This window comes from Acinetobacter sp. B-6, assembly GCF_056930735.1.
On record NZ_JBXPBY010000021.1, the window covers coordinates 1 to 57,671 of the forward strand.

At 37.5% G+C, this 57,671-nt stretch carries 52 protein-coding genes (1 of these 52 running past the window's edge); 21 read left to right on the forward strand and 31 right to left on the reverse strand.

Translation table 11 applies throughout. The features are described 5' to 3' along the window. Positions 1–158: 158 nt before the first annotated feature. Both AC1Z3T_RS19595 and AC1Z3T_RS19600 read left to right on the forward strand, forming a co-directional pair. On the forward strand, positions 159–2,363 hold the full coding sequence (locus AC1Z3T_RS19595) for a TonB-dependent receptor family protein (protein ID WP_100884913.1): 2,205 nt from the start codon (positions 159–161) through the stop codon (positions 2,361–2,363). 142 nt (positions 2,364–2,505) lie between these two features. Beyond that, positions 2,506–3,273: a sulfite exporter TauE/SafE family protein gene (locus AC1Z3T_RS19600; RefSeq protein WP_004831415.1), complete on the forward strand. Its 768-nt coding sequence runs from the start codon at positions 2,506–2,508 to the stop codon at positions 3,271–3,273. Positions 3,274–3,299: 26 nt separating this feature from the next. Here the strand turns inward: AC1Z3T_RS19600 and AC1Z3T_RS19605 are convergent, their stop codons facing one another. The 4 genes from AC1Z3T_RS19605 to AC1Z3T_RS19620 form a co-directional block, all read right to left on the reverse strand. Then, on the reverse strand, positions 3,300–3,692 hold the full coding sequence (locus AC1Z3T_RS19605) for a hypothetical protein (RefSeq protein WP_228153686.1): 393 nt from the start codon (positions 3,690–3,692) through the stop codon (positions 3,300–3,302). A 72-nt stretch (positions 3,693–3,764) separates the two neighbouring features. Further along, a complete protein-coding gene (locus AC1Z3T_RS19610; RefSeq protein WP_100884912.1) occupies positions 3,765–4,406 on the reverse strand; it encodes an SMI1/KNR4 family protein in 642 nt (213 codons plus the stop codon). 98 nt (positions 4,407–4,504) lie between these two features. Next, positions 4,505–5,599 carry a fatty acid desaturase family protein gene (locus AC1Z3T_RS19615; RefSeq protein WP_100884911.1) on the reverse strand — a complete coding sequence of 365 codons (1,095 nt, stop codon included), beginning with the start codon at positions 5,597–5,599 and terminating at the stop codon, positions 4,505–4,507. 12 nt (positions 5,600–5,611) lie between these two features. Then, positions 5,612–6,679 (reverse strand): ferredoxin reductase, encoded by a 1,068-nt coding sequence (locus AC1Z3T_RS19620; protein WP_100884910.1) that lies wholly within the window; start codon positions 6,677–6,679, stop codon positions 5,612–5,614. A gap of 140 nt (positions 6,680–6,819) precedes the next feature. Here AC1Z3T_RS19620 and fabR point away from each other — a divergent pair, with 140 nt between their 5' ends. The 3 genes from fabR (at position 6,820) to AC1Z3T_RS19635 (ending at position 9,990) form a co-directional block, all read left to right on the forward strand. Next, complete coding sequence (gene fabR / locus AC1Z3T_RS19625) at positions 6,820–7,515, forward strand: HTH-type transcriptional repressor FabR (protein WP_100884909.1); 696 nt, start codon at positions 6,820–6,822, stop codon at positions 7,513–7,515. Between the two features lie 43 nt (positions 7,516–7,558). Then, on the forward strand, positions 7,559–8,383 hold the full coding sequence (dapB, locus tag AC1Z3T_RS19630; protein WP_100884908.1) for a 4-hydroxy-tetrahydrodipicolinate reductase: 825 nt from the start codon (positions 7,559–7,561) through the stop codon (positions 8,381–8,383). A 590-nt stretch (positions 8,384–8,973) separates the two neighbouring features. Further along, on the forward strand, positions 8,974–9,990 hold the full coding sequence (locus AC1Z3T_RS19635; protein WP_042090214.1) for an AI-2E family transporter: 1,017 nt from the start codon (positions 8,974–8,976) through the stop codon (positions 9,988–9,990). An 84-nt stretch (positions 9,991–10,074) separates the two neighbouring features. Here the strand turns inward: AC1Z3T_RS19635 and AC1Z3T_RS19640 are convergent, their stop codons facing one another. The 3 genes from AC1Z3T_RS19640 to AC1Z3T_RS19650 all read right to left on the reverse strand — a co-directional run bounded on the left by AC1Z3T_RS19640 (position 10,075) and on the right by AC1Z3T_RS19650 (position 16,197). Next, complete coding sequence (locus AC1Z3T_RS19640) at positions 10,075–11,769, reverse strand: AMP-binding protein (RefSeq protein ID WP_100884907.1); 1,695 nt, start codon at positions 11,767–11,769, stop codon at positions 10,075–10,077. 806 nt (positions 11,770–12,575) lie between these two features. After that, positions 12,576–15,413 carry an RNA polymerase-associated protein RapA gene (gene rapA, locus AC1Z3T_RS19645; protein WP_100884906.1) on the reverse strand — a complete coding sequence of 946 codons (2,838 nt, stop codon included), beginning with the start codon at positions 15,411–15,413 and terminating at the stop codon, positions 12,576–12,578. A 139-nt stretch (positions 15,414–15,552) separates the two neighbouring features. Further along, positions 15,553–16,197 (reverse strand): RluA family pseudouridine synthase, encoded by a 645-nt coding sequence (locus AC1Z3T_RS19650; RefSeq protein WP_035300534.1) that lies wholly within the window; start codon positions 16,195–16,197, stop codon positions 15,553–15,555. 307 nt (positions 16,198–16,504) lie between these two features. Here AC1Z3T_RS19650 and AC1Z3T_RS19655 point away from each other — a divergent pair, with 307 nt between their 5' ends. The 3 genes from AC1Z3T_RS19655 (at position 16,505) to AC1Z3T_RS19665 (ending at position 18,493) form a co-directional block, all read left to right on the forward strand. Continuing rightward, entirely contained in the window at positions 16,505–17,206 is a 702-nt protein-coding gene (locus AC1Z3T_RS19655; RefSeq protein ID WP_046760168.1) for a YidX family protein, read from the forward strand. A 284-nt stretch (positions 17,207–17,490) separates the two neighbouring features. Further along, complete coding sequence (locus tag AC1Z3T_RS19660) at positions 17,491–18,063, forward strand: SRPBCC domain-containing protein (protein WP_046760169.1); 573 nt, start codon at positions 17,491–17,493, stop codon at positions 18,061–18,063. Position 18,064: 1 nt separating this feature from the next. After that, a complete protein-coding gene (locus AC1Z3T_RS19665) occupies positions 18,065–18,493 on the forward strand; it encodes a MerR family transcriptional regulator (protein WP_004831433.1) in 429 nt (142 codons plus the stop codon). A 1,097-nt stretch (positions 18,494–19,590) separates the two neighbouring features. Here the strand turns inward: AC1Z3T_RS19665 and AC1Z3T_RS19670 are convergent. After that, entirely contained in the window at positions 19,591–20,160 is a 570-nt protein-coding gene (locus AC1Z3T_RS19670; protein WP_100884905.1) for a TetR/AcrR family transcriptional regulator, read from the reverse strand. Positions 20,161–20,419: 259 nt separating this feature from the next. On the opposite strand from AC1Z3T_RS19670, the gene AC1Z3T_RS19675 reads away from it, so the two are divergent. Then, the gene (locus AC1Z3T_RS19675) at positions 20,420–21,268 is read left to right on the forward strand and encodes a hypothetical protein (RefSeq protein ID WP_005029939.1); all 849 of its coding nucleotides are present in this window, start codon (positions 20,420–20,422) and stop codon (positions 21,266–21,268) included. A gap of 341 nt (positions 21,269–21,609) precedes the next feature. On the opposite strand, the gene AC1Z3T_RS19680 is transcribed toward AC1Z3T_RS19675, so the two are convergent. Then, positions 21,610–22,251, reverse strand: a complete 642-nt coding sequence (locus AC1Z3T_RS19680; RefSeq protein ID WP_100884904.1) for a cation efflux transmembrane domain-containing protein — start codon at positions 22,249–22,251, stop codon at positions 21,610–21,612. 173 nt (positions 22,252–22,424) lie between these two features. Between AC1Z3T_RS19680 and AC1Z3T_RS19685 the strand changes: the two genes are divergently transcribed. Further along, positions 22,425–22,829 (forward strand): Cd(II)/Pb(II)-responsive transcriptional regulator, encoded by a 405-nt coding sequence (locus tag AC1Z3T_RS19685; protein ID WP_004831437.1) that lies wholly within the window; start codon positions 22,425–22,427, stop codon positions 22,827–22,829. 50 nt (positions 22,830–22,879) lie between these two features. On the opposite strand, the gene arsB is transcribed toward AC1Z3T_RS19685, so the two are convergent. Then, positions 22,880–23,908, reverse strand: a complete 1,029-nt coding sequence (gene arsB / locus AC1Z3T_RS19690; RefSeq protein WP_394892198.1) for an ACR3 family arsenite efflux transporter — start codon at positions 23,906–23,908, stop codon at positions 22,880–22,882. A gap of 33 nt (positions 23,909–23,941) precedes the next feature. Then, positions 23,942–24,265: an ArsR/SmtB family transcription factor gene (locus AC1Z3T_RS19695; RefSeq protein ID WP_100884902.1), complete on the reverse strand. Its 324-nt coding sequence runs from the start codon at positions 24,263–24,265 to the stop codon at positions 23,942–23,944. A gap of 102 nt (positions 24,266–24,367) precedes the next feature. On the opposite strand from AC1Z3T_RS19695, the gene arsC reads away from it, so the two are divergent. The 3 genes from arsC to AC1Z3T_RS19710 all read left to right on the forward strand — a co-directional run bounded on the left by arsC (position 24,368) and on the right by AC1Z3T_RS19710 (position 26,622). Continuing rightward, on the forward strand, positions 24,368–24,796 hold the full coding sequence (gene arsC / locus AC1Z3T_RS19700) for an arsenate reductase (glutaredoxin) (RefSeq protein WP_004831440.1): 429 nt from the start codon (positions 24,368–24,370) through the stop codon (positions 24,794–24,796). A gap of 164 nt (positions 24,797–24,960) precedes the next feature. Continuing rightward, a complete protein-coding gene (gene trhP / locus AC1Z3T_RS19705) occupies positions 24,961–26,361 on the forward strand; it encodes a prephenate-dependent tRNA uridine(34) hydroxylase TrhP (protein ID WP_004831441.1) in 1,401 nt (466 codons plus the stop codon). 9 nt (positions 26,362–26,370) lie between these two features. Next, positions 26,371–26,622, forward strand: coding sequence for a YfhL family 4Fe-4S dicluster ferredoxin (locus AC1Z3T_RS19710; protein WP_004831442.1), 252 nt, complete (start codon positions 26,371–26,373; stop codon positions 26,620–26,622). A gap of 185 nt (positions 26,623–26,807) precedes the next feature. Here the strand turns inward: AC1Z3T_RS19710 and AC1Z3T_RS19715 are convergent, their stop codons facing one another. Further along, a complete protein-coding gene (locus AC1Z3T_RS19715) occupies positions 26,808–27,692 on the reverse strand; it encodes a LysR substrate-binding domain-containing protein (RefSeq protein ID WP_005029950.1) in 885 nt (294 codons plus the stop codon). A gap of 114 nt (positions 27,693–27,806) precedes the next feature. On the opposite strand from AC1Z3T_RS19715, the gene AC1Z3T_RS19720 reads away from it, so the two are divergent. After that, entirely contained in the window at positions 27,807–28,475 is a 669-nt protein-coding gene (locus AC1Z3T_RS19720; RefSeq protein WP_100884901.1) for an FMN-dependent NADH-azoreductase, read from the forward strand. Positions 28,476–28,618: 143 nt separating this feature from the next. Here the strand turns inward: AC1Z3T_RS19720 and ahpF are convergent, their stop codons facing one another. Then, positions 28,619–30,184, reverse strand: a complete 1,566-nt coding sequence (gene ahpF / locus AC1Z3T_RS19725) for an alkyl hydroperoxide reductase subunit F (protein WP_483396896.1) — start codon at positions 30,182–30,184, stop codon at positions 28,619–28,621. Between the two features lie 406 nt (positions 30,185–30,590). Between ahpF and AC1Z3T_RS19730 the strand changes: the two genes are divergently transcribed. After that, positions 30,591–31,211: a DsbA family oxidoreductase gene (locus tag AC1Z3T_RS19730; RefSeq protein ID WP_004831448.1), complete on the forward strand. Its 621-nt coding sequence runs from the start codon at positions 30,591–30,593 to the stop codon at positions 31,209–31,211. A gap of 90 nt (positions 31,212–31,301) precedes the next feature. Here the strand turns inward: AC1Z3T_RS19730 and AC1Z3T_RS19735 are convergent, their stop codons facing one another. The 7 genes from AC1Z3T_RS19735 to cxpE form a co-directional block, all read right to left on the reverse strand. Continuing rightward, positions 31,302–32,219, reverse strand: a complete 918-nt coding sequence (locus tag AC1Z3T_RS19735) for a hypothetical protein (protein WP_100884899.1) — start codon at positions 32,217–32,219, stop codon at positions 31,302–31,304. A gap of 48 nt (positions 32,220–32,267) precedes the next feature. Then, the gene (locus AC1Z3T_RS19740; RefSeq protein ID WP_100886276.1) at positions 32,268–33,377 is read right to left on the reverse strand and encodes a toxic anion resistance protein; all 1,110 of its coding nucleotides are present in this window, start codon (positions 33,375–33,377) and stop codon (positions 32,268–32,270) included. A gap of 54 nt (positions 33,378–33,431) precedes the next feature. Beyond that, positions 33,432–34,214, reverse strand: a complete 783-nt coding sequence (locus AC1Z3T_RS19745) for a hypothetical protein (protein WP_046760178.1) — start codon at positions 34,212–34,214, stop codon at positions 33,432–33,434. A gap of 169 nt (positions 34,215–34,383) precedes the next feature. Then, entirely contained in the window at positions 34,384–36,822 is a 2,439-nt protein-coding gene (locus AC1Z3T_RS19750; protein ID WP_483396898.1) for a CSLREA domain-containing protein, read from the reverse strand. Between the two features lie 10 nt (positions 36,823–36,832). Continuing rightward, entirely contained in the window at positions 36,833–38,641 is a 1,809-nt protein-coding gene (gene rbtA, locus AC1Z3T_RS19755) for a rhombotarget A (RefSeq protein ID WP_198261482.1), read from the reverse strand. Between the two features lie 176 nt (positions 38,642–38,817). After that, positions 38,818–39,525, reverse strand: coding sequence for a DnaA regulatory inactivator Hda (hda, locus tag AC1Z3T_RS19760; RefSeq protein ID WP_004831456.1), 708 nt, complete (start codon positions 39,523–39,525; stop codon positions 38,818–38,820). A 15-nt stretch (positions 39,526–39,540) separates the two neighbouring features. Then, positions 39,541–40,743, reverse strand: coding sequence for a chloramphenicol efflux transporter CxpE (cxpE, locus tag AC1Z3T_RS19765; RefSeq protein ID WP_004831457.1), 1,203 nt, complete (start codon positions 40,741–40,743; stop codon positions 39,541–39,543). Between the two features lie 135 nt (positions 40,744–40,878). Between cxpE and purM the strand changes: the two genes are divergently transcribed. Together purM and purN are read left to right on the forward strand one after the other, a co-directional pair. Next, positions 40,879–41,949 (forward strand): phosphoribosylformylglycinamidine cyclo-ligase, encoded by a 1,071-nt coding sequence (gene purM, locus AC1Z3T_RS19770; RefSeq protein ID WP_004831458.1) that lies wholly within the window; start codon positions 40,879–40,881, stop codon positions 41,947–41,949. Between the two features lie 8 nt (positions 41,950–41,957). Next, a complete protein-coding gene (gene purN, locus AC1Z3T_RS19775) occupies positions 41,958–42,590 on the forward strand; it encodes a phosphoribosylglycinamide formyltransferase (RefSeq protein ID WP_005029963.1) in 633 nt (210 codons plus the stop codon). A gap of 135 nt (positions 42,591–42,725) precedes the next feature. Here the strand turns inward: purN and AC1Z3T_RS19780 are convergent, their stop codons facing one another. Together AC1Z3T_RS19780 and sppA are read right to left on the reverse strand one after the other, a co-directional pair. After that, complete coding sequence (locus AC1Z3T_RS19780; RefSeq protein ID WP_171494693.1) at positions 42,726–43,541, reverse strand: alpha/beta hydrolase; 816 nt, start codon at positions 43,539–43,541, stop codon at positions 42,726–42,728. A 381-nt stretch (positions 43,542–43,922) separates the two neighbouring features. Beyond that, the gene (sppA, locus tag AC1Z3T_RS19785) at positions 43,923–44,954 is read right to left on the reverse strand and encodes a signal peptide peptidase SppA (protein ID WP_004831461.1); all 1,032 of its coding nucleotides are present in this window, start codon (positions 44,952–44,954) and stop codon (positions 43,923–43,925) included. Between the two features lie 195 nt (positions 44,955–45,149). Between sppA and AC1Z3T_RS19790 the strand changes: the two genes are divergently transcribed. Next, the gene (locus AC1Z3T_RS19790; RefSeq protein WP_042090234.1) at positions 45,150–46,109 is read left to right on the forward strand and encodes a lysophospholipid acyltransferase family protein; all 960 of its coding nucleotides are present in this window, start codon (positions 45,150–45,152) and stop codon (positions 46,107–46,109) included. On the opposite strand, the gene AC1Z3T_RS19795 is transcribed toward AC1Z3T_RS19790, so the two are convergent. The 3 genes from AC1Z3T_RS19795 to AC1Z3T_RS19805 all read right to left on the reverse strand — a co-directional run bounded on the left by AC1Z3T_RS19795 (position 46,080) and on the right by AC1Z3T_RS19805 (position 50,577). Continuing rightward, entirely contained in the window at positions 46,080–48,488 is a 2,409-nt protein-coding gene (locus AC1Z3T_RS19795) for a DNA internalization-related competence protein ComEC/Rec2 (protein WP_419321183.1), read from the reverse strand. The two genes, AC1Z3T_RS19790 and AC1Z3T_RS19795, sit on opposite strands and share 30 nt — an antisense overlap. 165 nt (positions 48,489–48,653) lie before the next feature. Further along, positions 48,654–49,349, reverse strand: a complete 696-nt coding sequence (gene lolD, locus AC1Z3T_RS19800) for a lipoprotein-releasing ABC transporter ATP-binding protein LolD (protein WP_004831464.1) — start codon at positions 49,347–49,349, stop codon at positions 48,654–48,656. Continuing rightward, positions 49,342–50,577 carry a lipoprotein-releasing ABC transporter permease subunit gene (locus AC1Z3T_RS19805; RefSeq protein WP_035300544.1) on the reverse strand — a complete coding sequence of 412 codons (1,236 nt, stop codon included), beginning with the start codon at positions 50,575–50,577 and terminating at the stop codon, positions 49,342–49,344. Before AC1Z3T_RS19805 ends, lolD begins: the two co-directional genes overlap by 8 nt. Before the next feature lie 22 nt (positions 50,578–50,599). On the opposite strand from AC1Z3T_RS19805, the gene AC1Z3T_RS19810 reads away from it, so the two are divergent. Next, complete coding sequence (locus tag AC1Z3T_RS19810; RefSeq protein ID WP_005029975.1) at positions 50,600–51,175, forward strand: PilZ domain-containing protein; 576 nt, start codon at positions 50,600–50,602, stop codon at positions 51,173–51,175. 22 nt (positions 51,176–51,197) lie between these two features. Beyond that, positions 51,198–51,821 (forward strand): LysE family translocator, encoded by a 624-nt coding sequence (locus tag AC1Z3T_RS19815; RefSeq protein WP_263510807.1) that lies wholly within the window; start codon positions 51,198–51,200, stop codon positions 51,819–51,821. Positions 51,822–52,190: 369 nt separating this feature from the next. Here the strand turns inward: AC1Z3T_RS19815 and AC1Z3T_RS19820 are convergent, their stop codons facing one another. After that, positions 52,191–53,027: an SDR family oxidoreductase gene (locus AC1Z3T_RS19820; RefSeq protein WP_483396902.1), complete on the reverse strand. Its 837-nt coding sequence runs from the start codon at positions 53,025–53,027 to the stop codon at positions 52,191–52,193. 80 nt (positions 53,028–53,107) lie between these two features. Continuing rightward, positions 53,108–54,610: a flavin-containing monooxygenase gene (locus tag AC1Z3T_RS19825; RefSeq protein ID WP_483396903.1), complete on the reverse strand. Its 1,503-nt coding sequence runs from the start codon at positions 54,608–54,610 to the stop codon at positions 53,108–53,110. A 109-nt stretch (positions 54,611–54,719) separates the two neighbouring features. On the opposite strand from AC1Z3T_RS19825, the gene AC1Z3T_RS19830 reads away from it, so the two are divergent. Further along, the gene (locus AC1Z3T_RS19830) at positions 54,720–55,355 is read left to right on the forward strand and encodes a TetR/AcrR family transcriptional regulator (protein ID WP_009584837.1); all 636 of its coding nucleotides are present in this window, start codon (positions 54,720–54,722) and stop codon (positions 55,353–55,355) included. Between the two features lie 111 nt (positions 55,356–55,466). On the opposite strand, the gene AC1Z3T_RS19835 is transcribed toward AC1Z3T_RS19830, so the two are convergent. The 4 genes from AC1Z3T_RS19835 to AC1Z3T_RS19850 all read right to left on the reverse strand — a co-directional run. After that, entirely contained in the window at positions 55,467–55,982 is a 516-nt protein-coding gene (locus AC1Z3T_RS19835) for a hypothetical protein (protein ID WP_004831472.1), read from the reverse strand. Between the two features lie 305 nt (positions 55,983–56,287). Continuing rightward, the gene (locus tag AC1Z3T_RS19840) at positions 56,288–56,404 is read right to left on the reverse strand and encodes a hypothetical protein (RefSeq protein ID WP_333725146.1); all 117 of its coding nucleotides are present in this window, start codon (positions 56,402–56,404) and stop codon (positions 56,288–56,290) included. Continuing rightward, positions 56,368–56,517 carry a hypothetical protein gene (locus AC1Z3T_RS19845; protein WP_227565823.1) on the reverse strand — a complete coding sequence of 50 codons (150 nt, stop codon included), beginning with the start codon at positions 56,515–56,517 and terminating at the stop codon, positions 56,368–56,370. The genes AC1Z3T_RS19840 and AC1Z3T_RS19845 overlap by 37 nt, the downstream gene beginning before the upstream one ends. Before the next feature lie 369 nt (positions 56,518–56,886). Beyond that, on the reverse strand, positions 56,887–57,671 hold the 3' portion of the coding sequence (locus tag AC1Z3T_RS19850) for a Glu/Leu/Phe/Val family dehydrogenase (protein ID WP_042090244.1). It continues 487 nt past the right edge of the window; 785 of the gene's 1,272 nt are visible here — the last part of the coding sequence; its start codon lies off the right edge, out of view; its stop codon occupies positions 56,887–56,889.

The following is a 57,671-nucleotide window of genomic DNA, read 5'->3' on the forward strand; positions in this document are numbered from 1 at the left end:
TTAGGCACGGTTTTTAAGTCTTTATGCCTAACAATTTGATTGTTTATTACAAATTCCACTTATTTTAACCAAACCATAGTTTTAAATGATAATCATCATGATTTAAAAATAACATTGAACAGATTAAGATACGCACAATTCCAAATTTTTAAGCGCATATGAATATTTCGATTCACAACACACGCTGTCACTCAGCGTTCAAACCAAGCCCTCTGAGTCTTGCGATTGCAGTTTCATTCAGTTTTATATCCGTAGCATCTTATGCAGAGGATATCCAAGAAGATACGCCTAAAGCACTTAAAACAATTACCGTCCAAGCTGAAGGAAATTGGCTTGAAGAGGCCAATACTGAAAAAGTGCATAAACATGCTGGTGCACGTAGCATTGTTGATCGTAAAAAAATGGATGAATCTGCGGTGACCTCCATTCGTGATGCACTAAAGCAAGTTCCTGGTGTGCAAGTTCAAGACAGTAATGGTACTGGTGGAAGTGATGTATCACTCAATTTAGGTGTACGCGGTCTCACCTCTCGTCTCTCGCCACGCTCTACAGTTTTGATGGATGGTGTTCCATTATCCTTTGCACCTTATGGACAACCACAATTATCTATGGCACCTGTGTCAATGGGTAATATTGAATCTATTGATGTCGTTCGTGGTGCAGGTACAGTTCGCTTCGGACCTCAAAATGTCGGAGGCATCATCAACTTCAATACGCGTGCAATTCCTGAAAAATTATCAGGTTCTGTTGGCTTAACAACTGAGTTTGCTACAGGAACAGACCAACTGAAGTACAGCCCAAACCTGTTTGTTGGCGGAACAATGGAGAATGGTTTAGGGCTTGCCTTACTCTATTCTGGAACCAAAGGGAATGGTTATCGTGAAGCCAATAATGACATTGATATTGATGATGTGATGTTGAAATCTTCATATCAGTTTAATGACCAAGATGCTTTGGCGGTCAATCTGCATCATTATGAAGGTCGCGGTGAAATGCCTGAGGGTTTAACCACAGCTGACTATGCAAAAAATCCTTACCAATCCAATCAATTTCGAAATTATTTTGCAGGTCGACGTTCTGATATTTCTGTAAAATATAGCCATAAAGACGAACTGAATAATTTTGAAGTGTTGGGCTATTACGTCGATTCTTTCCGTACCAGTGATCTAGAGTCTGCCATTGAAGGTACTGCAAATAGTCGAATTAGCAACTCTCCACGTGATTATAAATACTTTGGAATTGAGCCACGTTATTCACGTGCCTATAGCTTGGGTAATATGAATAATGAAGTGACTGTAGGCTATCGTTATTTACAAGAAGACAGTTCTGAATTTTCAGGCCGTACAACACCATATAACACGGCAACAGGCATACCAGGCGAACGTTTAGCCAATACAATCAGTGAGGGTGGAACCAAAGCCCATGCACTCTATATAGATAACCGTTTTGGATTAGGCGCGTTCACCATTACCCCAGGTGTACGTTTTGAATCGATTAAAACACATAATGATTATAGCGCTTATCAAAGTGGAAAATTCATCAATACAGTACATCCAAAAATCAAATCGGATGAATTTCTACCAAGCTTAGCATTGCAATACAATTTCAATGATCAATGGAATATCTTTGCCAATGCTGCTGTTTCCTTTGGTCCTCAACAATATAATCAGTTAGCAAAAGTTGATGCAGGACAAGCCGTTACGACACTAGATGGATTACACCCTGAAAAATCTAATAACTATGAAATTGGTACAAAATACCTTGGCAATGGTTTAAACGCAGAACTCACTGTATTCTACTTGGACTTTGACAAAGAACTGATATTAGAACGTCCTGATAATATTGGTACAGGGATCTGGACCAATCTAGGTGCAACCAGTCATAAAGGTATAGAGTTGGGCTTAAATTACGATTTTGGGCATCTCTATGATATGCTTGAAGGTCTGAAAGTCTATAGTAATTATACCTTTACCAAAGCTGTTTCAGAGGCTGGAAAATTTGAGGGCAAAGATCTCCCTTACTATTCACGCCATGTAGGGAATCTAGGTCTGGGCTATACATTTGAAAAATGGTCGGTCAATGCTGATATGTTTGCTCAATCTAAACAACATGCACCTGGCTCAGGCAATATTTATCAAACTGTAGAAAGTGCAGATGGTCGTATCGGGGATATACCTGGATATTCGACTTTTGCTGTGCGTACAGGCTATGATTTTGGTCAAGATTTTTATGGTTTAAAAATCGCAGCTGGTATTAAAAATGTATTTGATAAAGAATATTTTACTCGTTCCTCTGATTCAACAGGTGGAAAGTATGTAGGGCAACCACGCACTTTCTATTTGCAAACTTCAGTTAATTTCTAATCAGGTTGGCAAATCAGTTTAGAATTTCAAATTGTTTTTAATTTAAGCACAAATCTCAAAACATGAGATTTGTGCTTTTTTAATTACTTTTATTCGAATATCTTTTATGATTGTTTTCTTAAAATAAGTTAGAACTTCTGTAATGGAATACGAAACAATACTGCTGAGTTTGGGGTTCTTTGCGTTTTGCGCGGGTTTAATTGATGCTGCCGTGGGTGGTGGTGGATTAGTACTCCTACCTGCGTTAATGCATGCTTTTCCGACTCGAAGTTTAGCCACTGTTTTTGGAACCAATAAAATTATTGCTATGGCAGGTACAGTGTCATCCGCATTTGCTTACTTTAAGAAAGTGACTATCAATTGGAAACTTATCTTGCCGACCATGTTGGCAGCATTTATATTTTCATTCTTCGGTGCGATGTCTGTTTCCTTAATTCCAAAAGAATTGATGCGCTATATCGTATTCTTTTTGCTTATCTTGATTGCAATCTACACTTTTGCCAAAAAAGATTTAGGTAAGATACACACAGTTTTACAAACTGGAAAAAAAGAAATTGCACTTGGTCTATTTTTTGGCGCATTGATTGGTTTTTATGATGGAATTTTTGGACCAGGTACAGGTAGCTTCTTGCTGTTTTTGTTTGTTAAAGTATTTGCTTTTGATTTTCTAAATGCTTCAGCTTCTGCAAAATTGGTCAATGTTGCCACCAATATTTCCGCAATGTTTTTCTTTATTCCCGCAGGGCATATTTTATGGATAGCAGGAATTATTTTAGCCGTATGTAATGTACTCGGCTCTCTCGCAGGAACCGCCCTCGCCTTTAAATATGGGAGTGGTTTTATTCGAATTTTCTTTCTGATTCTTTTGATCTTTCTAATTGGACGGATGGGATATGATTTATTTTTCTAATCCAAACCAACCATTCAGATCTGCGTTTAGATCGGTTCCCGATGTAAAATAATAGCGTTATAGCCATAATCTAAACTTGAACATCCAACATCAAGCCTATCCCCCTTTTGAGGGTTTTGCTCAAAGGCGACACTCCATAAAAAATTTGGATCTTGTTCAAAGATATAACAAAGCTCAATACAAGAGATATGATTAAATGCATGATATCGGATTGAGTTTAATTCACCATTGCTTAAATCCAAGGCAGAAAATTGCTGAATATACTGTTCTCCAAATTGCACCAAATCTGTAACCAAAGGTTCAGCAAGTTTTAAAAAGTCAAACTGTTGCTCTGGAAATATCTCGGCATATTCATTTGGAATCAATACATCAACCCATTGATTTTCAATGCTGGCAAACCAATGCTGGAATTCAGACACATACTGAAAATCTTGAAGTTTAGGAAATTTAATTATTCACCTCTCACACAGTGCTTACAGCACAATTAAAACTTACTCAAAATCAGGGCGTGCCCATCGTTCACTCATATGCCAATTAATGATATCAATCGTTGGATCAGTTTCTAGAAATTCATTTTCATCTTCTAATGCCTCTTCATTCAACTGATATAAGTCAGCTTGTAAATCCTGACAAAACTGTTGGAGTAAGTCATCAATCGAATTGGCAACCAAAATCCCCACGTTATAATCATGATCAATAAAAATGACCTGCCCACTGACACCTAAAGCTGTCGGTGCTAAGTCCAAATATAAACCAGTTCTTCCACCGTCATGTGCAAACTGAATCCAATCTCGATGATAAGCATTACTTGAGTTAATTTGCGGATCGGCATGTTCTAACACAAAAAGCTCATCCACAAGATCTGCAAGCTCTAGTCGTCTATTTTCAATTGTGGCAAGAGATAAAAACGCCATACCATAAAACAAACTTCCAAGGTTCTCTTCTTCATTCATACCATTATGCCAACGGTAGAGTGCTTTAAAATCTTCTGGCAATGTTCTTGAAATCTGATGTTCAAAGCCTTCAATCTCGACACTGTTTGCCGCAGGATTCAATGATTGCTTGGCAATTTGTGGCGCATGCTGTTCTAACCAGCTTTGTATATCTTCTAATTGTTTTTGAATCATTTTCATTATTCACGGAAATAACCTTTGACTAGAGTTTACTCAAAAAAATCAAACAATGACAATAAAAAAGCCACTCAAAAGTGGCTTTCATATTAAAGCATTCATTATTTTTTAAATGGAAAAGCATATTTGACGATACGTCCGAGTACCTGACCATACTGCTTAAGCAAACTGGCATTGTTGTAGTTCAAACCATATTTTTTACATACGGCTTCCACTTTAGGTGCCATTTTACGATAACGGCGCGCAGGTACTTCTGGAAATAAATGATGCTCAATCTGATGGCTCAAATGCCCTGTTAAAATATGGAATGCTTCAGACCCTGTGAGATTTGAAGAACCCCGAATCTGACGCATATACCAATGACCACGGCTTTCATCCTGTAAAACAGTCTTAGGAAAAACTTCAACATCTTTGGTAAAGTGACCACAAAAAATGATACTAAATGTCCAAATATTACGAATACCATTTGCCACTAAATTACCAGTAAATACTGGCAAAGCAGCTGGACCAGCAATCAAAGGAAAAAATAGGTAATCTTTAAAAAACTGCTTACCGATTTTTTTCTGTGTTGGTTTCCATTCTTCTTTGAATTCCGCCCATGTTTTTCGCTTATAGATTAATCTTCCGATTTCAAGGTTTTGGATCGCAACCCCCCACTGAAACAATAAGCAGAAAGGAATTGCGTATAAAGGCTGGAGCAGAAAACCTGGCTTCCAACGTTGTTCTGGAAACAGGCGTAGCAAGCCATAACCAATGTCATCATCCATGCCTTTAATATTGGTATAGGTATGATGTTTATAGTTATGGGTTTGACGCCAATTGTCAGACGTCCCCACAATATCCCATTCGTAAGTTGTTCCTTTAAAACGTGGATCATTCATCCAATCATATTGCCCATGCATGACATTATGACCAAGTTCCATATTTTCCATGATCTTTGCAAAGCTGAGTAAACCTGTCCCTAATAACCACGCGGGTGGAAACCAACCTGCAAACAAACAGGCACGTCCTAAAATACTGCTATAGCGAATAGCGGCATATACTTTTTTAATGTATTTGGCATCTTTCTCGCCAATATCATCCAGCACTTCTTGCTTAATCGCATCCAACTCTCGTGCAAGTTCATCCAACTCAGTCTGACTCAGTTCACGATTTTTGGTATTTTTAAAATATTGAATTTTAACTGGCATATTCATGGTAAAACTCGCTTAAATATCAATCACTAAATCAGTCTGAGCTGTATTTACACAGATTCTCAGTAAATTATTTGGTTCCGCATTCTCTTGACCATTTACCAAGTTTTGCGTTGCGCCCTGCACTTTATTGCATGCACATTTATTGCAGATTCCCATTCGACAGCCATGTTCTGGTTTAACATTTTGCTGTTCTAGACCGACTAAAATTGCCTGCCCTTTTGGAATTGCTATCACTTTATTGGATTTAGTTAAAGTAACATTTACAAAGCCTGTATCATCTGATTTTACAGGGCTTAAACTAAATGCCTCACTTCTAAATTGTTTGGCATTTTCAAATAACTGTTCTGCTGTTGCGACAAAACCTGATGGTCCACAGGCATAGACTGTACTCAGTTCTAAGTTTTTAATCAGGTAGAGATACTCTGTATTCAAACGTGTATCTGCTGGCGCTTCTTGCGTATAAAACACATCGAATTTAAATTGCGGATATTGCTGTGACAATTGTTCAAAATATTGCTGAAACACCACATCACTTTGCTTTTTAACCCAATACAGTAGATGTACAGGCTGTTGATCCATTTGATGTTTGAATAATAACGCCTGAATCAAACTGTACATCGGTGTGATGCCACTGCCCGCTGCCAATAAAATCAGTGGATGTACCGTTTCAGGAAGCAGCATATCGCCATAAGGTTGACCAAACTCAATGATGTCACCGATTTGGATATGATCAATCAACCATTGACTAACAACACCTTTTTCAACTTTTTTTACAGTAAGCAAGACATGTTGTTGATCCAGTTGTGTCAGACTATATGTACGCTCATAGCGTCGACCATTGACTTCAACCACAACTGGATGATGTTGACCTGCCTGCCCCATTTTAAAATGACGATTCGTTTTAATTTTTAGACTTACAGTGTCTGCAGCTGATTGTTTCTTTTCAACAATTTCCCCTAATGCTTGTTGAACAGACCACAAAGGATTAATTTTTTGTAGCCAAAAATTGGCAGTATCATTCCCCAATACCATATTAAATATAGACGTTACAGGAGATTTTTGCTTTTCAATAGCGTGCATGTTGAGCTCACCATCTGAGTGAATTTTAATTATTATACACATGTATATATATTTGTATATATAACCGTATTGTATCTAGACATTTCACTTATGTAATCGCAACCGCTATAATGAAAAATATTTTAAAGATTTGATAATTTATGAATCCAACGTCAGCATTACCTCAGAACGCCTCTTCTGTTCAAGATCAAATTCATGAGCTTGAAAAAGTTTCTGTACGTACCGTTGGACGCAAAGCAACCATTACCAAAGAAGAATTATTCCAAGCAGCATTAAATTTAATTGGTCCACAAAAAAGTATTTCTTCACTGAGCTTAAGAGAAGTTGCTCGTGAAGCCGGGATTGCACCGAATAGCTTTTATCGACACTTTAAAGACATTGATGAATTGGCGATTGAATTAATTGATCGTTCAGGTGTGGTATTGCGTCAAATTTTGCATGAAGCACGCATCAAGGCTGTAAGACAAAGCAGTATTATTCGTAGTTCTGTAGAAGTTTTTATTGAACAATTAGATGCCGATGAAGGTAATCTAAGCTTATTACTGCGTGAAGGCTATACTGGATCAAAACAATATAAATTGGCTGTTGAAAAACAGTTAAATTACTTCCAACAAGAATTACAGGAAGACTTGATTCGAATTGAGCGAATTAATCACAGTAAACTGACTCATCCTGATTTAGTGGCTAAAGCCATTACACAGTTGGTCTTTAATATGGGTGCGAACGTGATTGATTTGCCAGTCGCTGAACGCAAGGAAGTTGCGGAGCAAACCATGATTATGATTCGGATGTTACTTGAAGGCTCTCGTCATCTGGATGAAGCACAAATTAAATAATCCCTTTACTTCAACGACCTCATACCATTATAAGCATCCAATAATGAGCAAAAATCAACAGAATATCCGCGTAGGTATACTTGGTGTGACAGGTAGAATGGGACAAATGCTTGTTCAAGCATCTATTCAAGCTGGATTACACATTACGGTTGCGACAGGCAGAGCCGGAAGTCCATGTATTGGTCAAGAACTCGGTACATATTTCAATCGAGACTCCTTAAATGTCATCATTTCTGAAGACTTAGCAGCAGTTATTCAAAATTGTGATGTGGTGATTGATTTCACCACAGCTGAAGCTTTGTCTCATCACCTTGAAACCTGTCAACAAGCAAACAAACCAATCATTATTGGTATTACAGGTCTATCTGAAGCATTGAATCAGCGTATTGTAGAAGCAGCTCAAACAATCACTGTTGTACATTCAGGTAATTATTCTATAGGCGTCAATTTATCAGTCGACTTGGTACGTGTAGCAGCACAATTACTCGGGCATGATTTTGAAGCTGAGATAATTGAAGCCCACCACCGCCATAAAATAGATGCCCCATCAGGGACAGCCTTGATGTACGCTGATGCAATTTCCGAAGTAAGGCAGACATCTCTCTCTGATTTAGCTGTTTATCAGCGCTTGGGCAATCAAGCTGAACGAGATCCACAAAGTATTGGATTACAAGCAATTCGGGGAGGAGATATCGTGGGTGAACACAGCACGATTTTTTTTGGTCATGGTGAGCAAGTTGAAATCAAACATATTGCAACCAATCGTATGAATTTTGCTACGGGCGCTGTTCGAGCGGCGCTATGGAGCATCAGTCAACCATCTGGTTTATATGATATGCAAGATGTCATCCATTTTCATCCAGATTAGCATTTCAATGCCAACTCACTTTTAATTTCCATCTAGAGCTTCCATTGAGAACTCAAGCCATTTAAATCTTTATGCCGGAATAACTTTAATAACTTAACGTGAGTTCGACGCAAACACACCTCCAACTTATTGAAAAACAATAAATTTATGTGGAGTCTTGCTGAGTTTTCATCCATTTTTTGGATCAGCCTGCGGCTCGCCATACTTGTATCTTTTGTTTTGGCATGAGGAGCGAAGCTCCGCAAGGGCAACCATCTTGCGCAGCGGTATCGCTGCTCACCGCAAAACTCGTCAACCACCAGCAATACATATAATCAGTCGCAGAAACAATATCTTATAAAAGTAGTCCTGCCTCGAACAGTTGCGGATGACGTTTCTGAGTATCATATTTCATCAAGGATTTTTATCGAACTCAGGTTAACTTAGTAATGATGAAAGAATATATTTCATTCAATATTGATGCAAAATATTTCACATAGAATTAAGATTCATATATAAAAATAGTTGTTGTCGTCCAAAGCTAGAGCGGTTTAAATTTAGTTGCGGTTTTTATGACCCATACATCAATTGTATAATTGAGCCAAATTCACATGAAAATGTTAAATGATCGTCAAAGCATTATTGCAAGTTATTTGCTTATGCTGATCTTTTTGTCTTTACTCATTCCACTACATTTACTCGCATCTTTTTTTGCAGGATTTGTTGTTTTTGAAATCATTAACAGTCTAGGCACAGTCACGGAAAAATATATTGATGGTCAACGAGCACGACTGACCATCAGTATTATACTCGCGATCATTATTATTTCTCTGATTGTATTGAGCATCACCGGTCTTATCAGTTTTGTGCAACATGATTTGCAAGGTGCTGGAATCCATGCCATTAGCGATCAAGTAGATCAAACACTACAAAAACTGCAACTTGAAGTTGCTCAGTATTTCCCAAGTTTTATTCCCTATTCTTTAACTGAATTAAAAGACCAAACCTTTGATCTAATTAAAGATAATTTATCAACTTTAAAAAATACTGGAACTGGTTTTTTACATAACTTAGCCACGATGCTCATCGGGATGATTGTCGGAATACTGGTTTCATTAAATCGCCTACATCCGCAACCTGACCAACCTGCATTTAAACGAGCCATGATCACTCGAATCGAAAATCTTTCCAGCTCTTTTAAGAATGTAGTTTTTGCTCAATTTAAAATCTCATTGATTAATACTTTCTTATTTTTGCTGTTCTCACACCTACTGCTCCCTGCTTTTGGTGTACAGTTGCCCTTTGCCAATACCTTAGTGATTCTGACATTTATTTTTGGGCTTATTCCAATCGTTGGGAACTTACTCTCCAATACGATTATTGTGATTGCAGGCTTGACCATTTCAGTATCTACAGCCGGTATTGCACTGCTCTATTTGATCTTTATTCATAAACTTGAATATTTTATCAATGCAAAAATTATTGGAACCAAAATCCATGCAGCATCGTGGGAAGTATTATTGGCAATGCTGGTTTTTGAATCTCTTTTCGGACTTGCAGGCTTAATTATTGCACCTGTTTTCTATGCTTATCTCAAACTTGAGCTTAAACAAGCTGAAATGATTTAAGTGGAATGCAAAGTAAAACCTCATTCATTCAAAAGACGCTTTAAAGCGTCTTTTTTCAGGTTTGATTTGGTCGTTTTCAAGCAATTATTCCCAAACAATCTCTTGCTTTTGTTGCGCCCAATTATCCAGAAATGGTGCATAACGGCTTTCAATCTTATTACGTTTAATCTTCATTGTAGGTGTGAGCAAATCATTTTCCATAGTCCATGGCTCATTGACAATCACAAAGAAACTCAGCTTTTCATGTGGCTCAAGCTCTTCGTTGATTGTCGTCCTTAAAGTTTTGAGCGTATTTTCAATATCATCTTTTTGTCCATTCTGCTTTAAATGAAGCCGTATATCCTCTGCCAACATGATAAAAGCAACAGGCTGTGGTTGGCTCGAACCACCCACACATACAGACTCAATTAAAGCATTGTTCCCCAATTTCTGTTCTGTCGGAACAGGCATGACATATTTTCCTTTAGAGGTTTTAAAAATGTCTTTAATCCGTCCTGTGATTTTTAAACGCCCTTGTTGATCAATTTCACCTAGATCACCAGTACGTAAAAAACCATCTGCAGTGATATCTTCTGCTGTCTTTTCTGGATTTTTATAATAACCCAACATGGTTCCTGGGCTTTTTACTAAAATTTCACCATTTTCATCGATTTTGCATTCTACCTTTGGTTGCACATGCCCAACATAGCCCATGGCAAACTGTCCTACTCTTGTGACATGCGAATAGCCACAGTTTTCAGTCATTCCATAGACTTCGAGCAATTCCAAGCCTAAATTCCTGTACCACATTAAGATATCAATCGGTAAAGGTGCTGCTGCTGTAAAAGCATAACGCACATGATTTAATCCCAATTTAGTTAATAATTTCTTTTTGAGTAAATTGCCTACAAGCGGAATTTTGAACAAAACTTTTTGGACATTTAGAGGAATTTTTTCATTAATTCCTAAATAAAATTTTGTCCAAAGCCGTGGAACTGAAAAGAATAAGGTAGGTTTAGCACGATTTAAATCTTCTATAAAAGTTTCTAGCGAATTTGCAAAATAAACAGTGAATCCACACACCATCAGCGAGGTTTCAATAAAAATACGTTCAGCCACATGAGCCAGTGGTAAATAAGATAATGCTCGGTCATTCTCATTGACTTGATAGATGGTTTTAAGTTCCCGTGCACCTGCCAAAATCGTTCCAAAGCTTTGCATTACCCCCTTGGGTGCACCGGTACTTCCCGAGGTATAGACGATGGTTGCCAATGTATTTTTATCTGGTAAAACTGGGTCTTGCAGCGGTTCAGTCGTCTGAACAATCTCATTCCATGAGGGTGCACTATACTCAGGTGATAAATTTAGAGTGATACATGGCAAATCTTGTGGAATGACGGGTTTGACTTCATTCCAACTGTCTGCTTTGCCGTCAAGCTTTCCAATAAACAATAATTTTGCTTCGCTGTGATTAAGTACATAGGTCGCACCTTCAGCATTTAATGTCGGATAAAGTGGTACAGAGACATAGCCAGCCATCCAAATCGCTAAATCTGCCATGATCCAATTTGCGCTATTTTTTCCATAAATCGCAATCGCACTTTGTTCAGGTAATCCCAAGGATTGCAGGTAAGCAGCCATTCGTCGAACTTGTGATGCAACTTCAGACCATGTATAAGACACCACCTCCCCATTGGCAAGCGGCTGTACAAATGCCTGTTTTTGCGGTAGATGTTTTTCCCAGTGAAGTAAATAATGCACATGGGTATCATGAAACTCAACAAAATCCTTGTTTTCCATATCGTTTCTTCCATTTATTGTAAATTTTTATCTCTGGTAGAGGCTTTCAGCTTTAAATCTGATTGATGAATATGTGAAAAAAATATTGGATGAAAAAGTGACAATGTACAAACAAACTTCAATCCATATTCAATCCTTGAAACGGAAAGCACTTTATTTTAATAGCATAAAATGAATTGAGATGTATATATAAATTCGCTAATTATTTACGGTTGATACTGGCTCAATGATAGCCCCTTACTCAAACATGATATCTCACTGATAAAATATCAGGTGCTACAATTAAGCTAGCGCATTCTGTTTTAATTTTGGGTCACAATCATACCAATCAATATGATTCACTTAATATAAATCAAATAAGCTTTGCTTTTTCTATCAGCTAATTTTACTTATCGTCGCTATCGCAGTTGGCGACATGAATGTCGCCGTCGGTCAAGGGCGATATGGATATCCCCTTTGACTGACGAAAGATTTTTGTTACTTTTCATCTCTGAAAAGTAAAGTATCGCCTACGCGAATCAATTTAAACTTTAGATGTAAAGCATGGCATTGCAAACTTTATATCATCAAGCAATATATTGATTTTATCGGTCTAAAAATTATATTTACTGTATGATTTTTTAATAGACTCGCTATATTATGCAAGTTTTCTTTAATGGTATCACTCAAAAGAAAAACAGAATGTATTTACTTAAAACTTATTCACCAGCAAACAATTCATCAATGCATTGATCCTATAAATCTCCATGAATAGATACAAAAAAGCTCCCGAAGGAGCTTTTTTAATACAACAATTAGAAATCGAATTAAGGTTTAACCACGACCAATACTTGAATGGCTTCTGGTGTTACAGATAAACCGTCCAATAAACCTAAACCTTCTTTCTGAAATTTCTGTAAACGTTGAATTTCATCAGTACGAATACTTGGATTAAATTGTTTTAAATAGCTCAAACGATCAATTTCATATTGCCATTTACTACCGTAAATCTCTTTCGCTTGTTCTTTAAGTTGCGGTAATGCACCTTTTGCAATATCAAGCGCTTGAGCATAACGCTGCTCAATCACTTCACGACGAGCTTTAACCACTTGGCGACAGCTATTACTATCTAAATGATGCAAATACGGCTTAATGATTTCTGGATCAAGCTTCGCGGTAATGTCCTGACCTGTTTCAGTCAATAGAACACGAATCAATTGCGTCGGTAAACTTGATGGAAGATTCAAAGCTTTTGGTGCAATCACATCTACTTTAAACCAAACCTCTAACAAGATCGTCCCTTGTTTAAGCGCATTGGTTTTAAGAATTGCAACATTGGTACTGCCAAAAGATTGAGTACGAATGATTTCCATCACACTTTCAGTGAAAGGATGCTCCAGTGTTAAATATTGTGCATCTTCACGAATCTGTGCCTGATCACGATAGAATGTCGCAGTCATGCCTTCTTCATCAATATCCAAACCTTGCACTTGCATCTGGTCTGTCGGTTTAATGATAACAGTACCGTTACTTTGCTCATCGAAATCAATATTGGTCGATGCCATAAAACGCTTCATGAACATCGGCAATAAAGTGTTGTCATCATAGTCTTCTAATGCAGTGACAATCTCCTGCGCCACGATCGGACGGCATGAATTGTACTCTAACAGACGGTCACGACCATCTTGCAACTCTGCTTCCAGCGCCTGACGCTGTACATTGACCGCTTCAAGCAAGTCTTCGAAAGCCTGTCCTTTATCTGCCAATAAACATTCTTTTAAATCAACAATAAAGTTTTCTTGCAGCGTTTGCGCTGTTGGCGAAATATTACTGAAAATATTGAGTGCTTCATTATACCAACGGAACATACGCTCTTGTGCAGTACCAATCAGATAAGGTACATGAATCTGAATACGATTTTCTTGTCCAATACGATCCAAACGTCCAATACGCTGCTCTAATACATCAGGATTTGCAGGCAAGTCGAAAAGTATCAGATCCGAAGCAAACTGGAAATTACGTCCTTCCGAACCAATTTCAGAACACAGTAAAATCTGTGCACCATAAGAATCTTCAGCAAAGTAAGCCGCAGCTTGGTCACGTTCCAACAAGCTCATACCTTCATGGAACATTGCTGTACGAATCCCTGCATGGATACGTAACGCATTTTCAAGCGCTTCAACGACTGGACCACTACGTGCAATCAACAACACTTTTTTATGCTTTAAATCTGAACGCAAACGCTCCATGAGCCATGTTACACGTGGATCAGTTTCCATCCATGCGCCATCCAGCTGTCCTTCTTCCGGCCACATTTGCTCACGTAATTTACCATCTTTAGACCAGTTCTCAGGTGCTGGCAAAGCTGCTGGCTGGCAATCACGTCCAGGGAAACCTTGAATCGCTTCTCGTGTATTACGGAATAAAATACGACCTGTACCATGACGATCTAAAAGTTCATGAATGGCACGGAAACGGTGTTCAGGTTGATCTTCAATTGGATGACCCAATAGTTTTTCAACTGCTGCCAAATGCTCGGCTTCAAGAGGTAAATCCGACATCAATACTTCAGCGATTTTCGCAGTATGATGATATTGCTCTTCTTCATCCAAGAAGCGATCAAGTGAACTAAAACGTTGTGGATCAAGTAAACGTAAACGCGCAAAATGGCTTTCTACACCCAACTGCTCAGGTGTTGCAGTAAGAAGCAATACACCTTCTGTCTTTTCAGCAAGCTCTTCAACCAAATCGTAACGATCGTTGCCACCCTCTTCCTCACTCCACATCAAGTGATGAGCTTCATCGACAACCAGCAAATCAAAACCTGCTTCAATCGCTTGTTCACGCAAGTCATCATGGTCGATCATCAAGTCTACAGAAGCAATAATACATTGTTCAGTCAAGAATGGATTGAGTTCAGGATCGTGTTCTTTGATCGAAGCTGTACGAGTCAAATCAAACAGTGAGAAATTTAAATTGAAACGGCGACGCATCTCAATCATCCACTGATATTGCAGTGAATCTGGCACCAAAATCAAAATACGTTCAGAACGACCTGTTTTAAGCTGTTGATGAATGATCAATCCCGCTTCAATAGTTTTTCCTAGACCAACTTCATCAGCCAATAACACACGTGGGGCAAAGCGTTTACCCACTTCATGTGCAATATAGAGTTGGTGAGGAATCAATCCAACTCGTGCGCCAACCAAGCCACGTAAAGGAGAGGTTTGCATATTGGCTTGCATCTGCATTGCCTCAATACGCAAGTCATACCATTCCTTATAATCAATTTGGCTTGCGAGTAAGCGCTCTAAAGGTTTTGATAGTTGAATTTGCGCACCAATACGCGTTTCATTCAATGCCTTTTTCTCTTGCTCACCATTGTCCAAGGTACGAATCACGTTATAACGAATCACACCATTGCGATCATCAAAGGATTCGACAATCCATTTAATCCCTTCTTGATCTTGAACTTCATCATTAACATTGAAAACAATACGAGATAGAGGTGCATTATTACGTGCATAGACACGAGTTTCGTCACTTTTCGGAAAAAGAATACTGATTGAACGTTCATCGACATCAATCAATACACCTAAACCTAACTCAGTTTCTGTGTCCGATAACCAACGTTGACCTATAGCAAATTGTTGCAATTTTTCCACCTTTATCTCATGTTAGGGCTGAAACATGGTTGCTCAAATCAGGAGAATATTTGAACAAAGTTTACACCCATTACGCAATACTTTTTGACATAAAGCTCATTAAATTTTGAGCGACTTAATTTCAACTTAAAAATTTTGACTAAAACGGAACTGGACAATCAAATTGTACAAGCTCCTCTGTTTTAGGATGATGAAAACTGAGTTGTTGTGCATGTAGACATAATCTTGGCATAAGCTGCTGCTGTTCTACAGTTGCATATAAAGTATCACCAATAATGGGATGACCTAAATATTGCATATGTACACGTAACTGATGTGACCGTCCTGTAATCGGTGTTAATTGCACCCGAGTTACAGCCTGTTCTTGAATATGAAAATGCTCGATTACTTTCCAGTGTGTTAAAGCTGGCTTGTTATGTGCTGGATCTACAATATGTAAAGGAGGATGTTCGGGATCATACACCACAGGAACATCTACAGTACCCTCACCTGCTAAGGTTCCTGCAACAACGGCTTGATAAATTTTAGCGGTTTGGCGCTCTTGAAACTGCCGCGAAATGGTTTTCTGTCCCCATTTGCTTAACCCAAAAACTAAAATACCAGAAGTATCACGATCTAAACGATGAATGAGTAAAGTCTTGGCTTCGATTTCTAATAATCTATTGATCACACAATCTTGTAAATCTGCTGTTTTTCCAGGAACAGTGAGTATGCCTGCTGGCTTATCAATCACCATAAAATCATCATCACGATGTATCAGGTGTTCGGTTAGAAAATTACTCAAAGTTCAGTTCCAATGATCACGCAAACAAGCAGGCAATTCTAAGAATCTTGGACTAAAAATACAATCAAAATTATCTGATTTATTCGATTATTCTAAAGAAACAATAATAAATCGTACAATTATGCAAAAATCATCTGAAATTCTTTAAAGCAATCATGCATCAAGATACTTTTTGCCAATCTATTTGTCTCAAATACAGTAAAATCATTAAAAAAATAATTTTTAGCTTATTTTTTGGTAGCTTAAAATCTTAACACTGATTTTCTTAAATGCTATAAACAGAAGCATCGTTAGAAAAGAGTAAAGTATGAATAAATTCAATAATAAGTTTACATTGTCAATTTGCCTATTTTCTGCATTTGTAATGACAGGTTGTGCGACCTCTACCCTTCTAAAAAAAGATAATGGAGTTCGGACGCACAGTGTCAAACATGTTTTAACTTCGGACAATGTAGTCGCCTTTGGTAAACCCGCTTCTGGTCTTTCAGATCTCCCTGCTGACAGTATCGTCATTGCTGGGCAAAAAAATAATTATGTATTAACTCAAGGTGGTACACGATTTGCCAAAGTCATTACAGGGCTTGACCCAAAACTGACCCAAATTGATAGAGAACTTACCTTTTATTCAGCAAAGAATGATGGTGAGTTTGCAGGAACGCTTCCGTTGCGCTATATCAAACTTTCTGAAGATGTGACCAAGCAAGACCGTGAGTTTTTCATTGAAAATGGTGCGGAAGAATGTACAACCTCAAGTGACCAACGATTAAAAGCACAACGTTTCTGCTTTAATATTGCCTTGTCAGGTCGTATTTATCCACCTGCTTCAAACATTGCATCCCTAAAAGCATTAAGCAAACCCTATCAAGTCAGTATTTATACAACTGAACAGGTAACAGATTACTCAAAAGCAGGAAGTAAAACAGCAGATAAATTGGTGCTTTTCCCATTCGCAGTCGCTTTTGATGTCGTCACTTTACCGTTCCAAGCGATACATAAAATTTTTGATTGAACTTTATCATAAACCATAACTTTGATCGTGTTCTTGTAAGTGATAGGTCTGATAAAAAACTAAATTTTCGTTCTCAGTGAAAATTTAGTTTTTTATGGCTGGCAAAATTCTATAAAAACCCCACTAAAATTTGAGCTTTACACATAGCAATCCAGATGCACTCCCCCCAATTTAATATATTTTTCAAAACGTGGCTGGCTCAAATAAACCAATTTAACACTTGAGCTTCGAGTCAACTCCAATCTTAGAATCAAATTTAACTCAATCAACAAAGAGGTTGTTTTATGCAGATTCTATATAGCAAAGGGTACATGCGATTAAGCATAAGTTTTATTTTATTGGCGCTGTTAATCACGACTTCCATCATGCCCACTAAACATGTTCGTATAGAAACCAAAATCGTGATCAATAAGCCCATTGAACAGGTGTGGGCACAATTTAAATGTGTTGATGCTTATTCAAAATGGAATACTTTATTCAATATAGAAAAATTCCCAACACAAATTGGACAACAGATCAAGGTTGATTTATATGATGAGAATGGAAAAGTAAAAATTCAAATGCAACCCGTTGTGCTCAGCTTAGAAAACTATCGTCTTGAATGGGAAGGAAAATTGTATATCAATGGATTGTTTAATGGTCGTCATCAATTCATTTTTCAGTCATTGGATGAGAATACAACTGTACTTATTCAAGCTGAAGATTTCAAAGGGCTACTTATTCCATTTTTAAATCGAGCGGTCATTCAACCAACATTACTCAATTTCAGAAAAATGAATGTATCATTTAAGACTTATGTTGAAACTTATAACTTAGATTCAAATCCATGTTCCGACACTTTTAACGAGAAAAAATAAAATGAATATTAGTCAATTTTCAAAAAAGCATGGCGTATCTCCAGATACGCTACGCTTCTACGAAGAATTAAAAATACTTGTCCCAGATCGTTTGAAAAATGGTTATAGAAACTATCAAGCGCATCATGAACAGCAGATCAAATCTATTATTGCGCTAAAAAGCATTGGTTTTAGCTTAATAGAAATCAAACATATCCTTGAGTTAAGTCAACAGCCTGCATCTGAAAACTGCAATATACTTTCCAACCAACTCATTGATGAAAAACAAGCTTTGATTCACCAACAAATACAATTGCTCGAATATGGAAAAAACACCTTGGATCATCTCAAACAATATATCAAGGAGAATAGCTTTATTGAAAATCAGCACAATATTGAAGAAATGATCGAAAACTTATATCAGTTGAGTAAACAGGCGAAAGCGCAATAATGTCATCATGTAAACACTTAACTTTTGCTAAAAACAAAGCATCAGTTAAAAGATTGACTATATTTACAGTCAAATCGCCTGATTATTCATACACATGATTCGATTTCAATCATACATAACCGATGCGCTTTATACTTTTATACAAATTATTAGAAGCTTTTAGAGATTCATTTATTTTTCACTTTTGAATAATCGATGATCTTTCTATCGTGAGATGACATGGATGTCGTCATATTAAGCGGGTGTATATGAGCAAAAACCAAGCACCGCTTTGGTTGCAGCGCAAGACTGCCGTTGAAAAAAATTGCTTGAGCAAAATAAAGCATCGCCTACGCAAAACCATTTAAACTATAGACGTAGAGGGTGGCAATGAAAGTTTTATATGATTAAACAATAAATTCATCGCATTGACTCTATTGATCAAGAGAAATATATTTTACTACATGAATTTCTTAACAGATTAACTATCTGACTATCCATCTAGCCATCTAGCCATCTAGATTGAATGATGAAATCTAGATAACAACGGCAACTCATCTCAGTTTTATTGAAAATGTGGATTCATGCTATTTGCAACAATTAATTACAACGCTTTGGATACTTTGCTTTGGCAAAAAATTAAATACGTTTCTATCCATTAAAGATAAATATTTGTTTCAATATGGATTAAAGTCAGTAAATAATTTTTGAAGAAGCATAAAATCAGAGACAAAACTGATTAAAATCGGATATATTTTCACCAAACCTTAGCCATTTGGTAAAAGTTTAAACAAATTCACAAAGTACCTGTTGTAAAAAACAACAGATTCTTTATAATTCACTCAAACAGACAAGTCTGTCTATTTAGCTGAAATAAAACCGAATGACATGTGCATTCAGAGGGTAAAAGAAATAAATATAAGAAGACGCTTAAGCATCTCATCATCTTAACGTTGATTGTGAATGCAATAAGCGTTAAGTACATAAGAAACTTATCAGCAAAGCGCGATAGCATAAAGTTATCGCGCTTTTTTATTTTAATATTCGACAGTGAAGCTTGAACATAAATTTATGCATAAGCTTCAATTCGACATAAACTGCCCTGCGAATATTCAATATTAAGAAGCGACTGCCAATTCCATTTGGATCAAAGTTTCTACTCTTTTCCAATAATCATCTAAACTCACTTGCTTGGGATCAATTTGAGCTTGAATCGTCATTCCATCAAGGATACTCGACAAAAAACCTGCCATTTGAACATCTTGTTTGATGCCTAAATGACGTAGCGCATGACTCAAATGCCCTTTTAACCATTCCTTATAATCGATTGCTGGTTGCAATGATGAAGGATATATTTTTGAAATTTCTTCAACTGCTTTTTGGAACATACAACCATTAAAATCTGCTGAATGAAACCAAGCGTTGTACCACACAAAAATAGCTTTGATATGAGATAAATAATCGTCAGGATCACACTCGGCTATAGCAGCACCTAGGGATTGTTGCAAATTATGATTTCTAGTCACTAAACACTCTTCAATCAATTTCGCTTTAGATGGGAAATACTTATAAAACGTCATTTTTGCAACGCCAGACTCACTAATAATCCGGTCTATACCAATAGAATTATAGCTATAAGAATTAAAGAGTTTCAGCGCTGTATTAATGATGTCCTCTTTTTTTGACATTTATTTTTACCCAACGTATAAAAATTTAAGATTAAAATTAAGGCATTAGCTTATAAGAGCAGCACATATATAGGCGTTACTTCACGATATGATAGGAATTATATCTTAAATTTGCAACAACATAGATTTTTTGCACAAAACAATCTTGAACAAAGGACAAGTGTCTGAAATATAAAATATTAAAATTGAGTTAATACTAGCAAATTAATTTATTTTTGACTATGATAAAAACGGTAAAATTAAAATTTCAATGCAGCATATGAACATATTCTCTTTTACGCAATCAGAACATACTCGTCTTGAGTTGCTGCAGTTCATCCAAAATTCTTTAAAACCTGAAATATGGCAACAAAATACTCAAGCTGTAAATCATCTCAAGCGACTGACACAACAACATCCTCTATTTAAACATCCAATATTAGAGCAACTTCATCAATGCCAATTTAGTTTGGATCAATTAAAATTTATCCATATCAATTATTTTACTGCTATCGTTAAAAATTTTACTGATGCTTTGAGCATGGTAATCTACCAAGCGTACAAGTTGGAACAAAACTCAAATATCTTAGAAGAAAATAGAATCGCATCAAAAATTTATGCACGTTACTTGCTGTCGCTCAACTTAATTGATGAATTGGGTTTCAATACCCATCAACTTGAACAAAGTTCAGCTGCTAAATCTCATCTGGTGTATTTCTTAAAATTAATGCAGCAGTTAGACCTAGAACCATTAGATCAAAGTAAAACTCAAATCGAAGCATATGCACTCGCCGAGTATATACAAAAACATTTGTCCTCTTATGCTGACCTTCTGCTGATTTTGGCGTGCACAGAACTACAGGTGATCAAATTTAGTGAAGCATTGCGAAACAATATGGCGATTTATAATAGCATCTATATCGAGGGCTACTATGCATGTCATGGTCTGGCTGACCAGGAGGCTTCAACACTCGCCAATGATGACAATCATCAAGATGATATTTGGACATTGCTTGCACAATGCTACTCATCAGAAAATCAACAACATCTACAGCAAATTCAGTCTGAATATTTAGCTCTGTGGAATAATTTTTGGAGCAAAATGAAAATTTGTACTGCAACAATTTAATGTTTTTCATCAGCCAAATTTTATCTAACATGTTTAATTGGCATCATTTGCTGGCACTGCGATCATATTTTGCGGTATGGCGCCATGAATACCAACGATATTAAGGATGAACAGGATATTTCTTTAAAACGACAGCAGTAAAATCAAAGTGAGGCTTTATTAGCAAAACTTGCACTATTACGATTGAGTGAAAATTTCTCAGTCGATATTCCTTCAGAATCCCACCTCAACCAAAACAAAAATCATCAATATTTTTCACTTCGATCCACGTTTCTCAATCAAGATGCGCTTTTCATACATATCCGAGCCGAAGTTCTTATCCCCTACCTCTATACTTTAATTTAACGCGACTCTAAAGCTGGTTGTGAGGCAGTATGTTGTTTACGTTCTTGATTCGCTTTTTTAATCACCTGATATCCACCCGTTAACCCTAAAGTTGCCATAATCACTGCGACAATCAAATCAGGGAGCATACTTCCCGTACCAAATACACCGATTGCAGCAAAAATTACCGCAACATTCCCAATCGCATCATTGCGGCTACACAACCAAACAGATTGCATGTTTGAGTCCCCATCTCTAAATGCATAAAGTACAACTGCTGAAATCACATTGGCAATAAGAGCAAGGACACCAATAACGCCCATTGTGATTGCTTCGGGCGGAATCCCCTGTATATATGCATAAATAGTTTTTGCAATTACCACAAATCCAAAAATTGCCATGATTGCGCCTTTAAATAATGCAACCGTTGCCCGCCAATACAAACTTGCCCCTAAAACAGCCAAAGAAACTGCATAATTGACAGCATCACCAAAGAAGTCGAGTGAATCAGCCCATAGTGCTGAAGAGTGTGCATAAGCACCGCCTATAAGCTCGACAAAAAACATGGCTAGATTAATAAATAAAGCAATCCACAAAGCCGTTCTAAACTTACTATTCGGTTTTTGTGGTGCAGGTTCATGACTACATGTACACGCCATGACATATCTCCTGAGTGAAATATCAGTTGTTGATTTGTCTTTGCACAAGCAACCTCATGATCTTTTTTTTAATGCAATTGCAAGAGCGGTATAGACAATAATCAAATTAAGCTATACTGCTATTTAAAACTATGGAGTAAGTCCAAGGTCAAGCAAAAAATAGAGGAATAATCATGCAGCAGTATTTAATCAGTGATCTTGCAAAAAAAACTCAGCTTTCAACTGATACTGTACGTTTTTATGAAAAAAAACAGCTCATTCAGTCCAGCTATCGCGCAGAAAACAATTATAAATACTATGATGAAGATTGCTTAAAACGACTGATTTTTATCAAACGCTGTCGTTCATTGGACATGACCTTACATGAAATTACCCAACTTTTAGAACAAATTCAGCATCCTGAACAGGATTGTAAAGTGATCGATCAATTGATCGAAGAACATATTCAACATGTCGAAACGCGTATTCATGAATTGCAAAATTTTAAATCTCAATTACAACAATTACGTCAGTCCTGCTCATTAAATACCACCATTGATCACTGTCAAATCATCAAAAAACTAGAAGCCTCAGAATAATTGATTTACCCCGATTATTCGCTCAGTCCCATGTTTCATTGAGTTCTGATTTATTGATTTTTTTGAAATACTGTTTTATGTAATTTCAACGATACCCCGACCAATAAAATCAGAACTGGAACTTCTACCAATGGACCAATGATCGTTGTAAAGGCAACAGGCGATGCCAAACCAAAGGTGGCAATCGCAACCGCTAGCGCTAATTCAAAATTATTGCCTGCAGCCGTAAATGAAATAGCCGTTGTTTTGGCATAATCATTTCCTATCCATTTACTCATAAAAAAGCTTAGGAAAAACATCAGTACAAAATACATAACCAATGGAATAGCAATCCGCAATACATCTAAAGGAAGACTAATCACATCAGCCCCTTTTAAGCTGAACATTGCCACAATGGTAAACAACAATGCCAGTAAACTGATTGGGCTGATTTTAGGGATGAAAATATTTGTATACCAATCCAACCCCTTCATTTTGACCAGTATCGTACGACTCAAAAAACCCAAAAGAAATGGAATGCCCAAATAGACTAAAACAGCATGAGTAATGGTCCAAAAACCGACGTCAATGAATTTAGCTTCTACACCAAAATACGGAGGTAAAATACCTAGAAACAACCAAGCATAGCTACTAAAAAAGAGAATTTGAAAAATGCTATTGAAAGCAACCAAAGCCGCAACGTACTGATTGTCTCCGCCAGCCAAATTATTCCATACCAGCACCATGGCAATACAGCGCGCCAGTCCAATCAGGATCAAACCCGTCATATATTCAGGATACTGATGTAAAAAAATAATGGCTAAAACAAACATCAAACACGGTGCAATCAACCAATTTTGCAATAAAGATAAAAGCAGTGTTCGCTTGTCCTTAAATACCTGTGGTAGCGTTTTATAATCCACTTTGGCAAGTGGTGGGTACATCATTAAAATGAGACCCATCGCAATCGGAATATTGACTGAATCTAAACTTAAATGATTTAAATTTGTCGATACCTGCGGGAAAAATATGCCAATAGCAATTCCGAATGCCATAGCCATAAAAATCCATAATGTCAGATGTCGATCAAGAAAAGACATTTTCGAAGTCTGCTGGGTGAAACGCATCATGATTTACTCACAGCAATGACTAATATTCATCAGACCTGAATGTTTTTCTATCAGGTTGTGATTTGCCATGGTGATAATATTTAATATTTGATTCGCCCAATCAGGAAGTTCAGGATTCAATCGATAATACACCCATTGCCCTTTTCGTTGATCCAATACAATTGATAGATTTCTCAACAAAGCCAAGTGTCTTGAAATCTTAGGTTGACTTAAATTCAAGACCTCTGTGATTTCACATACACAAACACTGTCTTTTGCCACCAACATTTTTAAAATATCTAGACGTGTCGGGTCAGATAAGCATTTAAAGAAATCTGTTTGATGCATAACGATTGCTCAATTTATTCATTCACCATATTCAGTATTGCGAATATACGCATATCCATATATAAATACAAGATCACAAATCACTATGGCGCCTTAAAATCTATGTCATCTCAAATTAAAATTTATCACAATCCTGACTGTGGGACTTCCCGCAATACTCTTGCGCTGATTCGCAATGCGGGAATAGAGCCAGAAATCATTGAGTATTTAAATCATCCACCCAGCAAACAACAGTTGATTCAGCTCATCCAACGATCGGGTTTATCTATCAAAGATGTACTACGTAAAAATGTTGAAGTTTACACAGTTTTAAATTTAGAACGACAACAATACAATGATGATCAGCTCATCGAGCTCATGCTGCAACACCCTATTCTGATTAATCGTCCTTTCGTCGTCACTGAATTAGGTGTTCGTTTATGCCGTCCTTCTGAAATGGTTTTAGATATATTATCTGCCCCACAATTACATCCATTTTCTAAAGAAGATGGTGAAATTATTATCAATCAAGCATTAAAAAGAGTGAAATAATTCTTATCGACCTGCATAAAAGAAATATAAATTAAACATAAATGATTGAATTAATTTATTTTTAACTGCAAATCAACCTAATAATCCTGAGTGTTTTACTAGGTTGAATCTTATTTTTAAACCCTTACAATAAAACCATATTTTTAGTATGCCTTTAGATTTTTATGCGCATCTCTCACATTACAGAACTTCTCTCTCCAGCAGGTTCACTGAAAAATATGCGTTATGCATTTGCCTACGGTGCAGATGCTGTATATGCAGGTCAACCTCGCTATAGTTTAAGAGTTCGTAATAATGAATTTGATCATGCCAATTTAAAAATTGGAATTTCCGAAGCACATGCGTTGGGTAAAAAATTTTATGTTGTGGTCAATATCCAACCGCATAATGCTAAATTAAAAAACTTCATTCGCGACCTTACACCTGTCATTGAAATGCAACCTGACGCGCTCATCATGTCGGATCCAGGCTTGATTATGATGGTTCGAGAGAACTTTCCACAGATGCCGATTCATCTATCTGTACAAGCAAATGCAGTCAATTGGGCAACAGTGAAGTTTTGGAAAAATATGGGACTCACTCGTGTAATTTTGTCACGTGAGTTATCTATCGAAGAAATTGAGGAAATTAAGCAGAATGTACCCGATATGGAAATTGAAGTTTTCGTACATGGTGCACTCTGTATGGCTTATTCCGGTCGTTGCTTACTTTCAGGCTATATGAATAAACGTGATGCAAATCAAGGCGCTTGCACCAATGCATGTCGCTGGGAGTACAATATTCACGAAGCAGCAGAAGATGCATCTGGGGATGTCATTCCAGTCCAATCACTGGAGACAGCATCAGTATGTTGCAACAATAAAGATGCCGACGAGCAACACGCCATACAACAACATCAATTTGGCGAGCCGGTTTTATTACAACGTCATGAAGAAGATATGTTTGCTGCTGAAGAAGATCAGCATGGCACCTACTTCATGAATTCTAAAGACTTACGTGCCGTTCAACATGTAGATCGCTTAACCAAGATGGGCATCCATTCTTTAAAAATTGAAGGACGCACCAAATCTTACTTTTATTGCGCAAGAACGGCGCAAATCTATCGTAAAGCAATTGATGATGCACAACTGGGTAAACCGTTTGACTGGGCGTTGATGACACAACTCGAAGGTTTAGCAAATCGTGGTTATACCGAAGGTTTTTTACGCAGACATGTGCATGCTGAATATCAAAATTATGAAACGGGCTCATCTCGTTTTGACCATCAACAATTTGTGGGCGAAGTGCTAGAAAGAAATGAGGATTACATCAAAATTGATGTAAAAAATCGCTTTGTAGTCGGAGACTCACTGGAGCTGATGACAACATCGGGCAATATCACCTTTACGCTTAATCAGATATTGGACAAAAAGAGACAGCCTATTGTGGATGCAAAAGGATCTGGGCATATTGTCGAAATCCCAATCCCTGCGGATGTTGATATGCAATATGCTTTATTAATTAGAAACTTACCTAATTCAACTGCTGATATTTCAGCGTCATCATTGGCTTACCAAGCAGTATAGGATATCAAAATGGCTTTAATGATTACTGATAAATGCATCAATTGTGATATGTGCGTTGCAGAATGCCCCAATCAAGCAATTTTTGAGGGTCAGGATATTTATGAAATCGATAGCGAACGTTGTACAGAATGCGTTGGATTTTATGATCGCCAAACTTGTGTAGATGTTTGTCCTATTGAATGCATCGTTCAAAATCCTGAGCACATTGAAAGCCAAGCGCAATTGTTAAATCGTTTTCATTATCTAAGTTTCTTTGGATAGAAAGTTTTTTTAACAAGTGCTGATCTTGGAACGTATTTTGCTTTATCAATATATCAGCAAATAACAACAACAATAAACAACATGGAATTGGGCAGTGGCAGCGCAGCTCATTAACAGGGTAAAACAATAAAATTAAGGAGAAGCCAAAGTGTATTTGGGGAACACTTTGGCTTTTTCTTATTGAATTAGTCCAAATAATCTTGTGAAAATTTCTCTCTGCACCATCTTTTGACCTCTTCAACAACAAAATCTGCGTTAGGCAATGTCAATAAATAATAGTTCCATGCTGTTTCAATATGTTCAGAAACAATTTTCATACGTCCGTGCTTTAAGTCATTGGCAATTGCGGTACGACTTAATAATGCCACACCCTGCCCTGACAATACCGCCTGAATTGCATGACTTTCCTGCGTATAAAACACTTGTGGTTGTCCTGCATGTATATGCAAACCTTGTTTTTCAAACCATTTTTGCCAATTAACACGATTGGGGCAATATTCATCTCCCCAAGTGAAGTGAATCAATGGTACGCTTGACCAATCCATTGATTCTATATCTAAAGAAGCATATCCAACAGCAACATATTCATCCGTTGCAAGAAATTCAGCATTGACATGTTGATAGCCTCCAGAACCATAACGAATCGCTAAATCATATAAACCAGAAGCCATATTGACCAAATCATAACTTGCATGCACCCGAAACATAATATTGGGGAAACGCTGTTGCAATTCGGGCAAATGCGGAATGATCCACTCACTTGCAAAAGATGGTGTCGTTGTGATGGTGAAAAGTCGTTGCTTATGCTGTTCAAGTTGATGTAGAGCAAATTGAATCTGCTCAAATCCAGACCGCACATGCTTCAACAAATAAGCCCCTTCAGGTGTCAGCGTAATTGATCTTGTGCGTCGTTCAAATAATTGTAAATTCAATTGCTGTTCTAGCTTTTTGATGCGATGGCTTAAAGCCGTTGGCGTTAAAAAGAGCTGATCTGCTGCTTTCTTAAAGCTCAGTTCTTCTGCGACATATTGAAAAGCCAACAATTGTTCGAGTGTATTGTGTAAAGCCATGAAATCACATGCATAGATGAATTTAATTCATTTATAACATGTATTTTTATCGTTTGTCGTTTTTTTCAAATTAAATAAAAATCATAATGAATACATCAACAACAGCGTATTAATATGACGAATATACTTAAAATAGACACCAGTTTAAGAAGTGGTATTTCTGGAACACACCCACATGGTTCTTTAAGCAGACGTTTGACGGAATTATTTATTCAACAATGGCGTGAAAATGATTCATCTATTGATATTAAGTATCGTGATTTAGGACAAGATCCCATACCTTATATTGATGAAGAATGGATCATTTCAGAATTCGGCTATGCAGAATCCGAAGAAAAAGCACAACAACGCTTAAAACTCAGTGATGAACTGATTGAAGAAATACAATGGGCGGATGTAATTGTACTGGGCGTACCCATGTATAACTTTGGACCTCCTGCTCATCTAAAAGCCTATATTGATCATCTTGTGCGTATGAATAAAACCTATTCTTTTGATATCACCCAAGCACAGCCATATTCAGGTCGGATCGATGATCAAAAAAATCTGGTACTTCTTTCTGCTCGTGGTGGACATGATTTTGATTCAGCTGATGCGCCTTTTGCCAACCATGTAGAGCCTGCTATAAAAACAGCATTTAATTTTATCGGGATCAAAAAAATTCATGAAATCGCCATTGAGTATCAAGAATATGGCGGCACGTTGCTAGAAAACTCTATCCTTACTGCTGAAGAAAAAACCCGAACACTCGTTAAAAATCTACAGACAAAAACAACCCCATAAAGTCATTCAACATTTATGACAAAAAAAGGAATTGAGCTGTTAGCAACTCAATTCCTATCAAGGGTAAAGCCATCAGTTTAACAGTGCTAAAGTCAGTATCATCGAGACTATGCTGACTTTACACTTCAAAATTGTTCAAGTCATTATTGACCTGAACGAATAATATAATCAAATGCAGATAAAGAAGCTTTTGCACCTTCACCAGCGGCAATGATGATTTGTTTATAAGGTACGGTTGTACAGTCACCTGCAGCAAAGACACCTTTCACATTGGTTTCATTGCGATCATTCACCACAATTTCATTTCGATTAGAAAGTTCTACAGCAGTTTCTTTTAGGAAATCTGTATTTGGTAATAAGCCAATTTGTACGAAGATTCCTGCAAGTTCAAGGGTATGAAGTTCATCAGTGGCACGATCTTTATATTTCAAGCCTGTCACGACAGAACCATCACCAATCACCTCCGTAGAAAGTGCATTCATGATCACTGTAGTATTTGGCAAGCTATTGAGCTTATCTTGAAGTACTTGGTCAGCACGTAGTTTAGTATCAAACTCGATCAAGGTAACATGCTCAACAATACCCGCAAGGTCAATCGCTGCTTCAACACCAGAGTTACCACCACCAATCACAGCCACTTTTTTACCTTTAAACAGCGGACCATCACAGTGTGGGCAGTATGCAACACCACGTGTTTTATACTCTTTCTCGCCAGGTACATTCATTTCTCTCCAACGTGCACCTGTTGATAAGATGACTGTTTTTGATTCAAGTTTTGCACCATTCTCAAGTTCTACTTCGACCAAGCCATTGGCTGTTTGATCCGCACCTACAATATTTTTCACTTTTTGTAAGTTCATGATGTCTACACCGTACTCACGTACATGTGTTTCCATATCAGAACCAAACTTTGGACCTTGAGTTTTCTGAACTGAAATAAAGTTTTCAATATCCATGGTATCCATAACCTGACCACCAAAGCGCTCAGAAACAATACCTGTACGAATCCCTTTACGTGCAGCATATACCGCAGATGTTGCACCAGCAGGTCCACCACCAATCACCAATACATCAAACGCGTCTTTAGCATTCAGCTTTTCAGCATCTTTAGCCGCAGCACCGCTGTCTAATTTCGCAACGATTTCTTCCAAAGTCATACGACCTTGACCAATATGTTCGCCATTTTGGAAAACCATTGGGACAGCTAAAATTTTGCGTTCTTCAACTTCATCTTGGAAGAATGCACCATCAATCATGGTTGCAGTCGTACCAGGGTTATTAATCGCAATTAAGTTCAATGCTTGAACAACATCTGGACAGTTATGACAACTTAAAGAAACAAACACATCAAAGTTTGCTGTAAGGTTCAAGCCTTTCACTTGCGCCAAAACTTCATCAGAAACTTTTGGTGCATAACCAGAAACTTGTAACAAAGCCAAGATCAGTGAAGTGAACTCATGTCCCATTGGCAAGCCAGCGAAGAATACACGTGGTTGCTCACCTACTTTTGCGATACCAAAGCTAGGTTTACGCTCATTTTGACCATCAAAACGAGCTGTGACTTGATCTGAAAGTGCCGCAATTTCTGTTACCAACTCTTTAATTTTATCTGATTTCTCAGAACCATTTAAAGAAGCAACAATTTCAATTGGGCTTTCAAGGCGCTCTAACAAAGTTTTTAATTGAGCAGAAGTATTTGTATCTAACATGCTAACAATCTCCAAGGGAGTAAATTTCTTTCGTTGAATGTATATTACGTCTATTTAAAAAATAGATAAAACAGTTTGTTTTCATTAAATCAATCGGTTTTTTAGTTTAACCTTTATCTGTTTAATATGCATCATTGCTTCCCCCCTTATCATACTTAAATTTTTAAATTCCTTTTCTATATCGGGGCATTGTCGATAAAATCAATCGAAATCATTGCAACCTCGAAACTTAAAATTAAATTAATTTTCAATAAAAATAATATTTCTTCGACCATCTTTCTACAAAAAAACGTGCGCGACGATTGCACAAAGTTTTAAGCTAAATTGATGTTGTCGTTTCTCCTATTAAGTACAACAACGTGTACTTAATCACAATTTCTAAATACATCAGTGATGAGGTAAAACAATGAAAATAGAGTTCGTATTCGATATCGTCTATCCAATGAGCTATGTTGCGTTTGAAAAACTTAAACAGCATTGGAATCAGCCTACGGCGAAAAAAATCGAATTATTACCTGTGCAAGTTTTACCAGAAATTCCGGAACAAGGCCTCGATATTTACCAATATTTGACTGAAAAATACGGAACTAAAGAGGCAAATCGTAAACTCGATATGGCAAAATTTGCTGCATATAGTCAAGACTTAACCGTTGATATTGAGCATATGAAACGTATGCCCAATAGTCGCTTGGCGCATCAGGCAATTTTAGCTTTAGATAATGTCTTTGATCAATTCGCTTTAACCCAAGCTTTATTTCACGCTATATTTGCGCATGGTAAAGACATTGCTAATCCTGAAGTGTTGAAACAAGTCATTGAAGGTATGGGGCTGGATGGCAATAAGGTACTACGTTCAATTCAGCATAAAGAAGTTGCGGATAAACAGGCTGAAATTACCCATTATGTACAGAGCTTTGGTAAGCACCCAACCCCTTACTATTTAGTTGATGGTGAAATTTGGGATAAAACTTTCGATACACTTGAACTCAAGGAACTCATTACCCAACGAGCAAAAGATGTAGCTTAGTTAATTCCAATCACACCATAAAAAGCACTTTTCATCAAAGTGAAAAGTGCTTTTTATTCACTTGAAATCCGAGATATTACAGTTACAACATTAACTCATCCGATGACCGATCCGCTGTAAACGTTTGCTCATCCGATAAGCAATCAAATAGAAGAATAACCCTAACACTAAGCCAATTGCCCCAATTCCCCATAATATCTTTTCGACAATATTAGACCAAAAATTTGCACGATTTATTTGAACTTCAACGCCTTTGGCAAGTGGTGAAACCGCTTGATCAAATACTTGATGTTGAATCGTCCATAACTGTTCTGGCTTAAATCCATATTCTAAGAATTGAGGATCGCCTTGCTCTGCTTTGATGAGCTTTTCTGCATAGACTGTTGCAACCACTTGATCTACAGGTTTGTGCATTAATGCGGTCTGTGCCAATAAATAATTTTGTACAGGCTCTGGCAATTCAGATTTATTGAGATATTGGTAAATATTACTGTGTTGAATATTTTGATCATAACGAACAAAAGCTTTAAGTTCTTTATCACCCTCATCTTTTAGATCATATTGTACATAAGTCAAACCCGACCATATCACAATAAAAGCGATAAGCCATGCAACAAATTTGAGTATAAATGATTGAAAACGAATCAAGAATAATCGTAACTTTTTAAGTAATTTAATGACAAAAAATGCCCCAATAAAAGAAACGATCAATTTTAAAATTAACCAACCCAACCATGAAAAAGCGTTCATCAAATAATCAGGTTGATAAATTGCGTCTCTTAATTGCTGATCAACCATATAAGGCAGATGCAATTGATGCACATGTTGAGCCACCCCAAACATGTTAAAGACCCATTCCTGCTGAAAAAATAAAGAAATCAAACTTGCTACACCAACAGCGGACAGTACCACTGCTGCTGCCGTAAGATTCCACTTACGGCGTTGCAACATTTTTAATCCATGTTCTATTTGCTGAATATCTACAGCATGTTGATTTTTTTCAGTCAAGTATTACACCTTTATTCAAGACATCAATGAGCACATTTAAGATTGATTTCAAGATTGCTGCGCAGTATTGTCCAAGACCAACTGCTGTAAGTTCGACTGCAAAGCTTTGATTCGGGTTGAAGCCTCTTCACGTTTTTGCATGCCCTCTTTTTGGATCTGAATCACATCATTCACTGTTTTAATGAGGGTATTTTGAACATGTTCAAGTGTTTCAATATCAATCACTGAACGTTGATTGGCTTTGGCTGTATCTACTGAATTTTGATGGAGCAAATCGGCATTGCGTTTTAACAGCTCATTGGTCGCATCATCAATCGTATTGGCAAGTTGTACGCTGTTGCGTTGTTCATTTAAAGAAATCGCTAAACTAATTTGGTTTTTCCATGCTGGTAATGTGATGTTTTTAATGGCGTAGAATTTGTCAACCAACATCATATTATTTGACTGAATGATTCGAATCATAGGCAAAGTTTGCATCGCAGATTGTTGCAAAACTTGCAAATCACTGACTCTTTTTTCTAAATTATTGGCTAAATGATTGAGGTCATAAACACGTTGATTGGTTTTTTGATCTTGTTCTTGTGCAGATAAATAGGCAATCTCTTGTTGTACTTCCTCTTGCTTAATCCGCCCAGCTGCAATATAAATCCCCAATTGACGATATTCTTCCTGTACACCGTTAAACATACGGTCCAAGGTATCTACACGTGCTTTTAAACCCGTTTGCGAAGTTTCAATTTCTTTAACCAGTGAATCAATTTGTTCTTTGGTGGTATTAAAATGTTGGTCAAAACTTTGTTTTGCGCCTTTAAACTTATTTAAAAGACTGCCAATAAATCCTGAACTTTTTGATTGGTTCAAAATACTCGATGTGTTGAGCTGTTGTGCAACTTGTACCACTTCATTCAACTTTTGCCCAGTCACATCGAGGTCTTTATTTTTAACCAGATTCAATAATTCATCAGTATAAGAGGAGGTCTTGCTTGCAATATTTTTTCCATACTCAGCAACTGCTGCATGGTTAATATTTGCCAAGTCTTTATGGGCATTAACAACCTCATTAAAATCCTCTGTATTTAAACCAATCTCTTTGAGATTCAATTGTTCAAATTTTTGGATTTCTAGTGGAGAATTTGATTCTGTTGTTTTTGCTGTCATAGAATCTGCTTGTGTTGTTAATGGTTGCTGATTCGATTCGCTCATAGATCTACCCTATTTATTTTCTAATGATTTCTTTAAAGATTGAATTAATTTATCACGACTTTTATCAAGTTCTTCAGTCGTCACCAAAGAATTTTGTGCACTACTCTGTTTCACATGATACTGCCATGCAGGAATTAAGACGTGTTGCGCTTCATTAAAACGATCCAATAATGTTAAGGAAAGTTGTTGCGTTAACTGCATCTGTGCCAATGCAATATCATTACTGGCTTGTAAAGTCTGCAAAGTGTTGATCTTTTTTGACAAACGCTCGGAAAAATTATCCAAAGGATGACGTTGTTGCACAAACACAGGATATTCATCTAAAAATTCCTGTGCTGCACGAATATATTTTGCCATTTGCTCTCTTAGACCATTGGCTTGTTGAAAACGAGATTCTGACTTTTGAATTTCAACTTGCAATCGTTGGCTTAATTGTTTGGCTTCATCAATTGAGCTCTCTAAATCTCTTAAATACTTTACTTGACCAACACTAAACTCTAAATCTAAGCCCAACCATTTTTGTATGGCGTTGAATTTTCTTTGGTTCAACTTTTTCTTTGATGCTGATAACTGCTCAATAATTTGCGCAATAATTTGACTTAACTTTTGTGTCAAATTCGGATCAATACTTTTTAACAGTACCGACTGTGCTTGGATTAATTGATCCGCATACAAATTGAGTCGGGTTTGATTATCCAACAATGGAACGAGGTCATTACGTTTAATTGAAAGCAATTCATCAGCATTACAAGAAATCTGTTCAAGTGGAGTGAGTACAGTAAATTGTTTCATATCAGTTCAAAATGAATAATTTTTCAATGATTTAAGGGCAATCATCAGACTCACCCTGTCTAATTAAAACTTATAATACAAATTCAGCTTAAAGCCTAACTAAATAGCAAAAAATATACAGATATAAAAAAAACCAGCTTCGAAAAGCTGGTTTTATAAACCTCAATTGTTATTTCGCTTGTTTATGCATCTGATAGCGACGATACCCGACCAATCCAAACAAACCAAATAAACTCACCCATCCAAACGCCCCACCACCACTGACACGTGGACTGCCTGGTGCTGTTCCTGAGTTTTGCAATTTCACTGTCGCTGAATTTGAAATTTTCCCATCAGCATCATACACATAGTAAGTAAAATTATAACTGAATGGATCAAGTGTACTTCTGAGTTGGATATGGACCTTACCGCTATAACAGGTATATTTACCGTCATCGCCAGGACATGGTCCACTACGGTCTGATGTAATCACTACAGGGTCAATGGTATTTGCAATTCGAATAGGCAGCTCAATCCCTTCTGGATTGACATAGAATTTTGGTTTATTCGGTTTTGCTGTTAAGGCTGCAACATTTCCATCACCGTCATCATTGGCATATTGCAGTAAATCAACATCCAATGGTTTGGTTGAACCATATTCAATATTCAATGTTGCGTCTTTAGCGATTGGTGCAATATTGGTAAAGCTTCCAATGATATATGCAGAAGATTTTATGCTTGGATCTGCAATTAATTGCAACTGATAACTACAGAATTCATTATCACCTGATGGTGTAACATTATCATTGATACGCCATAACATGATTCTCTTCAGATTTGGATTCCATTCACATTTAAAGTTTGGATCTTCTTTGCCTACAAATACCTTTTTATCATTCAATGTGCCCACACCAAGCGCTTTTACAGTTACTGTATAATTATCTGTATTTAAATGTTTTACCAGACGTGTATCTTGACCAGTAGCATCTTTTGTTACGATCTCGGCAGGCAGATTCGCGGCAAAAGGATCCACAAATATTGTCCGATATTTCTGCTCAGATTTGGTGTATTTGATTAAGTTACTGTACGTCTCAGACTGTATTTTATAAAAAGGAATATAGTCTTTATTGGTCGCTGGATCTTCCAATAACTTATTATAATTATCCAGTACAGTTTGATAAGAGTTCAACATCTCTACGACAGAACTATTGGTTGCGCTAAGATTATTTGCCGTTAAGCGTAAAACTTCAGTTGAGCCAATATCACAAGAGTTGGCAACATCATTTTCACCATTCGAATTTTCTGCAATGACACGAGTTACACCACGCTGATCTTTACCACTACAGCCTGTATAACCGATATCCACCAAATCTTTATCTGTCCCTAAGTTTTTAGGAAAATACATTGGCATAAAACCAGTAGATTCACTAGGTGGCTCAAGCTCATTTAAAAGTGTTGAGAAGTTAATATTGCTGACATCAAAGGTCTTATCTTTACCATCTTTAACAACCTCTTCTGCAACTTCGCATTGATCATTTCCAGCAGACATTGTCAAAGCATTATAGTTCAATACAACACCTGATTTTTCAACCTTGCTGACATCACCATCTGCATAACGACAAGACTTGCCAGTATTGTAGGCCAATATATTATTACTTAATGCTTTTATTCCATTAAAACCATATAACAATGTTGACCATGCTGTATTTCTAACAATGGTATTGCTCACTAAACTTAATGCAGAATTATCACTCAAATTCACCTTTCCTTGCGGGGTCGTTTGCGTGAATTGAATAATGCTGCCTTGATTTGAATTTGCTATGTTGTTGCTAATGGTATTGGCGGTAAATGTAACCGAAGGTTGTCCACAAAAGCTAAACATACTTAGGCTATTTTCAGATCCATTTCTCAGAAAACTTGCATAGTTTATTCCAATGGTACGTGTCGTAAATCCCAAATTATCTGAGCACGTCATCCCAAGTACACTGCCTTGGTCCGCACTATTTCCATCAAAAACGCCATAATTTATATTGAGTGAACTGGTCACATCATTTAAATAAATCGCACCACCAACTTTTGCCTTGGAATTCAGGACAGTGACATTATTTAAAGTCAGTGCTCCACCTGCATAAATTGCCCCACCAACGCTGTAATTACTGTCACCTAAACTTGAACCATCTTTTAAAATTAAATCATTGAGCACTAAGCCTGGTTTATTTTCATAGATGGTATTAAAAATACGTGAATTGCCTTGACCAGAAATTGTGGTTTTGATTGGCGTTGCCGCAGGAAATTGGTTGGTGAGTACATCAGGGCGACTGTAGTCTCCTGGTTCTTTCCCAACGATAGAGACATCAGAATTTGGTCTTAACTCTTTGTTTAACTTATACTCACCTGCTTCTAACTGAATCACGTTCGGCACTGTTGAATATATTTGCCCAGCACTACAGCCACCATAAGCTTTGTGTATGGCAGCAGCGTGCAATGCTTCTCTCAAAGAACACTTGTCAGGATTTGTCCCATCTTCATCATCAAAAGTCGTGACATAAATCGTTTTATCTTCTGCCGCCATTAATGACATGGTCGACAATATAACAAGTGTCAGAAATCCTTTTTTATAGTTTTTCATCGTCAATCCCTTACTTATTTTTTAAACGTCTATAACCAGCTAATCCAATAAGACCTACGATAGAGAAAAACCCTAAACTTCCGCCAGATGTTTTGACTTTATAATCTTTAAAATCATCAGGTTTTCTTTGTACAACTCGTGCAGGTATCGTGATATAAGGGTTATCTGATTTATTAAAACTTGTTGTGGATGTCACTACACTAATTTTAAATTCATCTGAACCTTGCCAATTCCCATTCGGGGTATAAACCAGATCACCCGCTTGATCAATCACTAAGCTACCCTTAGACGGTGTATTGGTTTGCACTGTTTTAAGACAACCGATTTGCCATGGTTTACCATTGTCATCCACATCTCGATTGAAGATCTGTTTACATTTTTCAGGGCTCACCAACTCCCCATCTTGCAACTGATCAGCAATGGAAAATTTAGCTTTTTCACCATACAGAATGTCTTGTCCAACGAGAGATATATTACTCGTGTCAATCACCAATTCAACTGAACCACGATCACACAATTCAGCATTTATGTCTCTATTCTTGCCACGCTGGTCAGTTGCTGAGCATGACAATATTTTATCTTGTACAGCAGGTCCATGATTAATAATCAACGAGTCTTCTGCTGAATTATAGCTCGGTAAAATTCTTGGTAAAAAATATCCTAAGGCAATCGTAGGAGACTCTGCAAAAGGACACAAAATACCATTGCTACTATAGTCACATTTACCTTCAGTTGTTGCGCCTGCAATCAGTTGAGCATTCCCCATTGCAGTCGATTTAAACCCAGCACAGCCTGATGAGTAGAGGTTATTACTGATTTGCTCAGCTTCTCCACCAGCCACCACAGTACAATCTTGTGTCCCATTTTGCGCAATAATACTATTGGCAACATAACCCTTCTTCTGCGGTGCATTCACAATCAACCCCATACTATTTAAAATCATGGTGATGTTATTAACTTGCATCGCATCATAAATTTTAATCACATAGCCTTTATTGTTAAAAATCGTGCTGTTTACGACTCCAAACAAAACAGAAGCACCTATCGCTTTTAATGCATCTTCTGAAAATTGATTTTGTGTTTCAAAATTTGAACTGCTACTGTTGCTTGTTTCATTGTCTCGAATCAATGATTGAGAAATAACAAATGATGGCAGTTCAGTATAAATGACGCCTCCCTCTGCTGCCTTATTGCCTTTAATTAAAGTTTTTGACAATACCACAGAACTGAGCGCGGTATTTGCGCTATATATACCCGCATTATAAATTGCGCCACCTTGTCGGGCAGAACCATCTAAAAGCTGACCGTTACTGATACCCAACGATTCTTTGTTATAAATCAAACCACCTTGATCCGCACAATTCGACTGCCCGCATCCTTTTAAAGTGATCTCATCAAAAGCAACACTAAGCATTGCAGGAGGAGTGGTTGCGTTTGGATCAACTGCTTTTTCAATTCGAAATAAACGGTCTTTACCTACCATTTTAATGATGGCATTTCTTCGTCCAACAATAGACTCAGTATCATTAACATTGGTTTGATAATCGGAGCCAAATGCCACATCTTTTAAAATATGAATTTGCTTTGTCAGTGAATATTCTTTATTTGCCTGCAACATAATTTTTGCTGTTGCATCTTTACCACCACATCCGTTATAGCCAGCTTCAGGCATGCCCTGATTGACGTATTCAACTGCTTCCCTTAATGAACACTGATCGTCTGCTTTTACAATATCATCTGTTGTAGTGACAGTAATATTTGCACTGAATGCATGACCAGTAATACATAATAATCCTAAGCCTATGCCCCGTTTGAGCATTATAGTCTCCTTGATTTCTTTTAATTATTTCTTATTAGCCAGCATAATGCTTTGCTATCAGTCCTTTTTGCGTACTTTGTCACAGCTAATAAAAATTCTCAAGAATTTTTATTTATACGCTGTCGATCACATATCAGATTAAATATAGATCAAAAATCACTATAAAATACAAATAATTATTGTCTATACTCATCAATCAATGCATAGAGTTGTCTTAGTGTCGCATGAGATAATTTAGTTTTCTCACCCTTCAATAATTTTTCTAGTTGATCAACAGATTGCAGTAGTGTACTCGTTTGATGTGGTCCATGTAATAGCAAATATTCCGTTATTTGCGGGTCAAAATGTACACCCCGACGTTCCAGAACAGAATGTAATAATGCATGACGATCTGCATAAGACTGCCCACTCGGTACTTTTACACTTACTGCTTGGGTTAAACGTGATTGTAAATCAGGAAGTTCGAGCTTTAATTCAATCGGCGCAAATCTCGATGAGAATACCAACTGCCCGCCATCTTCATTATTATTATTGATTAAATGGAAAACTGCTTTTTGCCAATGTGGCACACCACTGATCGCCTCAATATCATCTAAGGCAACCAGATCATAACTTTCAAGGGAAGTAATTGCTTCTATGGGAGCGTCCAACAACTCCAGTAAAGATACTTTTATTGCAGACTTACCAATTTCTAAATAAGAATCACAAATTGCAGAGAGTAAATGGCTTTTTCCAGTTCCAGCACCACCATAGATATAGAAACGATTCATCAAGCCCGCATGAAGCTGACGCACAGCATCAATTACAGGTCCCCAACCCGGTCCAGAAAAATCACTAATTCTGGCATCCAGTTGTGGTTCTATATCCAACTGTAATTGACGCATATATTCAAATCATTCCTAAAGTGGATTTTGATCAGTTTTAATCGATTCATCAGTATCTTGCGTGTTTTTTACTTCAATATCAAGATCAACTTGATCGCTTTCAACCGAAATTGTCTCAGAACTTCCAGTATTTTGTATGGTGACCAGTGTACTTTCTGACTTATAGAATTGACTGCGTTGATATAACTCTTTGAGATGTTTCAGTAAAACGACGATCACCGCAGCAACAGGAAGCGCAATCAACATCCCAACAAAGCCACCTAATTGCGCACCAGCAAGTACCGCAAAAACCACAGCGACTGGTGATAAACCAATTTTATCCCCAAGAAGGAAAGGTTGCAGGATGTATCCTTCGATCAATTGCCCAACACCAAATACCGCTAAAACCATCAATAAATGTTTTACATCAAGACCAAATTGGAAGAAACAGGCAATAATGGCGGCAATAATACCTACACCAAAACCCAAATACGGAATAATGCTGCATAGACCTGCAATCATCCCAATAATCAATCCGACTTCCAATCCAACCAACTGTAAGCCAACGGCATATACGATGCCCAACAAGACCATGACTAAAAATTGACCTTTGACAAAAGCTCCCAAAACACTATGACATTCAGCAACGATGTTTAGAACGCTGTTTTCATATTGGCGCGGAATAAATCCCTTCATGCTTTCTAACATGCGGTTCCAATCGAGCAAGAAATAAAATGCGATAATTGGAATTAAAACAATCGTACCGCCAATCGAAATAAAACTTAATCCAGACTGCGCGATTTTTAACGCCATCGATTGAATACTGTCTGCACTATAGTTGGTTTGTACATAGTCCATGACCACTTTAGAAATCTGGTCTGTATCAAGCTCCATGTGCTCTACATTAAAATTATTGGATAACCACGGTAAAAAAGTCGCATTCACCCAATGAATTCCAGCAGGAATACTGTCGCGCGCATAGATTAATTGTTTCCAAACCAAAGGCACCACAAACCAAATTGCCCAAGTCAGCAATACACCTATTCCGATAAATACCACTGAAATAGACAGCCAGCGTGGTAAAAATTTAGTCAGCTTTTCAACTACTGGGCTAAACAGATAAGCGACCAGAAATGCAGCGACAAATGGAATCACGACTGGTTTCAGTAAGTACAAAATCCATAGAACAAAAGCGATTGCAGCAAGAATAAAAATTCGTTTTAAAGTCCGATCATGCATCGAATCACGCCTTTTTCAAATTTAATCATTATTGAGAGTAAAATATTTTAATAAAGATAACATTTTGGCGCATAAATAACATAAGAGTTTCGTATATTCAGGTATAATCCTCGCGCGAATGCGGAGACTTCAATTATGAGCAACTCAACTTCTACCCCAAACACTGGTTTAAGCTATAAAGACGCTGGTGTCGATATTGAAGCGGGCGACGCACTTGTCGATCGAATCAAATCAGTCGCTAAACGCACAACACGCCCTGAAGTAATGGGTGGTTTAGGCGGCTTCGGTGCACTTTGCAAAATTCCTAAAGGTTATGAAGAACCAGTTCTTGTATCAGGTACAGATGGTGTCGGTACAAAACTACGTTTAGCATTAAACTTAAACCGTCATGACACAATTGGTCAAGACTTGGTTGCAATGTGTGTAAACGACCTTTTAGTGTGTGGTGCAGAACCTTTATTCTTCCTTGATTATTATGCAACAGGTCATCTCAATGTCGATGTTGCTGCAAATGTAGTGACTGGTATTGGTCAAGGCTGTGAACTTGCAGGCTGTGCTTTAGTCGGCGGTGAAACTGCTGAAATGCCAGGAATGTATGAAGGCGAAGACTATGATCTTGCAGGTTTTTCTGTAGGTGTTGTTGAAGCAAGCAAAATTATTGATGGCTCTAAAGTTAAAGCGGGTGACGTTTTGATTGGTTTAGCATCTTCTGGTGCGCACTCAAATGGTTACTCTTTGCTTCGTAAAATTCTGGATGTGAAAAACGTTGATTTAACACAAATCATTGATGGTCGCCCACTTGCAGATGTTGCAATGGAACCAACGCGTATTTATGTTAAGCCAGTTCTTGAACTTTGCAAGCAAGTTGATGTACATGCCATGGCTCATATTACCGGTGGTGGCTTACCGGGTAACTTACCACGTGTACTTCCAAACGGTGCTCAGGCTGTAATCAATGAGTCTTCATGGGAATGGCCTGAACTGTTCAAACTTTTACAACGTGAAGGTGGTGTTGAACAATTTGAGATGTACCGCACTTTCAACTGTGGCGTGGGCATGGTGATTGCCGTTGATGCGAATGATGCAGATAAAACCATTGAAGTGTTGACCGCTCAAGGCGAAAAAGCTTGGAAAATTGGTCATATTCAGGAAAATCCAGCTTCTGTTGAAGGCGCTGACGAAAAAATTCGTGTCATTTTTGCCTAAGTTTTCGCATGATTAAAATTGCTGTACTTGTTTCAGGCAGTGGAAGTAATCTACAAGCCTTGATTGATGCCAATCTTTCAGGGCAAATTGTCGGGGTAATTTCCAATAAACCTGAAGCATATGCTTTAGAACGCGCGACAAAAGCAGGTATTGCGACTCGTGTAATTGAACATAAAAATTATCCTAATCGTGAAACATTTGATGATGTTATGCATCAGCAATTAAAAGATTGGGATGTTGATTTGGTCATTCTCGCGGGTTTTATGCGCATTTTGAGTGCCCCATTTGTAAATGCTTGGCAAGGTAAAATGGTGAATATCCACCCTTCTTTATTGCCAAACTACAAAGGCATGCATACCCATGAACGTGTTTTAAAAACTGGGGATGTGTGGCATGGTTGTACTGTGCATTATGTCACCGCTGAATTGGATGCAGGTCAGGCGTTAACACAAGGCATTTTAAAAGTTGATTTGCATGACAATGTACAATCTCTTGCAGCACGGGTACATGTTCTTGAACATTTAATTTATCCTCAAGCCGTTGAGTGGATCTGTAATGGCACTCTTCAACATTTGGATAATGGCCAAGTGTTATATAAAGGGCAAATGCTTGAAAAACCAATTCAGTTCTGTCAGTTTTAAACAACTTTTATGTTGAAATATGCTCCAAAAATGCATCTTAGGATGCATTTTTTATTGCTCAACATCATTCAATTCAAAATTATAAATTTCCAAATCAAATTCAATACGCATGTAATCGTCTGTCTACAGAAAAATCTATATCCCCTTAAAGCAATTATTTTTTCGTATCAATTGCTTGACTAGTTCAACTGTTTCAACTGGATGCTCCAAAGGAAACATATGTCCCCCTGATGTGACTGTAAAAGGAATATTAAATTTCTTTTTCACGATTTGAGGAAATTTACGTTTTAAAAATGGACTCTCTGAACCAATCACTAAATCAACGGGTACTTTGGGTTGTGGATGCGGCAACCACCAATAAGATGGACCACTTCTAAAAATTGCAACTTCCACATCTTTAGGAATGGTTAAAGTGACTCCACCTCGTACATGATCTTCCGTTAAGGCATGATCAATATATGCTTGAAAACAATCTCCATCAAAATGCTGATAAAAACCTTTGGGTCTCAGTAGCTCTGCTGCTTGTTGACGTGATTCCCAATGATCTCGTCGACGTAAGCTCAAATGCGCTGGGGTAATTTGATCGACTTTTTTTGGAAAAAAAGTTTTTGCAAGATTAAAAAATAATGAGGCTTTCCCCATAATTAAAGGGGGATCTAGCAAAATCGCTTGCTCAAATAAATCTGGTCGCTTAAACGAAGCTAAAAATGTCGCAACAGAGCCTAAAGAATGCCCTAGCCCAATGACTTTACGACCATTGGATTGCTGCACAATGCTATCAATCACTTGATCAGCAAAGTTCGACCAATTGTTATCAATCGGATAACGTTGATCAGTTCCCAGTAACGATACATATATGACATCATATTGATCTTTTAACAAATCAAACAGTTTTGTATATACCTTTGAAGGTACACCATTGGCATGGGCAAAGTGAATAACAGGTTTCATCTGAGATAAGCGAGTCATGTGTTCCTTTTACATTCAAAAATCTAGGCAATTGAAAACACTGTATAGGATAACTTGGCTTGCGTTAAACACTTTTTTTAGACTGTTTAGATTATTCTTTTGAATTCAGTTTGAATCTACTGATAATAAATAAAGAGAGAAAAACTTTGATTTTGCTTACTTTTCTTTCATTAACTGTCTGTATTAATTATTGAGGGACTATTCAGTATTTGTATATTTTTAACTATTGATCAAACATAGTTGGTTTTTCTCTGATCGCATTAAATTTGTATAAACACGAAAAATTGGCTTTTTATAGTATGGTTTTCATGCTGTAAAGCGTGATCAATCACAGATCACGCTTTACATATCAAGTGTTTAAAACTATTGCATTTTAACATCTTGGTTGGTACCCAGTTTTTGGTTGATTGCCTCACCGAGACCATGCCCCATTTCTGAACCCATACGTCCGATAATCGAATCAAATGGACTCCGTTCAACTGTGTAATTCACTGTTTTTTTGACTTTTAACTCACGTTTTAAACTTTCAATATTGCCGGCTTTATCGGCGATACCGAGTTTGATTGCTTGCTCACCTGTCCAGAATAAGCCAGAAAAAATTGCAGGGTCTTGCGACTTCAACTTGGCACCACGACCTTGTTTTACAGCATCAATAAAATGATCATGGACATTGTCTAATAATGCTTGAATATGTGCACGTTGTTCAGGGTTAATTGGCTTGGTCATACTCAGAATGTCTTTATTATTACCAGACGTCATCGTACGATCTTCAACGCCTAACTTCTGCGCTAAACCACTGACTCCATAGTTAGGCATAATGACCCCAATAGAGCCAACCAAACTTGATGGATTTACCCAAATCTCATCAGCAGCAGAAGCAATATAGTAAGCACCTGAAGCCCCCATATCACCAATCACTGCATAGACTTTTTTATCAGGATTCTGCTTTTTAAGATACTGAATTTCCTGCCAAATATCATCAGATTGAACAGGAGAACCACCAGGTGAGTTCACATTCAATACCACAGCTTTTGCTGATTTTGCTTCAAATGCTTTCTTTAACGATTTGATCGTATCAGTACTATTAACACCCTGACTACTTGAGTCAATTGTGCCCACAATATTGACCACGCCTAAATGATTTTCAGAGGTCATTGAAGCATCATCCGCACTGGATAAAGAACAACTTTTTACTAGTGCAACCAAAACAAAGAGAATGTAAAGAAAAGTCAGAATTTTGAAGAAAATTCCCCAGCGTCGACTACGGCGCTGTTCCTCTACAGAGGCAAGAACTGCTTTTTCTAAGATCTTCCATTCCTGCCCTGTAGGTTGCTGACCTACATTCGAGTTTAAATTTGTATTGTCATTTTGAGGTTTAGGTGGCCAATCGGACATTTATACCATCCAAATTAATTATTCATGCTTCATTATATACACGGAATCCGTATAATCTATTTAATCATTACGATTTAACTTATAATATTTCGCTAAATCTTAAAATTAGGGCTTATTGATATAGTGTAGTGGCTTGCAAAAGCCTGCTAAAAGCAAGTTTACCCTATTCACCTCAGTAATAAATTCTTGATCCAGATGACTGATAAACATAAAACCATAACCACGAGATTGCTCAACTTCTTCAGCCAGCTTCCTATTCCTGTGGCTCGTTTTATTGCCCGAATTTTAGCTGGATTGGTCAATTTGTTGCGTATCACCAAGACATCTGAAACTATTCGTCTCAATGTCGAAATATGCTTTCCAGAATTAGACAAATCGCAACGCGAAAGAATTACAGAACACGCCATTCGCAATGAATTACAGTCTTATATGGAGTTTTTTACCGTTTGGGGTGGATCAAATCAAAAAAATATTGATCGTATTCATCATATACAAGGTGAGCACTATTTTCATGATGCCATTGCAGCAGGTAAAGGCTTAGTGCTAATCGTGCCGCATTTTGGAACTTGGGAAGTTATGAATGCTTGGTTTGCACAATACACTCAAATGACCATCATGTATGAACCGATCAAAGATGTCAGTGCCGATAATTTTGTACGTGCTGCACGAAGTCGTGAAAATGCTACCCTTGTACCCACGGATGAATCAGGTGTACGTCAAATTTTTAGAGCCTTGAAACAAGGTGGAACAACCGTAATTCTGCCTGATCATACCCCTCATCAGGGAGGTGAACTGATTGAGTACTTTGGTATTCCTCTTTCTTCAAGCAATTTAAGTGCTAAATTGATTCAAAAAACCAAAGCCAAAGCACTGTTCTTATATGCCATCAGAAATGACAATCAAGGTTTTGACATGGTCATTCAACCTATTGATGAAGAAATCTATCAAGTCGATGCCAATCAAGGCACACGAATCATTTATCAATTATTGGAACAGCTTATTTGCCGATATCCCGAACATTATCATTGGAGTTATAAACGCTTTAAGGCCCATCCACTGCTTAAACAGATTTATAATGTTCCAAATAAAGAAGCAATGGAAATGGCAAAGCTCATCCGCAATGGCTCAACTTTCAGCCCTGCCCAGCCATTTTAGCCTGTCACGAAAACTGTTTATTTTCATTTCTCCATTGCGATCAAGATCAATTTGAATAGTGCCCTGTTGACTGGTGGATTTTAGTGGAATATTCAAATGATCCAGACGTTTTAATACGATCGGATGTGGGTGCCCATAACGATTGTTGTATCCTGCTGATACGATAGCAAGCTTAGGCTGTAGTTGTTTTAAAAAGGCATAAGAGGAACTGTTCTGACTACCATGATGTCCCAATACAAGCACATCTACATTCAACTCAGGATATTGTTGTAATAAATTAAATTCAGTTTCCCAACCTGCATCACCCATCAACAAAAAGTTTTTAAAGGATTTTGATTGTGGTACTTGAATATAGACCACACAGGACTGTTCATTTTTATTATATGCCACCTGACTGAGTTTATTCTGGGCAGGCGATAATATCGAAATACGAATCTCACCATATTGCCAAACTTGTCCTTGCTGACAATATTCAAATGAGTACGGTTTAAAACCTTCATGCTGTTCATTGGAAAAAACTTTATCAATCTTGATCTGCTTTGCAATCTGTGTAAATGCCCCACTATGATCTTGATCTAGATGCGTTAAAATCACTTGATCAAGCTGGCTAACCCCTTGTCGCATCAGATAAGGTAACATCACCTGTTGCCCGATGCTCAATTGAGTTTCATCCCATGAACCGCCAGTATCAATCAGCATGTTATGTTGGGGTAATCTGATAAGCACGGCCTGTCCCTGTCCAACATCTAGAACATTCAACTGAAAAATTGAAGCGCTTTGTTGAGGTAAAAATAACGGGCTTAAGCATAACAAAGCCCAAAATTTAGGAACTGTTCCTTGAGGAAGAAACACAATAAATATGGCAAATGTGATACATAAAATATCGAGTTGGCTCAATGCCCACCAGCTCAACTCTCTCCCAAAAGATTGATCGAATAGTTCTAATAATGTGACCAAAATCGAAAGAAGCAGATCAGAAAACTGAAATATCCATAATCCAAGAGACTCAGAAAAAAAACTCAAAGAAGCTACGATTATTTCAACAGGTACAATCAACGCCATCATTGGAATTGCAATCAAATTACTCAGGGGTGCAAGCCAAGAGAATTGTTGAAAGACCCATAAAACCAACGGCATGAGTGCAATAAAAATTTTCCATTGAGATTCGATTAAGAGATAAATAAAACGTTTGCTTTGTGTTTTCCATGTATCAATCTGTTGTTGATCTTGTTGCTGAATCGTTTGATAAATTCGAATCAAAATAAAACATGTTCCAAAAGATAAGGCAAATGCTGCTGAAAGAATACTAAAAGGATCGAACAATAATAAAATGCTGGCAGCCAACAATAGATGTTTAAGCGGTTGAATTTTTTGTTTTAACAAAATGATCAAACTTAAAATGATGATCGTCAACATGGTTCGAAGTGCTGGAATTTCAAAACCGACAAAAGCGGTATAAAACACCACACAGATTAAAAATGGGTAAACCAGTAAATACGGTCGTGGCACTTTTAAAAAGATAGCGGGGAAAAGTTGCTTGATGACTACATTGAATAAAAAGCAAAAAAGTGTCGCAAAAATCAATACATGAGGACCCGAGATTGCCAATAGATGGGAAATTCCCATTTTTTTAAATAAATCTTGGATCGCACTGGGTAATAAACTTTCATCTCCTGTTAATAGTGCCAGTAATAATCCTTTATGCTGTAAAGACGAATGAGCAATTAAGTTCCTAAAATCGAATCGTAATTTTTCGATTTTCAATTGTGCTTGTTTCCACCATGTGTGTTGATGGTCAACAAATGCAGCATACCCCATCTGTTTAACCTCATCAGGATCAATGAGATCAATTGACTTGGGTTGCAATATACCCAAAATATTTTCTTGAATACTCCATTTTTCTTTATCGAATGTGCCGTCTACTGCATAGCCGTGGATGGGCTTAATTTGTCCAGTTACCCGATAGTACTGCCCTAGTTGTAAAAGCTCTGCTTGGGATGGATTGGCATATAGGATGAGTTGTGTGGTCTGTTTAGGTGCTAAAAGCTGAACTTTTTGTTGAATCGTAGCAGTATTTGAAAATTTTTCGCTAGATGTCGACGTTTTCTGTCTAACTTTATTGATATGAGCAATATAGATAATTTGATCAATTTGATGGTGTGGTGTATCTCTTAACGTCAGTCGCTGTGACAATGCGCTATCTGCATAATGCCAGCCGAGTAAACCACTGACTAAAGTGATTAAAGCTGTTTGAAGAAGCTTAAAATATACAGAGGTAATGATTTTATAGTTGAAATAATGACCTACAATCAGCAGAAGATTTGCCCCGATACCTAAACAAAGTAACAGATTAATATGTTGCGGCACCGGATATCCCATCAATGAAACACCCAATATCCATCCGATCAAGAGGCAATATAGAGACATATAATTGTTCGATTTTATTGTTTTCAGTATGTTGGTGTTGATTAAGCCCAATTTTTGAACTTAATCATGGATGATCAATATACACTTAAGATTCAATCATGAAAATGACTAAAAGCTTTATTCACCTACCCAGATACCATCTTGCATATGCAAAATACGATCTGCTGATTTTGCCAATTGCTCATCATGGGTCACGATTAACATTGCCATATTGAATTCCTCACGTAAATCACGCAGTAACTCAAAAATAGATTTTGCTGTTTTTCGATCAAGATTACCTGTTGGCTCGTCCGCAAGCATCAGCTTCGGCTGGGTCACCAAGGCACGCGCCAAAGCCACACGTTGACGTTCACCACCGGATAGCTCCCCAGGTTGATGCGTTAATCGGTGTGATAGCCCAACTCTTTCAAGCAAATACTCAGCGCGAGCTTTGACCTGTTTAAACTCGGCATCCTTTCTTAACATCAACGGCATCGCAACATTTTCAAGCGCAGTAAATTCTGGCAATAAATGATGAAATTGATAAACAAAACCTAAGTTTTCGTTGCGCAGAAAACCACGCTCGGCTTCACCTAAGTTGTCAAAACGTTTGCCATTGAGGTTGACCATGCCCTGAGTTGGACGATCTAAGCCCCCTAAAATATGCAATAAAGTGCTTTTACCAGAACCACTTGAACCAACGATAGAAACAAATTCACCTTGATGGACCTGTAGGGACAAGTCTTTAATCACATCTACATGCGATTTTCCATCTGTAAACGATCTATAAATATTTTCCGCTTCGAGTACCACGGGTTGTACTGCACTATTCATAACGAAGCGCCTCCGCAGGTTGAATTTTGGCAGCACGCAATGCTGGATAAATAGTGGCAATAAAGCTTAGACCCAGTGATAGCGTCACAATAATCACAACATCTTGCCATCTTAAATATGATGGTAAATAGTTAATGAAGTAAGCATCAAAAAGATGTAAGCCAAATGCTGTATTAAGCCAACCGATAAAATTACTAATACCTAAAGCTGAGATTACCCCTAAAATTGCTCCACTAACTGTACCAACAACACCAATCACTGTTCCCTGAACCATAAAAATTCGAGTAATAGTTGCTGGTGAAGCCCCCAGTGTTCTGAGAATAGCAATATCAGATTTCTTATCAGTCACCACCATCACCAATGAAGAAACGATATTGAATGCAGCCACCAAGACAATCAGAAAGAGCAATAAACTGACCATTGCCTTTTCCATTTGAATTGCACTAAACAAATTCCCATGTGTATACGTCCAGTCAGAAGCATAAAAACCACTTGGCAAATCACGCACAATTTCATTGGCAACTTGAGGTGCTTGGAAAATATCATCAAGCTTCATTCGAATCCCTTGCGCACCATCTGGAAGACGTAGCAAAGTCGAAGCATCATTTAATGCGATGTAACCCAAGCTAGAATCAACCTCTGCACCAATACTAAAAATTCCTACGATTTTAAAACGCTTAAAACGCGGAACAACGCCTGCTGGAGAGGGTGTTGCTTCAGGTAAAACCAAGGTGACATTGTCATTGAGACTTAAACCAAGTGCATCTGTCATTTGTTTGCCTAAAACAATGCCATATTCACCTTTTTTCAGTTGATCTATGCTGCCTTCCACCATATGATTTTGAATAATTGAAACCTTTTTCTCATACTGAGGTTCAATCCCAGTCACCATGATGCCTGCAACTTGCCCCTGAGCAGTGAGCATGCCTTGTAATTGGGTAAATGGCGCAACACCAGTCACGTGTTGATGTTTTTCAATTTTTTTCGCAAGAACTGGCCAGTCTGTTAAAATTTGTGTTGAAGAAACAGTAGCTTGAGGTATCATACCTAAGACACGGTTCTTAAGCTCTCGGTCAAAACCATTCATAACAGATAAAACTGTAATCAGTACAGCAACCCCTAGGGTTAGACCGATCATGGAAACCAGAGCGATAAAAGAAATAAAGTGATTACTACGCCGCGCGCGAGTGTATCTCAACCCTATATACAGCGAGATTGGTTTAAACATACCATCTAGTCCGAGGTGTTTTATGGAAGCGTTACAGCAGCAAAATGAAATGATTGAACGTCGTGTCATGTCTCGAATTGATGCTGCATTGAGAATCAACTATCAAATCATTTCTGAAGAAGTTGCGCTGAACGATCCATATGATCCTAATTTTGTATTACCGCGCTATTTTCTACTACTTGCAGAATTAGATCAATTTGATCATGCACTTCACTACGAATTAGAACAATTAAATGAAAAAGATCAACAAATTGCTCGAATCTTATCCTTATTCAACCAAAAGTTAAACCTTATTACAGGGTCTCTTTACGATTCTATTGTACAAACCATGTTACCAACGCCACAAAACGTAAATTTTTCAGAAAGTGGCTTTAGTTTTATTAGTCAGCAATATCTTAAACAGGGCAGTTATATTCATGTGACCTTAAGTCACCCTGAAAATTTCTTTCATATTGCTGCCACAGCACAAATTGCATATTCGGAAACCGTTGAAAATGAACAGTATCGTGTAGGTGCTTATTTCATTACCTTACATCCGCAAGATAAAGTCAAACTTGCTGAATGTATTCAACAAAATACGATTTCATCCAGTGATTAATCTTTAAAATCGAGATATGAATATGGATACCTCATTATTTGCGTTTTCACTCATTGCTTTGGGTATGGCACTCACGCCAGGTCCAAATATGATTTATCTTATTTCAAGATCATTGTGTCAGGGTCGTACAGCAGGTTTGGTTTCCTTGGCAGGTACTGCCCTTGGTTTTGTGTTCTATATGTTTTGTGCAGCGTTTGGAATTACTGCGCTATTGATGACAATTCCACTTGCTTATGATGTATTGAAAATAGCAGGCGCACTTTATCTGATTTATTTGGGTTGGAAAGCCATTAGCTCACCGCAATCGCCGTTTGAAGTACACAGTGTACAGTCTTACTCCAATTCAAAACTGTTTTTAATGGGTTTTCTAACCAATATACTGAATCCTAAAATTGCCATGATGTATTTGGCTTTACTTCCTCAATTTATCCAACCGCATGAAGGTGATTTACTTGTACAGACCTTGAAATTAGGTTTTGTACAGATTACTGTAAGCTTACTCACCAATGCCTTTTTTGTTTTCTCAGCCAGTTCATTTACACAATTTCTAAATCGTCACGCTCTTTGGTTAAAGGCACAGAAATGGTTTATGGGAACTGTATTTTTTGGCTTAGCCACACAAATCATCCTGAGTTCAAAAAAGTAAAACTGTTAAATAGTCACAAGATACTAGAGTCAAGGCTATTGAAAACTTATCAAGCTATTGAAAACTTATAAGGTAGAATATAATTTTTCTTGATCAAATAAATACAATGCGATGAAGCTATTGCTTAATGATATAAAGCTTTCATTGACACACTTTATACCTAAAGTTTAAATAGATTTGCGTAAGTAATACCTCACTTTGTACAAGCACTGTTTTATTTAAGCGCACTCTTACGCTACAAACAAATTAGTGTTTTGTTTTGGCTCATACACTCACGCTCAAGATGGCGACATCCATGTCAACTCAAGATACAAAGACCACCTATGATTCAAAACTGCAAAAATAAATGAATCACTTAAGTTAATACACTTATTTGGCTAACTTATGAATTCGCTTGGCATAACTCGAATGTGCAGAATGGTCAAGTTTAGTCAATATTCCATCATCACCTAAAACACGGCGTGCCCCTCTTTGTAACCATTGGGGCAATAAACCATAAGCGCCATGCACAGTTTGTAAATAATCAGGAACTGCAATGAATAAACATGGCTTTATTAAAGCACTTACGACAGCATTGGCAACTTGCTGTGGGCTCACGGCTGGGATCGTTTTTGCCGCATTTTCAGTTCCCAAGGTCAGTTCAGTCAGCACCTTACTGGGAAGAATTGCAGTAAATTGAATATTTGAATCACGAAACTCGCCTGCAACTGCTTCAGTCAAACCAATCACCGCAAATTTGGTTCCAGAATAAACAGCTGAACCTGGTAAGGCAAAACGCCCTGCAAGTGACGCAATATTAACAATATGTCCTTGTTGTTGTTTGATCAGTTCAGGCAGTGCCAATTGCATTCCAATGACTACACCACGAAAATTAATATCAATTTGCGCATCTGCCAATGCTGGATCTTCATCAATAAATGCCCCCATTGGCATAATGCCCGCATTATTCACCAATGAATATAAACTGCCATAATGATCAATCGTGTCTTGAATAAATTGCGAAAAAGATGCTCGATCTCTTACATCAACTTGAAAAGCTTTAGCACCAATACGTTTTGCCTCTTTTTCAGCAAGTGCCAAATCAAGATCACCGATGCTGACTTTTGCACCCAGTGCGATCAAAGCTTCTGCAGTAGCCAAACCTATACCACGTGCTGCACCTGTAATCGCAATCACTTTGCCTTTTAATTGTTGTTTTTTAAACATGGATTTGTCCTTTATCTTATCAGCAATTTAAGTTGCTTATTTTAGTGAATTAGCACTCTATATCTTGATCTTGTAAAAAATCATGATGCTGATTTTGTCTCTGGTTTATAATCAACACGATATTCTCGGAGATTAAAACGTTTCATTTTTTCTCGCAGTTTAAATGTGGTCCATGGCCAGACTGTACTGTTACGACCATTTCGATCAATGAAATAGCTCTGACATCCACCTTTATTCCAGACTGTGGTTTGCAATGCAGCTTGAACTTCCTCATTGAACATTTTGGTCTTTTCTGGATGAGGCTCGATGGTTTGAATCCCCAAACGGATCGCCTGCTTTAAAGCATCTATGATATAGCCCAATTGCGCTTCAATAATGATAAAAGCAGAAGAACTCACCGCGATATTCGGTCCAAACATTAAAAAACCATTCGGGCAGTTTTCTACCATTGTTCCCATATAACCTTCCGGACTACCTTGCCAAACATCCGACATCCGTTGTCCAAAACGGTTATATACCCGTTTGGCAATCGGTGGTTCAGCAATTTCAAAGCCTGTTCCAAGAATGATTACATCTGCTTCACAACTTTCACCATTTGAAGCAATTAAAGTATTGCCTTTAATTTTAGTTAAACCACTGGCAATGACCTCTACATTGTCTTGTGCCAATGCTGGATACCAATTGTTGGATTGTAAAATACGCTTACAGCCAATGATAAAATCAGGAGTGAGCTTCTGGCGTAATTGCGGATTTTTAATATGATAGTTCAAATGCCATCGTGCTAGTTTTTGAAATTGCTTCATGGCTGCTGGACTTTGAATTCCACCATTAATGGTTTCAAAAATTCCATACACAGATCCACGCATGAGTTGTTGCGTCATCGGCAATATCTTAAACATAGCGCGTACTGGAGCCAATAAAGGCATATCAGATTTTGGCAATACCCATTGTGCAGTTCGTTGAAACACCGTTAATTGTTGCACCATCGGCTGTATTTGCGGTACAAACTGTAGTGCAGACGCTCCTGTTCCAATTACAGCAACTCGTTTTCCTGTTAAATCAATATCGTGACGCCACTGTGAAGAATGGAAAATCTCTCCTTTAAAATGCTCAATCCCTTTGACATTCGGTAATACAGGTTCATGCATAGGACCACAAGCAAGAATAGCAAATTGTGATCTCAATTCACCTTGATTGGTTTGGATGATCCAACAATCTTCTGCATCAGACCATTGTGCTTCAAGTGCCTCACGATTTAAGTGTACATGAGGCATGATCATGTATTTATCTACGACATCAAACAAATACTGTTTAATCTCCTTTTGTTGGGCAAAAACTCGAGACCAAGCTGGATTTTGTTCAAAAGAATAAGAATACAATGCCGAAGGAACATCACAAGCACAGCCCGGATAAGTGTTTTCTCGCCATACACCGCCCATTTCAGCCGCTTTTTCCAACAAAATAAAATCTTCAATGCCCGCTTCTTTCAATTTGATCGCTGCGCCCAGACCTGCAAAACCACCACCGACGATAATCACTTGATAAAAGTTTTTATCCTTTGCATTATTTTTCTTTTGTTCCATATTAAAAATCGCTTAGAATGTGATCGACTGGAATAAAATGTCAAAAACGGAATGACTTGTCAATTTCTATTGTTTAACAATATTAAAGATTATTTGGTATTTTTTGCCTATGCGTGAACAATTCAGTTTAAGCCGTGCAGAACGGCAACGGCTACAACTACAAGCAGAAATTTTAGAAGCTGCTTTTTTAGAATTTTCTGAACGCGGCTATCACCAAACAGCCATTTCAGATATTGCTAAACGTCTGGGTATTGGACATGGGACCTTTTATCGTCATTTTGAAAATAAACGCGATATTCTCCAACATGTCATTTCAGACACAATGCAAAAAATTATGGCGCTGTTGACTGGTGAGAATGCGCCTCAAGCTGTAAAAAATATTGAGGAATATCGGGAACAATGTCAGCGTATTTCTGAACGTTTAAGGGCTTTTGCTCAAGAAAACCCACTCACCTTAAAACTAGTATTGCTCGAAGCAACATCGATTGATGCTGAAATGACACAGTTTATTCAAAATTTAATGCACATGGCTGGCATGCTTACAGCTGATTATCTTGAACATGGTGTGGAACAAGGCTTTTTTAGAGAAAATCTAGATTGTGAAAATACAGGACATAACATCATCGGTATGATCATGAATGGTGCCTTACGCTTTTTAGCCAATCCTGATGACTTAATTGGTTTAGAAAATTATGGAAATTCAATTATTGATTTAATTATCGGAGGCGTTGCTAAGGCTTCCTGAATAGCAATATTAAAAAACATGTCCAAATTAGACATTGCTTGATACGAGTCTGACAGCGCGCCATCATTGAATGTTGCTGTCAGATCTCTGTCCTCTGTCAGTATTTGAAGCTCATAAACCATCTTTAGTCTGTTTACAGCCAATCACCATAATATTAGTAATAATGTCACCTGGACCAGTTAATGCCGTGATATTGCATAGATATTGAGCACGCTCTTGTACAGCGTTTTGATAGTATCCAGTAGGTCGATATTGGTTTTCATAAATCGCACCCACAACACCTTGCCCTCCAGTTTGTCCAACAACTCGCTGACCTGCATATTCAGAGCCAGTTTGCACAAACTGTTGTACCACATGTTGAGAAACAATAGAATTTTCCCACATTGCTGAACCGCCTAATTTGCTAGCAGGAACTCGGTAAGTCGGTGAACCAAAAATATCAATCGCTTTGTTTACATGTTGCCCAACCAATTTATCAGCAGCTTGTTTTACTGGATTAGGTGTAGTTACACAACCACTGAGTGACAACCCCAATGTCAATGCAGCCCAAAGACCGATCAGATTGGGTTTCAATCGACTCAGTAACTGTTGAGGAACATGGTTTAGCGTTTGTTGTTTTATCCACATAAAAATTTCCTTTTATTCGCTTTTGATTTTACTTTATTGATCTGTATTCAAGATCATCCAATGGCTTTTCACAAATATAGCTTCGTTTTAGATAGAATTTAAAAGTCAGAAGCTCAATTTTATGGATCTAAATAATATTCAGCTTTCACCTTACCTTGCTCTAACTCAATCGCTCGTTCAGTTACTCGTTCAAGAAGTTGCTGATCACAGTCTAATCCAGTCATTTTTTTACTTGATGTCGTTGGCGCATTTTCATCATCAAATGCAGTCTGATTACACTGATTATCTTTAAAGGTATGAATTGCTTACCACTCTTTTTGTGCATCTAACAATCTTTTTTGTTCATTGGCTGTAAGTGTTACCGACAGTTTTTGCTCAGCATTTTTTAACCTTTGATTCTGACGTTGGTACTCTGCACTGATACATTTTTGCTTGTTGGTTGCTGTTTAGCAGCATGTGTACATTCATCATATGTTTTTGAGTATTGTAATGTCGGTGTAGCCGATAGTGCAGTTGCAACACTAGATAAACTCACAAATCTCCAAATATATAGCCATTTTGAAAAGATATTGTTCATACAATTCACTCATTGATCTAAAAATTTTATTGAAGACATTTAAATGTATTGTTCATAGATTGGTTTATTTATACGCTAAATTTTAATTCATGTGAAATTGAAACTATAAATGATGGAATCAGCATTCAACAAAATTTAAAAAATTGAATCTTAGCTCAATATTTTTTGCGATGATTTGGATAATTTGCAGCCTCAAAAATGCGATTATGTCTAACCCATCAGTTCAATAATTTAGGGGCATTAAGACTATTCATGATGGCTTTTTCTTCTTCCAAAAAAAAGAACTTCCATGTAAATACATAAAAGTTCTTTTGATTGTGAATATGATTAGCCAGGGAAAATACCACGTTCCATACGTGCTTTTAAGATCCGTTCACAACCCAAAATAAATGCTGCCGTTCTTAAACTACATATTTTTTCATTTGAGGTATGCCACACATCATTAATCGCCTGAACCATTAACTTATCCAAGCGTTGGTTAATTTCTTCCTCAGACCAAAAATAGCTCGACATATCTTGTACCCATTCGAAATAACTGACGGTGACACCACCAGCATTACAAATAACATCAGGTACAACCGTCACACCACGCTGAATTAAAATATCATCTGCTTCTGGATAAGTTGGACCATTTGCACCTTCTAAAACTAATTTTGCTGTTAATTTCTGTGCTCGCTCAACTGTGATTTGTCCTTCCAATGCAGCAGGAATTAAAATGTCCATCTCGACATCCCAAAAGTCCTCATCTGCAATTAACTGGCTATCGGTAAAATCTGCGACCCCTTGGTGAGTTTCCAAATGTTTTTTTAAACTTTCTAAATCAATACCTTCTGGGTTAAAAATGGTTCCGGTATGATCTTGGATTGCCACGATAAGTGATTGTGATTCTGCAAAAAGATAAGCTGCTTCACTACCCACATTACCAAAGCCTTGTACTGCAACTTTTGCACCTTTGAGTGGCAGCTTAATTTTTTCAGCGACCTCTCGACCAGTGACAAAGACACCACGACCTGTAGCTTTAATACGACCTAGAGATCCGCCCAAATGAATCGGTTTACCTGTCACAACGCCTGTGACAGTATGTCCCTGTCCAGATGAATAGGTATCCATAA

Excerpts from the sequence above, each read along its gene's own strand:
- AC1Z3T_RS19595 (WP_100884913.1), top strand. The coding sequence starts at position 159 with ATGAATATTTCGATTCACAACACACGCTGTCACTCAGCGTTCAAACCA.
- AC1Z3T_RS19600 (WP_004831415.1), top strand. The coding sequence starts at position 2,506 with ATGGAATACGAAACAATACTGCTGAGTTTGGGGTTCTTTGCGTTTTGC.
- AC1Z3T_RS19610 (WP_100884912.1), bottom strand. The coding sequence starts at position 4,406 with ATGAAAATGATTCAAAAACAATTAGAAGATATACAAAGCTGGTTAGAA.
- AC1Z3T_RS19615 (WP_100884911.1), bottom strand. The coding sequence starts at position 5,599 with ATGAATATGCCAGTTAAAATTCAATATTTTAAAAATACCAAAAATCGT.
- AC1Z3T_RS19620 (WP_100884910.1), bottom strand. The coding sequence starts at position 6,679 with ATGCACGCTATTGAAAAGCAAAAATCTCCTGTAACGTCTATATTTAAT.
- fabR (WP_100884909.1), top strand. The coding sequence starts at position 6,820 with ATGAATCCAACGTCAGCATTACCTCAGAACGCCTCTTCTGTTCAAGAT.
- dapB (WP_100884908.1), top strand. The coding sequence starts at position 7,559 with ATGAGCAAAAATCAACAGAATATCCGCGTAGGTATACTTGGTGTGACA.
- AC1Z3T_RS19635 (WP_042090214.1), top strand. The coding sequence starts at position 8,974 with ATGAAAATGTTAAATGATCGTCAAAGCATTATTGCAAGTTATTTGCTT.
- AC1Z3T_RS19640 (WP_100884907.1), bottom strand. The coding sequence starts at position 11,769 with ATGGAAAACAAGGATTTTGTTGAGTTTCATGATACCCATGTGCATTAT.
- AC1Z3T_RS19655 (WP_046760168.1), top strand. The coding sequence starts at position 16,505 with ATGAATAAATTCAATAATAAGTTTACATTGTCAATTTGCCTATTTTCT.
- AC1Z3T_RS19660 (WP_046760169.1), top strand. The coding sequence starts at position 17,491 with ATGCAGATTCTATATAGCAAAGGGTACATGCGATTAAGCATAAGTTTT.
- AC1Z3T_RS19665 (WP_004831433.1), top strand. The coding sequence starts at position 18,065 with ATGAATATTAGTCAATTTTCAAAAAAGCATGGCGTATCTCCAGATACG.
- AC1Z3T_RS19670 (WP_100884905.1), bottom strand. The coding sequence starts at position 20,160 with ATGTCAAAAAAAGAGGACATCATTAATACAGCGCTGAAACTCTTTAAT.
- AC1Z3T_RS19675 (WP_005029939.1), top strand. The coding sequence starts at position 20,420 with ATGAACATATTCTCTTTTACGCAATCAGAACATACTCGTCTTGAGTTG.
- AC1Z3T_RS19680 (WP_100884904.1), bottom strand. The coding sequence starts at position 22,251 with ATGGCGTGTACATGTAGTCATGAACCTGCACCACAAAAACCGAATAGT.
- AC1Z3T_RS19685 (WP_004831437.1), top strand. The coding sequence starts at position 22,425 with ATGCAGCAGTATTTAATCAGTGATCTTGCAAAAAAAACTCAGCTTTCA.
- arsB (WP_394892198.1), bottom strand. The coding sequence starts at position 23,908 with ATGTCTTTTCTTGATCGACATCTGACATTATGGATTTTTATGGCTATG.
- AC1Z3T_RS19695 (WP_100884902.1), bottom strand. The coding sequence starts at position 24,265 with ATGCATCAAACAGATTTCTTTAAATGCTTATCTGACCCGACACGTCTA.
- arsC (WP_004831440.1), top strand. The coding sequence starts at position 24,368 with ATGTCATCTCAAATTAAAATTTATCACAATCCTGACTGTGGGACTTCC.
- trhP (WP_004831441.1), top strand. The coding sequence starts at position 24,961 with ATGCGCATCTCTCACATTACAGAACTTCTCTCTCCAGCAGGTTCACTG.
- AC1Z3T_RS19710 (WP_004831442.1), top strand. The coding sequence starts at position 26,371 with ATGGCTTTAATGATTACTGATAAATGCATCAATTGTGATATGTGCGTT.
- AC1Z3T_RS19715 (WP_005029950.1), bottom strand. The coding sequence starts at position 27,692 with ATGGCTTTACACAATACACTCGAACAATTGTTGGCTTTTCAATATGTC.
- AC1Z3T_RS19720 (WP_100884901.1), top strand. The coding sequence starts at position 27,807 with ATGACGAATATACTTAAAATAGACACCAGTTTAAGAAGTGGTATTTCT.
- ahpF (WP_483396896.1), bottom strand. The coding sequence starts at position 30,184 with ATGTTAGATACAAATACTTCTGCTCAATTAAAAACTTTGTTAGAGCGC.
- AC1Z3T_RS19730 (WP_004831448.1), top strand. The coding sequence starts at position 30,591 with ATGAAAATAGAGTTCGTATTCGATATCGTCTATCCAATGAGCTATGTT.
- AC1Z3T_RS19740 (WP_100886276.1), bottom strand. The coding sequence starts at position 33,377 with ATGACAGCAAAAACAACAGAATCAAATTCTCCACTAGAAATCCAAAAA.
- AC1Z3T_RS19745 (WP_046760178.1), bottom strand. The coding sequence starts at position 34,214 with ATGAAACAATTTACTGTACTCACTCCACTTGAACAGATTTCTTGTAAT.
- AC1Z3T_RS19750 (WP_483396898.1), bottom strand. The coding sequence starts at position 36,822 with ATGAAAAACTATAAAAAAGGATTTCTGACACTTGTTATATTGTCGACC.
- rbtA (WP_198261482.1), bottom strand. The coding sequence starts at position 38,641 with ATGCTCAAACGGGGCATAGGCTTAGGATTATTATGTATTACTGGTCAT.
- hda (WP_004831456.1), bottom strand. The coding sequence starts at position 39,525 with ATGCGTCAATTACAGTTGGATATAGAACCACAACTGGATGCCAGAATT.
- cxpE (WP_004831457.1), bottom strand. The coding sequence starts at position 40,743 with ATGCATGATCGGACTTTAAAACGAATTTTTATTCTTGCTGCAATCGCT.
- purM (WP_004831458.1), top strand. The coding sequence starts at position 40,879 with ATGAGCAACTCAACTTCTACCCCAAACACTGGTTTAAGCTATAAAGAC.
- purN (WP_005029963.1), top strand. The coding sequence starts at position 41,958 with ATGATTAAAATTGCTGTACTTGTTTCAGGCAGTGGAAGTAATCTACAA.
- AC1Z3T_RS19780 (WP_171494693.1), bottom strand. The coding sequence starts at position 43,541 with ATGAAACCTGTTATTCACTTTGCCCATGCCAATGGTGTACCTTCAAAG.
- sppA (WP_004831461.1), bottom strand. The coding sequence starts at position 44,954 with ATGTCCGATTGGCCACCTAAACCTCAAAATGACAATACAAATTTAAAC.
- AC1Z3T_RS19790 (WP_042090234.1), top strand. The coding sequence starts at position 45,150 with ATGACTGATAAACATAAAACCATAACCACGAGATTGCTCAACTTCTTC.
- AC1Z3T_RS19795 (WP_419321183.1), bottom strand. The coding sequence starts at position 48,488 with ATGGGATATCCGGTGCCGCAACATATTAATCTGTTACTTTGTTTAGGT.
- lolD (WP_004831464.1), bottom strand. The coding sequence starts at position 49,349 with ATGAATAGTGCAGTACAACCCGTGGTACTCGAAGCGGAAAATATTTAT.
- AC1Z3T_RS19805 (WP_035300544.1), bottom strand. The coding sequence starts at position 50,577 with ATGTTTAAACCAATCTCGCTGTATATAGGGTTGAGATACACTCGCGCG.
- AC1Z3T_RS19810 (WP_005029975.1), top strand. The coding sequence starts at position 50,600 with ATGGAAGCGTTACAGCAGCAAAATGAAATGATTGAACGTCGTGTCATG.
- AC1Z3T_RS19815 (WP_263510807.1), top strand. The coding sequence starts at position 51,198 with ATGGATACCTCATTATTTGCGTTTTCACTCATTGCTTTGGGTATGGCA.
- AC1Z3T_RS19820 (WP_483396902.1), bottom strand. The coding sequence starts at position 53,027 with ATGTTTAAAAAACAACAATTAAAAGGCAAAGTGATTGCGATTACAGGT.
- AC1Z3T_RS19825 (WP_483396903.1), bottom strand. The coding sequence starts at position 54,610 with ATGGAACAAAAGAAAAATAATGCAAAGGATAAAAACTTTTATCAAGTG.
- AC1Z3T_RS19830 (WP_009584837.1), top strand. The coding sequence starts at position 54,720 with ATGCGTGAACAATTCAGTTTAAGCCGTGCAGAACGGCAACGGCTACAA.
- AC1Z3T_RS19835 (WP_004831472.1), bottom strand. The coding sequence starts at position 55,982 with ATGTGGATAAAACAACAAACGCTAAACCATGTTCCTCAACAGTTACTG.